Annotated in this window: 50 protein-coding genes and 4 pseudogenes (1 of these 54 cut by a window edge); 20 read left to right on the top strand and 34 right to left on the bottom strand. The window is 58.4% G+C overall.

Translation table 11 applies throughout. The annotated features are described in order from the left end of the window. Positions 1-232: 232 nt before the first annotated feature. Positions 233-2,008: a M4 family metallopeptidase gene (locus ACTG2J_RS03340; protein ID WP_439997189.1), complete on the top strand. Its 1,776-nt coding sequence runs from the start codon at positions 233-235 to the stop codon at positions 2,006-2,008. 32 nt (positions 2,009-2,040) lie between these two features. On the opposite strand, the gene ACTG2J_RS03335 is transcribed toward ACTG2J_RS03340, so the two are convergent. Beyond that, positions 2,041-2,934 carry a LysR family transcriptional regulator gene (locus tag ACTG2J_RS03335; protein WP_113740128.1) on the bottom strand — a complete coding sequence of 298 codons (894 nt, stop codon included), beginning with the start codon at positions 2,932-2,934 and terminating at the stop codon, positions 2,041-2,043. A gap of 92 nt (positions 2,935-3,026) precedes the next feature. Here ACTG2J_RS03335 and mdtH point away from each other — a divergent pair, with 92 nt between their 5' ends. Together mdtH and ACTG2J_RS03325 are read left to right on the top strand one after the other, a co-directional pair. Further along, positions 3,027-4,223, top strand: coding sequence for a multidrug efflux MFS transporter MdtH (gene mdtH, locus ACTG2J_RS03330; protein WP_257686790.1), 1,197 nt, complete (start codon positions 3,027-3,029; stop codon positions 4,221-4,223). A 135-nt stretch (positions 4,224-4,358) separates the two neighbouring features. Further along, positions 4,359-5,270 carry a bifunctional helix-turn-helix transcriptional regulator/GNAT family N-acetyltransferase gene (locus ACTG2J_RS03325; RefSeq protein WP_439997187.1) on the top strand — a complete coding sequence of 304 codons (912 nt, stop codon included), beginning with the start codon at positions 4,359-4,361 and terminating at the stop codon, positions 5,268-5,270. A gap of 248 nt (positions 5,271-5,518) precedes the next feature. On the opposite strand, the gene prfC is transcribed toward ACTG2J_RS03325, so the two are convergent. Further along, the gene (gene prfC / locus ACTG2J_RS03320; protein ID WP_085942998.1) at positions 5,519-7,108 is read right to left on the bottom strand and encodes a peptide chain release factor 3; all 1,590 of its coding nucleotides are present in this window, start codon (positions 7,106-7,108) and stop codon (positions 5,519-5,521) included. Between the two features lie 429 nt (positions 7,109-7,537). Between prfC and ACTG2J_RS03315 the strand changes: the two genes are divergently transcribed. Then, entirely contained in the window at positions 7,538-8,260 is a 723-nt protein-coding gene (locus ACTG2J_RS03315; protein ID WP_252656074.1) for an SDR family oxidoreductase, read from the top strand. A gap of 141 nt (positions 8,261-8,401) precedes the next feature. On the opposite strand, the gene ACTG2J_RS03310 is transcribed toward ACTG2J_RS03315, so the two are convergent. From ACTG2J_RS03310 to ACTG2J_RS03300, 3 genes and pseudogenes are all read right to left on the bottom strand, one after another. Beyond that, positions 8,402-10,249 carry a tetratricopeptide repeat-containing diguanylate cyclase gene (locus tag ACTG2J_RS03310; RefSeq protein ID WP_439997185.1) on the bottom strand — a complete coding sequence of 616 codons (1,848 nt, stop codon included), beginning with the start codon at positions 10,247-10,249 and terminating at the stop codon, positions 8,402-8,404. Positions 10,250-10,474: 225 nt separating this feature from the next. Beyond that, on the bottom strand, positions 10,475-11,929 hold the full coding sequence (gene viaA, locus ACTG2J_RS03305; protein WP_439989028.1) for an ATPase RavA stimulator ViaA: 1,455 nt from the start codon (positions 11,927-11,929) through the stop codon (positions 10,475-10,477). A gap of 9 nt (positions 11,930-11,938) precedes the next feature. Then, positions 11,939-13,551 (bottom strand): annotated as a pseudogene (locus ACTG2J_RS03300) (ATPase RavA domain-containing protein). A 314-nt stretch (positions 13,552-13,865) separates the two neighbouring features. Here ACTG2J_RS03300 and ACTG2J_RS03295 point away from each other — a divergent pair. Further along, a complete protein-coding gene (locus ACTG2J_RS03295) occupies positions 13,866-14,300 on the top strand; it encodes a DNA polymerase III subunit psi (RefSeq protein ID WP_113740123.1) in 435 nt (144 codons plus the stop codon). A gap of 109 nt (positions 14,301-14,409) precedes the next feature. Beyond that, a complete protein-coding gene (rimI, locus tag ACTG2J_RS03290) occupies positions 14,410-14,859 on the top strand; it encodes a ribosomal protein S18-alanine N-acetyltransferase (RefSeq protein ID WP_005349003.1) in 450 nt (149 codons plus the stop codon). Between the two features lie 38 nt (positions 14,860-14,897). On the opposite strand, the gene ACTG2J_RS03285 is transcribed toward rimI, so the two are convergent. Continuing rightward, positions 14,898-15,401, bottom strand: coding sequence for a hypothetical protein (locus tag ACTG2J_RS03285; RefSeq protein WP_371155262.1), 504 nt, complete (start codon positions 15,399-15,401; stop codon positions 14,898-14,900). A 227-nt stretch (positions 15,402-15,628) separates the two neighbouring features. On the opposite strand from ACTG2J_RS03285, the pseudogene ACTG2J_RS03280 reads away from it, so the two are divergent. Next, a pseudogene (locus tag ACTG2J_RS03280) lies at positions 15,629-17,418 on the top strand (AMP-dependent synthetase/ligase). Positions 17,419-17,499: 81 nt separating this feature from the next. On the opposite strand, the gene gshA reads toward ACTG2J_RS03280, so the two are convergent. The 4 genes from gshA to ACTG2J_RS03260 form a co-directional block, all read right to left on the bottom strand. Then, positions 17,500-19,098 (bottom strand): glutamate--cysteine ligase, encoded by a 1,599-nt coding sequence (gene gshA / locus ACTG2J_RS03275; protein WP_439989029.1) that lies wholly within the window; start codon positions 19,096-19,098, stop codon positions 17,500-17,502. Positions 19,099-19,159: 61 nt separating this feature from the next. Further along, a complete protein-coding gene (locus ACTG2J_RS03270; protein WP_439989030.1) occupies positions 19,160-21,973 on the bottom strand; it encodes a M16 family metallopeptidase in 2,814 nt (937 codons plus the stop codon). 27 nt (positions 21,974-22,000) lie between these two features. Next, complete coding sequence (locus ACTG2J_RS03265; RefSeq protein ID WP_005348990.1) at positions 22,001-22,438, bottom strand: YqaA family protein; 438 nt, start codon at positions 22,436-22,438, stop codon at positions 22,001-22,003. After that, entirely contained in the window at positions 22,435-23,412 is a 978-nt protein-coding gene (locus tag ACTG2J_RS03260) for an NADP-dependent oxidoreductase (RefSeq protein WP_162628429.1), read from the bottom strand. Before ACTG2J_RS03260 ends, ACTG2J_RS03265 begins: the two co-directional genes overlap by 4 nt. Positions 23,413-23,468: 56 nt before the next feature. Between ACTG2J_RS03260 and ACTG2J_RS03255 the strand changes: the two genes are divergently transcribed. Then, the gene (locus ACTG2J_RS03255) at positions 23,469-23,636 is read left to right on the top strand and encodes a hypothetical protein (RefSeq protein ID WP_201990789.1); all 168 of its coding nucleotides are present in this window, start codon (positions 23,469-23,471) and stop codon (positions 23,634-23,636) included. A 54-nt stretch (positions 23,637-23,690) separates the two neighbouring features. Here the strand turns inward: ACTG2J_RS03255 and ACTG2J_RS03250 are convergent, their stop codons facing one another. After that, positions 23,691-24,701, bottom strand: coding sequence for a Preprotein translocase subunit SecY (locus ACTG2J_RS03250; protein WP_124930216.1), 1,011 nt, complete (start codon positions 24,699-24,701; stop codon positions 23,691-23,693). Between the two features lie 255 nt (positions 24,702-24,956). On the opposite strand from ACTG2J_RS03250, the gene ACTG2J_RS03245 reads away from it, so the two are divergent. Together ACTG2J_RS03245 and ACTG2J_RS03240 are read left to right on the top strand one after the other, a co-directional pair. Next, the gene (locus tag ACTG2J_RS03245; protein WP_005348982.1) at positions 24,957-25,253 is read left to right on the top strand and encodes a hypothetical protein; all 297 of its coding nucleotides are present in this window, start codon (positions 24,957-24,959) and stop codon (positions 25,251-25,253) included. Positions 25,254-25,272: 19 nt separating this feature from the next. After that, positions 25,273-25,623, top strand: coding sequence for a hypothetical protein (locus ACTG2J_RS03240; protein ID WP_201990775.1), 351 nt, complete (start codon positions 25,273-25,275; stop codon positions 25,621-25,623). Positions 25,624-25,671: 48 nt separating this feature from the next. Here ACTG2J_RS03240 and ACTG2J_RS03235 read toward each other — a convergent pair whose 3' ends face one another. The 4 genes from ACTG2J_RS03235 to rpsF form a co-directional block, all read right to left on the bottom strand. After that, positions 25,672-26,412 carry a ferredoxin--NADP reductase gene (locus ACTG2J_RS03235; RefSeq protein WP_201990774.1) on the bottom strand — a complete coding sequence of 247 codons (741 nt, stop codon included), beginning with the start codon at positions 26,410-26,412 and terminating at the stop codon, positions 25,672-25,674. Between the two features lie 101 nt (positions 26,413-26,513). Beyond that, entirely contained in the window at positions 26,514-26,960 is a 447-nt protein-coding gene (gene rplI, locus ACTG2J_RS03230; protein WP_005340490.1) for a 50S ribosomal protein L9, read from the bottom strand. 52 nt (positions 26,961-27,012) lie between these two features. Then, positions 27,013-27,243, bottom strand: coding sequence for a 30S ribosomal protein S18 (rpsR, locus tag ACTG2J_RS03225; protein ID WP_005308890.1), 231 nt, complete (start codon positions 27,241-27,243; stop codon positions 27,013-27,015). A 30-nt stretch (positions 27,244-27,273) separates the two neighbouring features. Next, the gene (gene rpsF, locus ACTG2J_RS03220; RefSeq protein ID WP_005308887.1) at positions 27,274-27,660 is read right to left on the bottom strand and encodes a 30S ribosomal protein S6; all 387 of its coding nucleotides are present in this window, start codon (positions 27,658-27,660) and stop codon (positions 27,274-27,276) included. A gap of 237 nt (positions 27,661-27,897) precedes the next feature. Here rpsF and ACTG2J_RS03215 point away from each other — a divergent pair, with 237 nt between their 5' ends. From ACTG2J_RS03215 to ACTG2J_RS03205, 3 genes are all read left to right on the top strand, one after another. Further along, the gene (locus ACTG2J_RS03215; protein ID WP_005340487.1) at positions 27,898-29,121 is read left to right on the top strand and encodes an Nramp family divalent metal transporter; all 1,224 of its coding nucleotides are present in this window, start codon (positions 27,898-27,900) and stop codon (positions 29,119-29,121) included. A 111-nt stretch (positions 29,122-29,232) separates the two neighbouring features. Further along, on the top strand, positions 29,233-30,090 hold the full coding sequence (locus ACTG2J_RS03210; protein WP_439973736.1) for a hypothetical protein: 858 nt from the start codon (positions 29,233-29,235) through the stop codon (positions 30,088-30,090). 159 nt (positions 30,091-30,249) lie between these two features. Next, positions 30,250-30,693 (top strand): PACE efflux transporter, encoded by a 444-nt coding sequence (locus ACTG2J_RS03205; protein ID WP_005358045.1) that lies wholly within the window; start codon positions 30,250-30,252, stop codon positions 30,691-30,693. 127 nt (positions 30,694-30,820) lie between these two features. On the opposite strand, the gene hupA is transcribed toward ACTG2J_RS03205, so the two are convergent. Then, positions 30,821-31,093 carry a nucleoid-associated protein HU-alpha gene (gene hupA / locus ACTG2J_RS03200; protein ID WP_005340484.1) on the bottom strand — a complete coding sequence of 91 codons (273 nt, stop codon included), beginning with the start codon at positions 31,091-31,093 and terminating at the stop codon, positions 30,821-30,823. Positions 31,094-31,430: 337 nt separating this feature from the next. Here hupA and ACTG2J_RS03195 point away from each other — a divergent pair, with 337 nt between their 5' ends. Together ACTG2J_RS03195 and ACTG2J_RS03190 are read left to right on the top strand one after the other, a co-directional pair. Beyond that, the gene (locus ACTG2J_RS03195; protein ID WP_005348975.1) at positions 31,431-31,913 is read left to right on the top strand and encodes an Rsd/AlgQ family anti-sigma factor; all 483 of its coding nucleotides are present in this window, start codon (positions 31,431-31,433) and stop codon (positions 31,911-31,913) included. Positions 31,914-32,013: 100 nt separating this feature from the next. After that, positions 32,014-32,394, top strand: a complete 381-nt coding sequence (locus ACTG2J_RS03190; protein ID WP_005340482.1) for a PilZ domain-containing protein — start codon at positions 32,014-32,016, stop codon at positions 32,392-32,394. An 81-nt stretch (positions 32,395-32,475) separates the two neighbouring features. Here the strand turns inward: ACTG2J_RS03190 and radA are convergent, their stop codons facing one another. Further along, the gene (radA, locus tag ACTG2J_RS03185) at positions 32,476-33,843 is read right to left on the bottom strand and encodes a DNA repair protein RadA (RefSeq protein ID WP_005340481.1); all 1,368 of its coding nucleotides are present in this window, start codon (positions 33,841-33,843) and stop codon (positions 32,476-32,478) included. A gap of 100 nt (positions 33,844-33,943) precedes the next feature. Here radA and ACTG2J_RS03180 point away from each other — a divergent pair, with 100 nt between their 5' ends. Then, positions 33,944-36,322 carry a PilZ domain-containing protein gene (locus ACTG2J_RS03180; protein ID WP_064337329.1) on the top strand — a complete coding sequence of 793 codons (2,379 nt, stop codon included), beginning with the start codon at positions 33,944-33,946 and terminating at the stop codon, positions 36,320-36,322. 53 nt (positions 36,323-36,375) lie between these two features. Here the strand turns inward: ACTG2J_RS03180 and ACTG2J_RS03175 are convergent, their stop codons facing one another. Continuing rightward, positions 36,376-37,281, bottom strand: coding sequence for an alpha/beta hydrolase family protein (locus ACTG2J_RS03175; protein ID WP_110304068.1), 906 nt, complete (start codon positions 37,279-37,281; stop codon positions 36,376-36,378). A gap of 28 nt (positions 37,282-37,309) precedes the next feature. Then, positions 37,310-38,320 carry a phosphoserine phosphatase SerB gene (gene serB, locus ACTG2J_RS03170; protein ID WP_113740113.1) on the bottom strand — a complete coding sequence of 337 codons (1,011 nt, stop codon included), beginning with the start codon at positions 38,318-38,320 and terminating at the stop codon, positions 37,310-37,312. A gap of 120 nt (positions 38,321-38,440) precedes the next feature. On the opposite strand from serB, the gene ACTG2J_RS03165 reads away from it, so the two are divergent. Next, positions 38,441-39,061, top strand: a complete 621-nt coding sequence (locus tag ACTG2J_RS03165; RefSeq protein ID WP_005348965.1) for a YtjB family periplasmic protein — start codon at positions 38,441-38,443, stop codon at positions 39,059-39,061. 67 nt (positions 39,062-39,128) lie between these two features. Here ACTG2J_RS03165 and deoD read toward each other — a convergent pair. The 7 genes and pseudogenes from deoD to ACTG2J_RS03130 all read right to left on the bottom strand — a co-directional run bounded on the left by deoD (position 39,129) and on the right by ACTG2J_RS03130 (position 46,368). Beyond that, a pseudogene (deoD, locus tag ACTG2J_RS03160) lies at positions 39,129-39,864 on the bottom strand (purine-nucleoside phosphorylase). Between the two features lie 76 nt (positions 39,865-39,940). Further along, on the bottom strand, positions 39,941-41,149 hold the full coding sequence (locus ACTG2J_RS03155; RefSeq protein WP_021230981.1) for a phosphopentomutase: 1,209 nt from the start codon (positions 41,147-41,149) through the stop codon (positions 39,941-39,943). A 14-nt stretch (positions 41,150-41,163) separates the two neighbouring features. Further along, on the bottom strand, positions 41,164-42,495 hold the full coding sequence (deoA, locus tag ACTG2J_RS03150) for a thymidine phosphorylase (protein ID WP_111901018.1): 1,332 nt from the start codon (positions 42,493-42,495) through the stop codon (positions 41,164-41,166). Positions 42,496-42,604: 109 nt separating this feature from the next. Next, entirely contained in the window at positions 42,605-43,378 is a 774-nt protein-coding gene (gene deoC / locus ACTG2J_RS03145) for a deoxyribose-phosphate aldolase (protein ID WP_113740112.1), read from the bottom strand. Between the two features lie 423 nt (positions 43,379-43,801). Next, positions 43,802-43,972: a XapX domain-containing protein gene (locus ACTG2J_RS03140; protein ID WP_005340467.1), complete on the bottom strand. Its 171-nt coding sequence runs from the start codon at positions 43,970-43,972 to the stop codon at positions 43,802-43,804. A gap of 125 nt (positions 43,973-44,097) precedes the next feature. Continuing rightward, a complete protein-coding gene (locus tag ACTG2J_RS03135; protein ID WP_005340466.1) occupies positions 44,098-45,372 on the bottom strand; it encodes a NupC/NupG family nucleoside CNT transporter in 1,275 nt (424 codons plus the stop codon). A 216-nt stretch (positions 45,373-45,588) separates the two neighbouring features. Beyond that, positions 45,589-46,368, bottom strand: a complete 780-nt coding sequence (locus ACTG2J_RS03130) for a TatD family hydrolase (RefSeq protein WP_270656970.1) — start codon at positions 46,366-46,368, stop codon at positions 45,589-45,591. Positions 46,369-46,409: 41 nt separating this feature from the next. Here ACTG2J_RS03130 and ACTG2J_RS03125 point away from each other — a divergent pair, with 41 nt between their 5' ends. Beyond that, positions 46,410-47,051 carry a type II secretion system protein gene (locus tag ACTG2J_RS03125; RefSeq protein ID WP_042053354.1) on the top strand — a complete coding sequence of 214 codons (642 nt, stop codon included), beginning with the start codon at positions 46,410-46,412 and terminating at the stop codon, positions 47,049-47,051. A 325-nt stretch (positions 47,052-47,376) separates the two neighbouring features. Here ACTG2J_RS03125 and luxS read toward each other — a convergent pair whose 3' ends face one another. The 4 genes from luxS to ACTG2J_RS03105 all read right to left on the bottom strand — a co-directional run bounded on the left by luxS (position 47,377) and on the right by ACTG2J_RS03105 (position 50,530). Then, positions 47,377-47,886, bottom strand: a complete 510-nt coding sequence (gene luxS, locus ACTG2J_RS03120) for an S-ribosylhomocysteine lyase (RefSeq protein ID WP_101531102.1) — start codon at positions 47,884-47,886, stop codon at positions 47,377-47,379. Positions 47,887-47,904: 18 nt separating this feature from the next. Next, positions 47,905-48,498: a transglycosylase SLT domain-containing protein gene (locus ACTG2J_RS03115; RefSeq protein ID WP_272868849.1), complete on the bottom strand. Its 594-nt coding sequence runs from the start codon at positions 48,496-48,498 to the stop codon at positions 47,905-47,907. A gap of 61 nt (positions 48,499-48,559) precedes the next feature. Next, positions 48,560-48,898: a nitrogen regulatory protein P-II gene (gene glnB / locus ACTG2J_RS03110; RefSeq protein WP_005308848.1), complete on the bottom strand. Its 339-nt coding sequence runs from the start codon at positions 48,896-48,898 to the stop codon at positions 48,560-48,562. A 9-nt stretch (positions 48,899-48,907) separates the two neighbouring features. Further along, positions 48,908-50,530, bottom strand: a complete 1,623-nt coding sequence (locus ACTG2J_RS03105) for an NAD+ synthase (RefSeq protein WP_257686775.1) — start codon at positions 50,528-50,530, stop codon at positions 48,908-48,910. 146 nt (positions 50,531-50,676) lie between these two features. Here ACTG2J_RS03105 and ACTG2J_RS03100 point away from each other — a divergent pair, with 146 nt between their 5' ends. Next, positions 50,677-51,195 (top strand): GspH/FimT family pseudopilin, encoded by a 519-nt coding sequence (locus ACTG2J_RS03100; protein ID WP_439989033.1) that lies wholly within the window; start codon positions 50,677-50,679, stop codon positions 51,193-51,195. A gap of 98 nt (positions 51,196-51,293) precedes the next feature. Further along, a complete protein-coding gene (locus ACTG2J_RS03095; RefSeq protein ID WP_139735219.1) occupies positions 51,294-51,821 on the top strand; it encodes a GspH/FimT family protein in 528 nt (175 codons plus the stop codon). Between the two features lie 27 nt (positions 51,822-51,848). On the opposite strand, the gene tapY2 is transcribed toward ACTG2J_RS03095, so the two are convergent. From tapY2 to ACTG2J_RS03075, 4 genes and pseudogenes are all read right to left on the bottom strand, one after another. Further along, positions 51,849-52,130: a type IVa secretion system protein TapY2 gene (tapY2, locus tag ACTG2J_RS03090; protein ID WP_139735220.1), complete on the bottom strand. Its 282-nt coding sequence runs from the start codon at positions 52,128-52,130 to the stop codon at positions 51,849-51,851. Then, a pseudogene (locus ACTG2J_RS03085) lies at positions 52,127-55,812 on the bottom strand (pilus assembly protein). Before ACTG2J_RS03085 ends, tapY2 begins: the two are co-directional and overlap by 4 nt. Positions 55,813-55,822: 10 nt before the next feature. Further along, positions 55,823-56,260 (bottom strand): type IVa pilus pseudopilin TppD, encoded by a 438-nt coding sequence (gene tppD, locus ACTG2J_RS03080; protein WP_110304056.1) that lies wholly within the window; start codon positions 56,258-56,260, stop codon positions 55,823-55,825. Beyond that, positions 56,257-56,653, bottom strand: partial view of a PilW family protein gene (locus ACTG2J_RS03075; protein WP_101530170.1) — the end only. 605 nt of this gene lie beyond the right edge of the window; the window shows 397 of its 1,002 coding nt (coding positions 606-1,002); its start codon lies beyond the right edge, outside the window — the gene reads right to left on this strand; its stop codon occupies positions 56,257-56,259. The genes tppD and ACTG2J_RS03075 overlap by 4 nt, the downstream gene beginning before the upstream one ends.

Raw genomic sequence — 56,653 nt, 5'->3', positions numbered from 1 at the left:
TGACAGCGCACGAACTCTCCTCCCTCAAAAGAGGAGGGTGGGTGTCTGAAACCGGATAATGCTCTCCACATGGCGCCGACGAATGCCCACAAACGGCACTTTGGCAGATCCTGCTACCCCTTTGTGCTGCGCTGTCACTTTTGACAGGGGGCACTTTCCCCCACCGGCACTAGCTTCAAAACGCCCGACCTTCGGTCGGTTTATCAACCTCATCGATTTAAGGAAAGAAGAGATGAATAAAATTTATCTGGCCGTTGCGCTGGCCTGCTGGGGAAGCGCCGCACTGGCGGCGCAAGAGGTAGAGATCAACGTAACGGCAAACGGCATCCGGGCCATGACAGGCCTCAGTGCCGCGAGTGGTTCCTTGCAGCTGGAAGATGGCGAGTTTCGTCAGGTGCGGGTGGTCAAGCTGCCCAACGGCCAGCAGCGGATCCGCTACGAGCAGGTCTGGAACGGCATCCCGGTAATGGGTCAGGTGGTGGTGGCTGACAAGAGCCTGAACGGCCAGCTGCAACAGGCCAGCGGGCGCATGCTGCGCCAGATCGATCAGGATGTGGCAAGCCCGGCCGCCACCCTATCTCCACAGGATGCCGCCAGCAAGGCCAAGGCGGGCAGCAAGGGGAGCAACGAGCAGGTCAAACTCTACGTGATGCAGGATGAGAACGGGCTAGCCCGGCTGGTTTATCAGGTCTCCTTCATCGCCGAAGGTGACAAGCCAAGCCGCCCCTTCGTCATACTTGATGCCCAGAGCGGTGAGGAGCTCAAACGCTGGGAGGGGATCAACCACAAGGACGCCACCGGCCCGGGGGGCAACATCAAGACCGGCAAATACGTCTACGGCACCGACTTTGGCCCGCTCATCGTGGATGACAACTGCCGGATGACCAGCCCCAACGTCGATACCATCAACCTCAACCACGCCACCTCAGGCGGTGCCATCCACCAGTTCACCTGCCCGGAGAACCGGGTCAAGGAGATCAACGGCGCCTACTCGCCCCTCAACGACGCCCACTACTTCGGCAACGTGGTGTTCGACATGTACCGCAACTGGTACAACACAGCGCCCCTCACCTTCAAACTGAAGATGCGGGTTCACTACAGCAAGAATTACGAGAACGCCTTCTGGGATGGCAGCCAGATGACCTTCGGTGACGGCGCCACCACCTTCCACCCGCTGGTGAGCCTCGATGTGGCGGCCCACGAGGTGAGCCACGGCTTTACCGAGCAGAACTCCGGATTGGTCTATTCGGGACAATCCGGCGGCATCAACGAGGCCTTCTCCGATATGGCGGGGGAAGCGGCAGAGTTCTACATGAAGGGAAGCAACGACTGGCTGGTCGGCGCCCAGATCTTCAAGGGCAACGGCTCCCTGCGCTACTTCGAGGATCCGACCCGGGATGGCAGATCCATCGGCCATGCGGAGGATTATCAGGAGGGGATGGATGTACACCACAGCTCCGGGGTCTATAACCGCGCCTTCTACCTGCTCGCCACCAGCAGTGGCTGGAACACCCGCAAGGCATTTGAAGTGTTCCTGCTGGCCAACCGCCTCTACTGGGGCGCCAACACCAACTACCAGCAAGGGGCCTGCGGCGTCAGCCGGGCGACCGCCGATCTGGGTTACAGTCAGGCGGATGTGGCACGCGCCTTCCAGACCGTCGGGGTCGATGCCAGCTGCGGCACCACGCCGCCACCAAGCGACAACGTACTGCAAAACGGCGTGCCGGTGAGCAACCTCGCCGCCAGCAAGGGTGGCAAGCTCAACTACACCCTGAACGTACCTGCGGGCACCAGGTCGCTGCAGATCAGCAGCAGTGGCGGCACCGGAGATGCCGACCTCTACGTCCGTTTTGGCAGCGCCCCCACCAGCAGCAGTTACGACTGCCGTCCCTACAAGGGGGGCAATAACGAAAGCTGCTCGTTCATCAATCCCAAGGCGGGCACCTGGCATGTGCAGCTGTCAGGGTTTTCCGCGTTCAGTGGCGTGACCCTCAAGGCCAGCTACTGATCCACCCGGTGCGGGCCTTGTCCCGCATCGCTCTACTCATTGCGCCACCGTTTCGCCAGCGTGCGGGCGGTGGCCAACACGGTTTCCCGGGCCGGATTGGGCCGCTTGCCACCTCGCCACGCCATCATCACATCCCAATGCTCTTGCGGCAGATTGCGCACATCGAGCCTGACCAGCCGCCCCACCTCCAGATCCCGCTTGATGGCCAGCTCCGGCATCAGGGTGATAAACCCGTGTTCCAGCGCCAGATCCCGCGCCGCACTGGCGGGCTGCACCGCATGCAGGGGGCTGGCGGCCCGCCGCAGCCGCCGCAACTGCTGGATAAAGACGTCACACCCCGGTCCCCACACCTGAGGCGCCAGCCGCTGGTCGGCAATATCCTCCAGGGTGAGGCCGTGACAACCGGCCAGCGGATGCAATGGCGAGGCGATAGCGATAATGGGGGAGCAGCAAAGCAGCTCCATCTGCAGGCCCGCAACCGGCGGGCGCTTGAGCACAAAGCCGATATCGGCCTCGCCGGTCAGCAGCGACTGCATGATCTCGCCGGAGTGATCCGTGGTGCAGCGGATTTCGAACGGCTCATCCACCAGCTCCATCAATAGCGAGCCAAACACCACCGAAGTAAGAGATGGCAGGCTGGAGAGACGGATACATGGCAGTGCTGGCGCCCCCTGCAGTGCCAGTCGCCCTTCGCTCAGAGTGGCCAGCACCGAGCGGGCGGCAGGGAGAAACTCCTCGCAGGCACGGGTCGGCGTCACCCCGCGCCGATGACGCTGAAACAGCGGCGCCCCGAGGCTCTCCTCCAGCTGGGCAATCCGCTGGCTCACCAGCGGCTGTGACCAGCCACGAATGGCCGCCGCCTGACTGAAGCTGCCCAGCTCGGCCACATCCAGCAGCAGTTGCAGATCGTCCAGATCCATAGACATAAATAATCCTGATATGAAATATAGGTAGTTGTCGTCTACCACTATATCTAAACCCTCTCCAGAATGAAGGTATCTGTGAATGAGAGGGCGTTATGGTCGATAGGGCGAGGTTTTGGGGACGCTGGTTTCTGGCGCTGGATACCACACTGGTGATCCTGGGTTTCTTTGTGGTGATGCCGATGATCAGCCTGCGCTTCGTCGATCAACTCGGCTGGGCGGCCGGTCTGGTGGGGCTGGCCCTCGGCCTGCGCCAGCTGACCCAGCAGGGGCTGGGGATTTTCGGCGGCTCGCTGGCCGACCGCTTCGGCGCCCGCCCGCTCATCGTCACCGGCATGCTGCTGCGGGCCATCGGCTTCGCTACACTGGCCTGGGCCGACAGCGGCGCCATGCTGATCTTCTCCTGCTTCCTCTCCGGACTGGGCGGTTGCCTGTTTGACCCCCCCCGGGCTGCGCTGGTGATCAAATTCACCCGTCCCCATGAACGGGGCCGTTTCATCTCCCTGCTGATGATGCTGGAGAGCGCGGGAGCCGTCACCGGTGCGCTGCTCGGCAGCTGGCTGCTGCGCTTTGACTTCACCTACGTCTGTCTGCTGGGGGCCGGGCTCTTCACCCTGGCGGCTCTATGCAACTGGACCCTGCTGCCCGCCTACCGCCTCTCGGTCAAACCGACCCCGATGCGGGAAGGGTTGGGACAGGTGCTGGCGGATCGCGCCTTCTGCCGACTGGTACTGATCCTGAGCGGCTACTACATGCTGTGGGTACAGGTGATGCTGATTTTCCCCATTCTGGTCAAGCAGCTCTCCGGCACAACCACGGCAGTAGGCTGGATGTACAGCCTGGAAACGGCGCTATCGCTGGCGCTGCTCTACCCTATCGCCCGTTTCAGCGAACGGCGCTATCGCCTCGAGAATCGCCTGCTGGCAGGCATCCTGATGATGACGGTGGGGATAGGTCTGGTCGCTTTCGTCAGCACCCTCTCCGGCATCTTCGTACTGCTGGCCTGCTTCTATCTGGGGATCATCATCTGTGAACCGGCCCGGGAGACCCTGATGACCCGGCTGGCCAACCCCACAGCCCGCGGCAGCTACATGGGCTTCAGCCGCCTCGGACTGGCGCTGGGGGGCATGACCGGCTATGTGGGCGGCGGCTCCCTCTATGACTTCTCGCTGCAACAGGGACAACCGGCCCTCCCCTGGCTGGTGCTGGGCACCATAGGCGTCGCCACCATGTTGCTGCTCGCCCGCTGCTTCTCACGCCGCCCGGAGCTGGCCATCAGAGCCGCCGCCTGACGAGCATCCTGCGGCAGCCCAATCAACGGGGCTGCCGCTCACCCCATATTCTGCAAGTCATCACAGCAAAAGGTTGCGAATTACAACTTTTACGCTATTTTAGTTGTCATGCACAACTAAACAGGAAACCACGATATGGATCCCCGTCCCCTGCGCGCCCTGTCGCGCGATCTGGTTCGCGAACTCGGCATGCTCTCCCAGCAGTGCGGCAATCTGGCCCTCACCCCCATCGAGGCTCACCTGCTAATCGAGCTGGAAAACGCCCCGGCCACCAATCAGCAGCTGGCAGAAAAGCTGCACATCGACAAATCCAACGCCAGTCGTCCGCTGGCCCGCCTCGCCGAGCGGGAGCTCATCAGCTGGCACCCGCACCCCTCCGACGGGCGCAGCAAGGAGGCCCGCCTCACCGTCAACGGTCAGGGGATGCTGCTGGAGTTGCACCGGGAGATGGACGGGGCGATGGAGGAGATGCTGGCGCAGCTGAGCCTGCCCGAGCGGGAGCAGCTGTGGCAAGGGCTGCGGCTCTATCGCAGCGCCCTCTCCCGCGCCCGTCGCCAGCGGGGTTACCAGATCCGCCCCATCACGGCGGCGGACAATGCCCAGATCGCCTTGGTGATCCGCGCCGTATCAGCCGAATATGGCCTCACCTCAGACAAGGGCTATGGGGTCTCGGATCCCAATCTCGACACCCTCTCCCAGAGCTATCAGGGGGAGAAGAGCCGCTACTGGGTTATCGAAGGGCCAGACGGTTCCATCCTCGGCGGTGGTGGTATCGCGCCATTGGCAGGAGAAGAGGGAGTCTGCGAGCTGCAGAAGATGTACTTTATGCCCGCCCTGCGCGGACTGGGCCTTGGCAAACGGCTGGTATTGCAAGCGCTGGATGCCGCTCGTGGTTTGGGCTATCGCCGCTGCTATCTGGAGACCACTGAGGTACTGCGCGAGGCCACCAGCCTCTACGAATCACTGGGCTTTGAACACCTGCCCGGCCCCCTTGGCTGCACCGGCCACGGGGATTGCGAGATCTGCATGGTACTGCCACTGGGGTAGCCCCCTCATCCCCAACCCTTCTCCCGCAAGGGGAGAAGGGGGCAAAACACTTCCGCGATCTTTCAGGCAGACCTCTGATGGTTCCCTCTCCCTCTGGGAGAGGGCTAGGGTGAGGGCTGCTTGCGACTGGTATATGCTGAACAATTCCCCCCTGCATCCCTCCTTAAACAGACAAAACGGCACAAAACAAGAGACCTCGCCGAAGCGGGGTCTCTTTGATTATCTGCCAACAGGCAAACAAACCGTTATCAGTGCTCGCGAGTCTGGCGGAACTCCACGTCCGGGTGGCGCTCCTGTGCCAGGCGCAGGTTGACCATGGTCGGTGCGATATAGGTGAGGTTGTCACCGCCATCGAGGGCCAGGTTGACCTCGTTCTTGCGCTTGAACTCTTCAAACTTCTTGACGTCGGTCCCTTCCACCCAGCGGGCGGTGGAGACGTTGACCGCCTCGTAGATGGCCTCGACGTTGTACTCGCTCTTGAGGCGCGAAACCACCACGTCAAACTGCAGCACACCGACCGCACCAACGATGAGATCGTTGCTGATCAGCGGACGGAACACCTGCACCGCACCCTCTTCAGAGAGCTGGACCAGCCCCTTGAGCAGCTGCTTCTGCTTGAGCGGGTCGCGCAGGCGGATGCGGCGGAACAGTTCCGGTGCAAAGTTCGGGATACCGGTGAACTTGAGATCTTCACCCTGGGTGAAGGTGTCACCGATCTGGATGGTGCCGTGGTTGTGCAGACCGATGATGTCACCGGCGAAGGCGTCTTCCGCCTGCTCACGGTCACCGGCCATAAAGGTCACCGCGTCGGAGATGTTCACATCCTTGCCGATACGCACGTGGCGCATCTTCATGCCCTTGCTGTAGGTGCCTGATACGATACGCATAAAGGCGATACGGTCGCGGTGTTTCGGATCCATGTTTGCCTGGATCTTGAACACGAAACCGGAGAACTTCTCCTCGGTCGCCACCACTTCGCGGCTCTCGGCCTTGCGCGGCATGGGAGACGGCGCCCAGTCAGTCAGGCCATCCAGCATGTGGTCAACACCGAAGTTACCCAGTGCAGTACCGAAGAAGACCGGGGTCATCTCGCCAGCGATAAAGGCATCATGATCGAACTCGGGGGAGGCGCCCTGCACCAGCTCCAGCTCGTCACGCAGTTGCTGAGCCAGATCTTCGCCGACGGCAGCATCCAGATCCGGGTTGTTCAGCCCCTTGACCACCCGCTTCTCCTGGATGGTGTGGCCCTGACCGCTCTGATAGAGATAGGTCTCATCCTTGTAGAGGTGATAGACACCCTTGAAGGATTTGCCGCAGCCGATAGGCCAGGTGATGGGGGCGCACATGATCTTCAGCTCGCGCTCCACCTCGTCCATCACTTCCATCGGATCGCGCACTTCGCGGTCCAGCTTGTTCATAAAGGTGAGGATGGGGGTATCACGCAGACGGGTCACTTCCATCAGCTTGCGGGTCCGGTCTTCAACACCCTTGGCGGCGTCGATGACCATCAGGCAGCAGTCGACCGCCGTCAGGGTACGGTAGGTATCTTCGGAGAAGTCCTCGTGACCCGGGGTGTCGAGCAGGTTGACCAGACAATCGGCATAGGGGAACTGCATCACCGAGGTAGTGATGGAGATACCACGCTGCTTCTCCATCTCCATCCAGTCGGATTTGGCGTGCTGGCCCGAGCCACGGCCCTTGACGGTACCGGCGCGCTGAATGGCCTGTCCGAACAGCAGGACTTTTTCAGTGATGGTGGTTTTACCCGCATCCGGGTGCGAAATGATCGCAAAAGTGCGTCTCTTGGAGACTTCACTCAGAAATTCAGCTGACATAATTCAACGTTCTTCTATTGAGCGGTGGCATCAGCCACCGTGGGAATAAATCCGGAATGCCGCTCACGGCACATGTATACGCAACGAAAGCCACGCCAGCAGGCGTATTGCCAACCTGGTGGAGAGAGGGAGGAGGGTTGCGTTACATGGGTCTTCTCGCCTGAGTCAAAGCAAAATTGCGCGACATTATACCCGCGCGAGTGAAAAATACCCAGCCTGACAAGAGATGATAATTTGGCCGCTCCTCCGTTCCACAGGTTCCAACTGAACAGAAAATCAAACACTCCGAATCGGATGGCAGCATCCGGACCACGTGGACTTGGCCCCCTCCTCATGCCAGCAACAACCACTCTTGATAAATTTTCATACTTGGACTTTCCCTACCCAGCTACAAATATGTAAATCGTATCTACATAATGGAGAGGTCATTACATGAAACATTCCACCCTGCACAATCAACAGATCGTCATTATCGGTGGTACCTCGGGTCTTGGCCTGGCCACCGCCCAACAAGCGATCGAGCAAGGCGCCAAGGTCATTATCGGCGGTTCCAGCCGTGAGCAGCTTGACACTGCACTGGCTGAATTGGGCCCAAATGCCAGTGGCCATCAACTGGATATTCTCGACGTCGACTCCGTCAATCACTTTTTCAGCCAGCTGGATTCGCTGGATCATCTCGTCATCACCGCCGCCGTCATGCGACCAGGCAGCTTTCTCACCGCAGCCATCGAGGATTTGAAAATCAACATGGACAGCCGATTTTGGGGAAGTGTTCATGCGATCCGCGCCGCAGCACCCAAACTGTCCGAACGCGGCTCCATCGTGCTCACGTCCGGGATGGTGACGCGCCGCCCACAACTAGGTAAAGCACTCCCTGCCGTTGCAGCTGGCGCGGTTGAAACGCTGGCTCACAGTCTGGTTACCGAGCTGACCCCCCGTCGGATCAACGTCATCAACCCGGGCCCCATGCGCACTCCCATGTTGCTTAAAGCGCTGGGCAATGACCCACAAAAAGTGGCTGCCGTGGCGCAAAGCCTGCCGTTGAAACGCTTGGGAGAGGGAGAAGATTATGCGCAGGCCGCACTGTTCCTGATGAGCAACAACAACATGAATGGTGAAGTGCTTCACCTTAATGGTGGCAGCGCCTGGGCATAACGCCCTTCTGACGGTCTTCTGCGCTCGCGCTTGCCAATCTGTCATCGCAGGCAAGAACGAGCGCAGGGGACGAGCATCATCGCCGTATCAGTGTGCTCCCCAATGGCGATGACATCCTGCTGAGTGACAATACCCAGCCCGTCACTCGTCTGTCTCCACCCGGTTGCGCCCCGCCTCTTTCGCACGATACAGCGCATTGTCTGCACGCTGGATCAAGGCCGCCAGATCCTGATCATCGTCTCGCAGAGAGGCACACCCGATACTGATAGTTACCGGGTACGACATGCCGGGCAGCGCCCGGTTGGCGACCGAGTGACGGATCCGCTCAGCCACCCGGCACGCTTCTTCAAGGCTGGTATCCGGCAGCAGGATCAAGAACTCCTCTCCGCCGGTACGCCCCAACTGATCCTGGTGTCGCAGCTGACGATCTGCCGCCCGAGAGACCCATTGCAGCACCCTGTCTCCTTGATGATGGCCCAGGGTATCGTTGATCTGCTTGAAGTGATCGATATCGAACACCAGCAGACAAAATGGCGAGCCCTGCCTGCGAGCCAGCGCCAGCATATCGCTGCCCTGTCGCAGCACCCGACGGCGGTTGTTGATGCCGGTCAGCTCATCGGTAAAGGCCAGACGGCGCATCCGACGGTTGCGATCAAGCAGCCACCCCATCGTCAGCAGCGCCAGTACCCCGCAGAGCACCATCACCACCAGCAGCCAGAACCGACGCTCCTTGACCTGCTCCAGCTCCTGCTGCTGCAGTCGCTGCTCGACTCGCAGTCGCTCGTTCTCCCCCTCCTGACGGGCCAGTTCGAACTCGCCGCGAACCCAGGCCGTGCTCTGTTCCCGTAACAGCTGATCGAGCCGCTGCTCCTGCACCAGATGCTCCCGCAATGCAGCCAGCGCAGCCGGATAGTCGCCTTGCAACTCGAGCGCCCGACTGCGTACCCAGTAGAGCTCGAGCAAAAAGCGTACGTGCCCTTCCACCTTCAAAATCGGCTCAATCTTCTCAAGCGCACGCAAGGCTGGCGCCGGTTCCTGCTCTTCGACTCTCAACCTCGCCCGCACCAGCTCGAGATGCGCATGGAGGATGGGGTCAACATCGGGAGAGAGCACCTTCGCCGCTTGTGCCAACAAGCGTCCGGCATCAGCGGGGCGATCCAGCCCGAGCAGAGCCTCGGCCTGCATCACCATGCGTTCGGCATGCTCAATCAGATATTGAGGCTGATTATAAAAGGCCGCACTGCGTTCAAGCTCGCCCAGCGCATCCTGATAACGCCCGGTCTGCAGATAGACCATCGCCAGTTGATCACTGAGCCTTGCCGAGCCAAACCCGTCGTGACTTCTGGCAAAATGCTCGCTCAACCGGTTGAGGGTGGCGAGCGCTTCGGCATAGAGGCCCATACGACGAAATGTGGCTGCAATCTCGAGCTGCGCCTGGTGATACCAGGTGGGCAACCCCAGCTGCTCATAGATATTGTGCGCCTTGGTGAGATCCATCAGCCCCTGGCCTGAGACCCCCTGAAAAGACAGCATGGCCCCCCGGCGGGCCAGCGCCAGCGCCTCCAGCTTTGGCACGGCGGCCTCCCTTGCCAGCCGCAGCCCCTCATCGTAATCGTGACGAGCCTTCGCTACCTCGCCGAGCAGCTGATTGAACCAGCCGCGGCAAATCGTCAGCTCCGCCACGGCGGTGTCATTCCCCTGCTCGCGCGCAACGATCAGCATCCGCTCCGCATTGGCGATGGCGGTTCGGGATTCCTGCATGTCATCGGCCGATTGGGCCCAGCAAGCCAGACGACTGATCCGCATCTGCTGCGACGGCGGATAGGCGTTGCCGTCCCGCTGCAAACGGGCAACGCGCTCCCGCAGCAACTCGATCGGCTGATAGACCCGCTCCATCCCTCCCAGTTCATTTTCCAACTGTTCGGGGGACAAGGGTTTGGCTGCCAGCCCGAACACCGCCAGCAACAGCAGCAAGGCAAGTCGGCTCATACATACTCCGGATCAATGGGAAAGATCATCGGGCAAGCCGATGCCGGAAAATCACCATCTTTCCCCTGTAACAATGGTTGTAAAGGCTATCACCCGGACAGAGAGCCCGAATGGCAGGCTAGTCACATTTTACTGCGATATCATCGTGTTGGAATGAAAGCGGGGACGCACAGCGAAAAAGAGGGGCGGGATAACAACTCAAGAGGGGTTGCCCCCTCCCGGTCACTAGTGATGCTGCCAGCGCCGCAGCAGCCGGCCGCGCAGGCCGCAATCGAGCAGCCAGCTGTTGTCAAATACCCGCAGCAGCGCCTGCTTGGCGTGGCGGGACATGGCGACGGCGTGAAAACGGGTCTGGCGCTGGCGATAGCGGTTCATCTGATCGAGCAGGGGATGAGGCAGGCTCTGGGCGATAAAGTCGGAGATGACCAGCACATCCGCCTTGGCAAAGGCGGGATCATCGAGCTTGGCCAGCGCTTTTTCCAAGCAGGGCACCAGATCGGTACCGCCGTGAAAGCTCATGGAGAGGAAGCGCTCCGCCTTGTCCAGCCCGGTATCTGCAGTGATCTCGAGGGCCGCCACCTCGGTGGAGAAGAGCATCAGATAGCAGCCGCGCTTCTCATCCATCGCCACCTTGAGCAGCGCCAGAAACAGCGCCTTGGCACACTCCTCGGGATAACCACCCATGGATCCGGAGGTATCGACGCAGACGATAAAGGGGCCTCGCTGCTGCAACTGCTGCCCCCCCTGCTCCGGGGTGCGCAGCATGATGCGCTGGCGCGGCAAGGTGCCACGTGACTGGTAGCTGAGCAGACGCCGCTCCAGATAGCGACGATAGAACTCCAGCTCCAGCTCGGGCAAGCCCAGCATCACCGCCTCGCTTGGCAGCAGCCGCATCAGATCGTTAGCCTGATGAATGCCCACCAGATCGTCCGGCACATCGTCGCTGGGGGCGGATTCCAGCTCCAGCACCTGAACCGGCGGCACAGGTTGCTCCTGCGCCCGCCGATCCCGCTCGCTGCGCCCGAGCAGGCCGGCAATCTCCGCCAGCAAGGGCTCGCGCTGCAACATGCGGGCATACTGCTTGACCAGCACCAGACTGCGCTTGTGCCAGTGTCCCTGCGCCAGATCCCAAAGACCACCAGCGGAGATCTGGTTGGGATCGAGGGCATCGGCCAGGGTGCGGCTCGCCAGCAGCTGATCTTCAATCTCCTGACGCTGCTTCTCCCGTTCCGCTTCGGCTATCTGCTGCTGCAGTTGCAGCAGGCTCCCCACCAGACTGGCGCGCCACTTGTCGATAAAGAGCTGGCGCAGCCCCTCGGTGGGGTGGGCCGTCAGCTGACGCACCAAGGATCGTGCCTCACCGGCGAAGGGGCTGTACTGCTCCAGCGACTCCAGCAAGCCGGGCAGGCGACCAATCAGCTCGGTCATCGGCAGTTGCCGATGCGCCTGATAGAGCAGGTACTCCTGCTCCAGTGCCACCGGCACCGGCTTGTGGCGGATCTCCTCGCCAAGCTGCTCACCCCAGCTCTGCAGGCGCTTTTTCAGCAGCTTGCCCTGTAGCGGGGAGCGTTTGATAAATTCGGAAATCTTGGGCGAGGCCGCCAGCAACGCCACCACCTCTCCCGCCAGCTCACCCTCTCCCATGAGAAGACCCAGATCCAGCATGCCTATCTCAAGCATGAGCGCTCCTTACTCGTCCAGCCTTGGCAACCGCTCGCGCCACTGGGTCAGCTCGTTGCGCAGCAGTTCGAGATCCCGGTTCAGCACAAAGAAGCTGTCTTCCACCTGCTGCAGCCAGCGCTGGGCGATAAAGAGGTGTTGCTGGTGACGCTCGAACAGGCTGCGCTGCTGTTTGAGCTCCTGCATCACCTTGCCGACCTGAACCAGCTGCTCGTCGAGCGACTGCAACCAGGGCGCCAGCACCACCTCGGGGATGGCGTTGCGCTCCATCAAAACCAGCGGGATCTGCTGGCGCTGGATATCGAGCACCTGCAGCCGCAGCTCATCGTCCAGTACCAGCTCGTAATGCCCCTCTTTCGGGTTGCCAAACTCATAACCTACCAGCGCCTCACCGGTCGGATGCCAATGGGAAAGAAGGGTGCGATCGAACACCAGGGTGCGGGTAAGACGCTCGGGATCGCTGCCATCCAGCGGCGCCGGGGTGAGCAGATGGAAATGCACCTGCTTGCCAAAGGGTCTGGCATTAGCAAGCGGGATCTCGATACCCCGGGCCCGCCGGCCAAACCACTGCTTGCGTTGGCGGGCCTTTGTGCAAAGGCGCTGGGCCACGCTCTGTTTGAGCTGTTTGAACTGATCCCGCAACGCCAGCAGCTGACGGGTCATCGCCAGTTGCTGATAGCCGTAAAGGCGGGAAAACTCGGTCATCATCTCCAGCAGGGCGGTGCGGGACTCCTCGTCATGCCAGAGACAATCCTTGAACAGCAGCAGATCTACCGGTGCGACTTCATCGCGGCCATTGAAGAAGGCGCTCGCCTTGATAGCCGTACCGCCTTCTTCCAGCGACGATCCGACACATAGCAGCGGTGGGCCAGCTGGCTGTCGAGCTGCTGGCGCAGCTGATAGATGAGCTCGAAACAGGCATCCGGCAGGCGCACCTGTTCAATCTGGCTCTGCCACTGCTCGTACTCATCCCCCCGGATCTGCAGGGATTCCGGCAGATTCTGGTGGGCGTGACCATCGCTGGCCAGCATGGATTGAAAGTTGGCTTTCTCCTGCACCCGGTCCATCCAAATCCGCACCAACATCCGGTCGTAGAGCGCTTCCAGCCCGCTGTCCGGCGCCGGCAGCTCGTTGGAGGCAGTCACCAGCAAGCGCATCGGGATGGGGTGCTGGCTGTCGCCGTTGCGAAACTGCCGCTCGTTGATGGCGGTGAGAAGGGTGTTGAGGATGGCAGGGCCCGCCTTCCAGATCTCGTCGAGGAACACCACCTCGGCCTCCGGCAGATAACCTGTGGTGAGGCGCAGGTATTTGCCATCCTCTTTCAGCGCCTGAATGGAGAGGGGGCCAAACACCTCCTCCGGCGTACTGAAACGGGTCATCAGGTATTCAAAGTGGCGGGCGTCGTGAAAGGCCAGCTTGAGGCGGCGGGCAATCAGGCTCTTGGCAATACCGGGTGGCCCCAGCAAGAAGACACTCTCGCCACTGAGGGCAGCCAGCAGACCGAGGCGCAAGGCATCCTGCCGTTCGTAAAGTCCCTCACCGAGGGCGGCCAGCAGCCGGGGCAAGCGCTCCTGGATGGGAATAAGACGCGCAGGGTTCTGGGCTTGAGCTAAAGACGACATAGAGAGTGTTCCGAAGCTGGGATGATGTTAGCCCCAAGGCGCGATATCCATTTGCTCGACCTTGGGTTTTGTCTTGTTATGATGTTTATTCTGGTATCTCTTGCCGCACAATACCCGCCTCTGGCAGGAAAAAACGCAAGGGCAGTGCGATACCGTATCGGCAGCGTACTGCGCCCATGCATAGCCAGTGTCGTGATGAGTACCATGCCCGCATGCGCCAGATGATGCGTTGCAAAGGGTGCAGCAAAAGCGGTTCGAGTGTACCCTGCGCAACACAATTTTCCCCAATGCAGATCAAGAGTGAGTCGCCTCAAATGCAAGATCCCGTTCGTCAGAGCATGTTGGCCCGCATGGGCATTCAAAGCTGGCAACTGCGTCGTCCGGCATTGCTGGGCGCAGCACCCGCTCCCGAGCTTGAGCAAGATGCCGTGCAGCCCGACCAGACGGCACCGGCCACCCGCGCTCCGCTGCCCAGCGGCAAACTCTGGTTGCTGGCGCCTCAGCTGCCTGCCACCACGCTGCTGGCGGATATCTGCCAGTTGCTCGGCATGACCCCCGACGAGGTCTCACTGCTCAGCGAGCTGCCGCCTGCCGACCTGCAAGCGGCGGATACCTCCCCCCTGCTCTGGCTGACAGAGGCCAACCCCGCGCGGCCTGATGCGCTGATCTGCCCGCTCACCCCCAGCGCCGCGCAAAAGCGCGCCCTGTGGCAACAGCTGCGCCAACACCTTGCAGCCAACGCGGCGTGATCCTGCATCATGCCGCCAAGACCCACTGTGATGCCGCTCTTTTTACCTGATTTTACAAATGCCACCTCTGCCAACCCCAGTGCCCAACATCTTGCCATCCGGAGCCCCCATGCCTGAGTTTCGTCCCCTGCTCGAGAGCGATTTCGACCTTGTCTACCCCATCGAGCAAGCCGCTCACAAGGAGCCGTGGAGTGAGGCCAACCTGCTCTCCTGCTTCGGCCCTCGCTATCTCAACGGCTTGATGCTGGTCGATGGTTCCCCGGCGGGCTTCTATATCTCGGATCTGGTGGCCGGTGACAGCTCGCTGATGAACATCTGTGTGCATCCGGCGTTTCAGGGCAAGGGGTTGGGACGAGCGCTGTTGCAGGCCTATCTGGCGCGCAGCAAGCAAGCCGGGGCAGAGGCCTGGTTTCTCGAGGTGCGGGCCGGTAACCAGACCGCCATCAACCTCTACGAGAGCGCCGGTTTTGCCGAGTATTGCCGCCGCGCCGACTACTACGGCACCGGCAACGACAGGGAAGATGCGGTGCTGATGTCGCGACTGTTCGATTTCGGCTGATCCAGCCTGTTCGTCGCGCCCAAACCTTTTGTCCCCCCTCAATCGAGGGGGGCATTGTCCAGTGCGGGGTCCTGCAAAGCCAGGGTGGTATGCACCACCGCCTCGAATCCGGCCCCGGAGAGCGGCATATAGAAGCCACGCTGCCAGGTTTTCCCCGGCATCCAGATCTGGTCGATATCCACCACTATCTTGATGGGTCTGAGGGGCTGGCCCGGCTGCTGGATATAGATGCCGGGCGGCGTGGCGACTTTGGGAAAGCGGCGCAGGATCTGCTCGCTGCCATCCCCCTTGCCCGGGTTGAGCCGCACTTTCACCAACCGGGCAAGCGGGCCAGCCATCTCCTTGCTCTGCCAGAATTTCTTCTCCAGATCGCCGCAGCGGCGGCACTTGGGGGTCTCCAGCACATAGAGCAGCGGATAGCCCAACGCCAGCGCCTGTTGCTGCGCCTGCTGATACCCCTCGGCCCCCTGATACCAGGGATTGGCGGGCCCCTGTGATGACGTTCCGGCAAAGAACCAAAACGCAGCGCCCCCCACCACCATCAGCCCGACCGCGGCCAACGCCCCTTTCACCCACAGATTCATATCGTTAACCCTCTCTCTGCCTCCTAGCAGTATCGGCCAGTCTGCGCAAAGGGAGAGCTATTTGCGCTCTTTGTGATCCAAGACAAACGGCGAACACTTGTAAGCTGTAATGTTGGAGTTTAAACTCTAGCCCGATTTTTAGTGCCCTCGCGGGCGTACAACTGTAATTAAAGGATGTTTAACTGATGCCGAAGCTTCATCTGGTTCGACTGATGCGTGAACGTATTGCCCAGCTTGGCAACAAGGCTGCCCTGCGGGTTCAGCAAGATGGCCAGTGGCGCGCCATCGGCTGGCGTACTCTGGGCCAGGCCATGGACTACTGCGCACAGGCGCTGATCCGTGCCGACCACCAGCCAACCGAAATGGTCGGCATCTATGCCCGCAACATGCCGGAGTGGACCCAGGCCGATCTCGGCATCCTTGCTGCCCGCGGTGTCAGCGTCCCTATCTACCCCACCAGCACGCTCGATCAGCTGCGCTACATCGTCAAAGATGCCGGCATCAAGGTACTGTTCGTTGGCGAGCAACCCCAGTTCGATCAGGCGCTGACCCTGCTGCAAAACGGCGAAATTCGTCAGATCGTCGCTCTCGATGGCAACGTCAATCTGCGCGGCTGCGAGCAGGCGAGTCACTTCCAGACATTTCTGGTCTCCGGCAACCATCAGCCCAGCGAGCAGGAGCTGCGCGAGCGGGAAACCCAGTACCGGATGGATGATCTGCTGACCCTGATCTACACCTCCGGCACCACAGGCGAGCCCAAGGGAGTCATGCTCGATTTTGCCAACATCGCCGCCTGTTTCGAGATGCACAACAGCCGCCTCGACCTCAATCAGCAGGATGTGTCGCTCTGCATGCTGCCGCTCAGCCACGTGTTCGAGCGGGCCTGGAGCTATTACGTGCTCTACTGCGGCGCCGAGAACGTCTATATCCGCGATCCGCAGAAGGTGATGGATGTGATTGGCGAGGTGCAGCCGACCGTGATGTGCGCCGTGCCGCGCCTCTACGAGAAGGCCTATGCCATGATCCAGGCCAAGGTTGCTCAGGCTCCTGCTCTGCGTCGCGCCCTGTTTGGCTGGGCGACCCGGGTCGGCAAGCAGATGGTTGCCACCCGTCAGGCGGGCAAGTCCGCCTCCCCCTGCTCTACGGCCAGCTCTGGATCGCCGAGCGACTGGTGTTTCGCAAGCTGCGTGCCCGCTTTGGCGGCCGCACCCGCTTCCTGCCGGTGGCTGGCGCCCGTCTGGCCGACGATGTGAACCTCTTCTTCCAGGCGATGGGGCTCAACCTCAAGTACGGCTACGGCATGACCGAAACCACCGCCACCGTCTGCTGCTACGAAGACAGCCAGTTCAAGTTGGGCTCCATCGGCACGGCACTGAACGGCATCGAGGTGAAGCTGGGTGAGAACAACGAGCTGCTGGTGCGCTCCCCCACCGTGATGCGCGGCTACTACAACAAGCCGGACGCCACCGCAGAAGTGATGACCGAGGATGGCTTCCTGCGTACCGGCGATGCCGGTGAGCTCGACAGCCAGGGCAATATCTACTTCACCGAGCGCCTCAAGGAGCTGATGAAGACCTCCAACGGCAAGTACGTAGCGCCGCAACTGGTCGAGGGGACCATCGGCAAGGATCGCTTCATCGAACAGATCGCCATCGTCGCCGATGCCCGCCACTTCGTCTCGGCGCTGATCGTCCCCTGCTTCGAGTCGCTTGAGGAGTACGCCAGCTCCATCAACCTGCAGTATCAGTGCAAGACCGAGCTGCTGCGCCACTCCCGGGTGATGGAGTTCTTCGAAGCCCGCATCGCCGACTTGCAAAAAGAGCTGGCCAAGTTCGAGCAGGTGAAGAAGTTCACCCTGCTGCCGAGCGCCTTCTCCATGGAGCTGGGTGAGCTGACCCCCACCATGAAGCTGCGCCGCAAGATCATCGAGGCCAAGTACCAGAGCGAAATCGAGGCCATGTATAACCACGTCTGATATCGCTCAGGTTCAGAGGAATAAAAAAGCCGCTCACTCGAGCGGCTTTTTGTTGGCACTTTGGTCGGTACGAACCCGCCTTCAGGCCGTGGTGGTAGTGGTACCGAAGTAGTCGGCCAGGAAGTCATCGAACGACAGACTGTCGCTGCGCTCGCGTTCGCGCTGCTTGGCCAGCGAATCCTTCGCCTCACCGGCAAAGTAGGCTTCATCCCAATATTGCAGCTCCCCTGCCAGCAGCTCCTCGCGATAGCGGGTCGCCAGCTTGTCACCGTAGCAGCCGTTGTCCTTGCCGCTCTCCAGCAGTTCCCTGAGCATGCGGGCGGAGTAGGTGAGCTCGGGGTTGAGCAGCTTCTCGCGGTGCATCGCCAGCGTCTCGCGATAGCGGTTGCGGCCACAGCAGCGATCCAGCAAGTCGGCCACCTGAGCCAGTTCGTCAAACAGTTTGAGGCCGTACTCTTTGAGGCCAATGGCATTGCCCTGCTCATCTTCAAGCATCAGGCCGGGACGACGTCCTTCCAGCACCACCTTGTTCTGGTTGCGGCGGTTGCGGGCAATCTCTTCATCACTCAGCACCGGAGAGGGGCGCAGCAGGCACCAGACCAGGAACAGATCGAAGAAGCGGATCTGGTCGGCATCGATACCGAGCGGGGTGAAGGGGTTGACGTCCACGGTGCGCAGCTCGATGTATTCGATGCCGCGCTGATCCAGCGCATCCGAGGGCTTCTCGCCACTGCGCGGGGTGCGCTTGGGGCGGATTGGGGCGTATAGCTCATTCTCCAGCTGCAACACGTTGTCGTTAAGCTGACGATACTCCCCATCCACCTTGACCCCGATCTTGGCAAAGTCGGGATTGTGGGTGTTGATGGCGCGGCGCAGGCTGCTGACATAGGCCGGCAGATTGTCGTGGCTGATCTTGAGCCCAGCCTGGGCGCTGTTGGTATAACCCAGATCAGAGAGACGCAGCGCGGTGGCGTAAGGCAGATAGAGGGTGCCCTGGCCGGTCTTCTCGAACGGCAGGTTGCTCTTGCGCCCTTTGAGGAAGGATTCGCAGATGGCCGGGGAGGCGCCAAACAGATAGGGCACCAGCCAGCCGAAGCGGTAGACGTTGCGAATAAGCCCCATGTACTTGTCGGAGATAAAGCGCTGGCTGCAGCACCCTTCGCACACCAGATCCTGCCACTCGCTCCAGAAGCTGTCGGGCATGGAGAAGTTAAAGTGCACCCCGGCGATCACCTGCATCAGGCTGCCGTAGCGGTTCTTCAAGCCCTGACGGTAGAGGGTCTTCATCCGGCCGATATTGGAGCTGCCGTACTGGGCCAGCCGGATGCTCTCTTCCCCACCGACGAAGCAGGGCATGGAGAGCGGCCAAATCCGCTCGTCACCCAGATGCTGAATCACATGGTGATGGATGTCGCCCAGTTGCTCCATCAGGCTGTCGATGGAGTCGGTGGCCGGGGTGATGAACTCCAGCAGGCTCTCCGAGTAGTCGGTGGTGATATTGGGATGGGTCAGGGCCGAGCCCAGCGCCCGGGGATGGTCACTCTGGGCGAGTCGGCCATCCGGCGTGATGCGCAGGCATTCACGTTCGATCCCGCGCCGGATCCCCTTGAGCGCGGTGAGGCGCTCCGGTGATCCCAACGCATTCAGCAACTCGGTGAGCGACAAGCTTGTTGTAGTCATATTCACGGCTCATGTGAGGCCGCCCCATCCGGGGCGGCTCTTGATTTTTATAAAGCGTCAGTTACGGCAACTGCAGCGGATAGATGGGAAGATGAAGCTCCTTCAGGGGTTTTTCAAGCTTTTGCTTGTCTCCCACCACCACGATCACCATGTCGGCCGGATTGAGCCAACGGGCCGCACTGGCTTTCAGCGCCTCGGGCGACACCGTTTTGATCAGGTTGTTCTGGGCCTGCACATAGTCCGGTTTCAGGTCATACATCACCATCTGCAGCAGGAAGCCCGCCTTCTGGCCCAAGGTCTCGTAAGAGAGGGCATCCTGCTGGGAGACCGCGCTGCGCATATAGGCCAGCTCCACCGGGGTCGGGCCGCTCTTGCGGTAGTTGTCCATCTCCTTGAGGAACTGGCGGATGGCATCCACAGTCGCATCGGCCCGCACATTGGCGCCGGTGGCGAAGGTGCCTACCTCGCGGTTGGCGGAGAAACCGGAGCTGGCGCCGTAGGTGTAACCCTTGTCTTCCCGCAGGTTGAGGTTGATGCGGCTGTTGAAGTTGCCACCCAGGTTGAAGTTCATCAGCCCGGCGGTGAAGTAATCCCCCGTGGTATCGAACGGCATGGCGCGACGACCGATGCGGATCACCGACTGGGGCGCCCCCGGCTTGTCGACCAGATAGATGCCCGGCTTGGCCTGCTCACCCTTGAGCTTGAGATCCCCCAGAGTCGGCGTGGCCCCCTTCCACTCGGTCAGGAAGCCAAGTTGCTCCTCGATCTGCTTCTGGCCCACATCACCGACCACCACCACTTTGGCGTTAGTGGGGTTGTAGTAGGCCTGATAGAAGTGCTTCACGTCCGCCAGGGTCAGCTTGGCCACATCGGCCGCCACCCCATCGGTAGGTTGACCGAGGCGGTTTTGCTTGCCGTAGACCAGCTCGCGGAACGCCTGCCCGGCCAGCCACTCGGGCTGCTGCTGGGCCTGTTGCATCCCTTGCAGCAGCTGCGCCTTGACCCGCTCGAAGTCAGCCTCCCGCATGCCCGGGCGCTCCAGCACCTCGCGCACCAGCGCCAGGGTCTGGGGCAGCTTGTCCGCCAGCGAGCTGACGGTGATGAGGTTGTTGTACTGGGCGCTGGAGACATCGATGGAAGATCCCAGCTTTTGCAGCTCGTCGCTCAGCTGAGCCTCGGTCAGGCGCACCGTGCCCTGCCCCATCATGGCAGCGGTCAGATTGGCCAGCCCCAGTTGCCCCTTATCTTCGGCACGAATGCCGCCCGGCAGGGCGATCATGATGGAGACCGCGGGGATCTCGTCACTCTTGGTGCCGATGATCTCGATGTTCTTGTCGAGCTTGCCGTGCCAGATGGCAGGCACCTTGACGCTCACCGCCTCGCTCGCCTTGGGCTGCACGCTGCGCTCGAAATTGTCTTTTACCGGTCGTTCGGCCAGCGCTTCGTCATGCTTGCTGTAATCCGGCAACTCGCGCTTGGCGGGGGTAAAGTTCGGGGTGGCGACCTGCCACTCGGTCTTGCCCTTGGGCACCACGCTCAGCACCACCGCCGGCTTGCCGGCGATGAACTTGTCGTAGGCGGCCTTCACCTGCTCCGGTGTCACCTTGCCGATGGCATCGAGAGTCTTGAACACATAGTTGGGATCCTGGGCAAACACCTGACCCATGGCGAGCTGGCTCACCTTGCCGGAGACGCTGTCCAGACCCCAGATGGCGGAGGCGCGGTACTTGGCGATCGCCTTCTCCAGATCTTCCGGCTTGAGGCCGCGCTGGGCGAACTCGCCGATCACCTTGTCCACCTCCCCCTTGAGGGTCTTGAGGCTGCCATCCTGCGACGGGTTGGGATAGGCGTAGACCGTCAGGGTACAGGCCAACTCTTCGCAGTAGTGGGACGCCCCCACATCGATCGCCTTGCCGGTTTTCACCAGCGACTGGTAGAGCATGGAGCTGGCGGAACCGCCCAGCACGTCGGCAAACATGTCGAGCGCAGGCTCCTGCGGGTCACCAAGGGATACGGTGGGGTAGCTGATATAGAGCAGCGGCAGGTGCACCTTGTCCTGCAACGTCACGTAGCGGGTCTCGGGCAGAGTCACCGGCTTTGGCGTCGGCTCGGCCACGTCCGGGCCGCGCGGGATGGAGCCGAAGTACTTCTCGATCCACTCGAGGGCCTGCTTGCTGTCAAAGTCACCGCCCAGGGTCAGGGTGGCGTTGTTGGGGCCATACCAGCGCAGGAAGAACTGCTTGAGGTCGTTCACATCGACCCGGTCGAGATCTTCCACGTAACCGATAGGCTGCCAGGAGTAGGGGTGAGTACGCGGATAGAGCGCCTCCCCCACCTTCTCGCTCACCAGCCCGTACGGCTGGTTGTCGACCCGCTGGGCCCGCTCGTTCTTGACGGTGGCACGCTGGATCTCGAACTTCTTCTGGCTCACCGCATCGAGCAGGAAGCCCATCCGATCCGCCTCCAGCCAGAGCACTTTTTCCAGCTGGTTGGCCGGCACAGTCTCGTAGTAGTTGGTGCGGTCCTTGTTGGTGGTGCCATTCATGTCGCCACCGGCTTCGTTGATGATCCGCATATGCTCCTGATCACCGACGTGTTTCGAGCCCTGGAACATCATGTGCTCGAAGAAGTGGGCAAAACCGGACTTGCCGACCGTCTCGCGGGATGAGCCGACGTGATAGGTCACATCGAGGTGTACCAGCGGATCGGAGCGGTCGGGGGCCAGGATCACGGTCAGGCCGTTGTCCAGCTTGTACATCTGGTAGGGGATGGCGAGCTTGCCCTCCTCCTTGCCCTGTTCGGCGATCAGGGTCGGTGCCGCCAGCACCGGCAGGGTGAAGCCCAGCAGAAGCGTTAAAGGTATGACTTTGTTCACGGTAACCTCGTGAGTGACAAAAACAGGCTAGAAAATGTGACTGGCCAGCAGAAAAACCAGGGCATAACGGAACAATTTGCCGAGCCCGATCAGAATGAGAGAGCGCCAGAAGGAGAGGCGCAGCCAACCGGCCAACAGACAGAGACCATCACCGACCACCGGCGTCCAGGCAAGCAGCAGACACCAGTGACCATGTTGTTTGAGCCAGCCTAAGGCTTTTTGTTCCCCACGGCCTTGAAAATCTTCCGGTTTTTTCTTGAAGGTGGCGAGCCATCCAAGCCACCAGGTGGTCATGGAGCCGAGGGTATTGCCCAGCGTCGCCCACAGCAGCAGGCTCGCCATGCTCCACTCCCCCTTGGCCGCCATGGCCCCCAGCAGCACTTCGGAGCTGCCGGGCAACAGGGTGGCTGAGGTAAAGGCGCTTAAAAAGAGCCACCCCAGCCCCATCTCCATCATCTCGCTCATCCGGGATAGCCGTCGGCCGCAGGCATCCGCAGCAGCAGCTTGCCGCGTACATGGCCCCCTTCGATGGCCTGATGGGCCAGCGCCCCCTCGGCCAGGGGGAATTCACCGGCGAGGGTGACCTTCACCTCCCCCTGACGCAGCAGCATCAACATCTGACCCAGCTGCTTCTGGTCGGGGTGAACCAGCATGCCGACCACCTCGATCCCCACCGCAGCCCCAGCATCCTTGATCTGCTGGGCAGTGATGGTGGGTACCGTCACCAAGCGGCCACCCGGCTTGACACAGGCCAGCGCCGCCTTGCCGCTCTCGCCGCCTACCAGATCCAGCACCAGATCGACCAGGCCGACCTCTGCCACCACCTGAGCTGGCCAGTTCGCATCATGGTAATCCACCATCCAGCGCGCCCCCAAAGCATGGAGGAAGCCATGGTTGTCGGGGCTGGCGGTGGCCACCACCTCGGCGCCATAGGCGCTGGCAAACTGCACCGCCAGATGGCCGACACCGCCGGCACCGGCGAGGATCAATACCCGCTGACCGCTCTTGAGGCCGCCATGCTCAAGCAGCCCCTGCCAGGCGGTAAGACCGGCCAGCGGCAACGCCGCCCCCTGCTGCAGGCTCACCCCGTCGAGCTTGACCAACTCACTCTCGCTTGCCACCACAGACTCCCCGTAGCCACCGGCGGTAAGGGGAAAACCGACCATGCCGCACACCCGATCCCCCTCGACCAGCGAGGTTACGCCGGGGCCCACTTTCTCTACCACACCGGAGACGTCATAACCCGGTGTCCAGGGCAGCTTGTCCTTGTTCTGGGCCGCCGCCCAGCCAAGACCTGCGCGAGTTTTGGCATCGATGGGATTGACCCCCGCAAAGCAGATGCGTACCCGCACTTCGCCATCGGCTGGCACCTTATCGAGGGAAGGGTTGAGCTTGAGTACCGAGGGGTCACCGAATGCGGTAATCTGTAGTTGCGTCATTGCACAATCCATCCTGTTGATTGATCAAGGGTCAACAGAATAACAGCGAGGACACCATGGCTCGAATGTTTCTTATTCCTCTGTTGCTGGCACTGGGGTGGTGGGCGTTTCTGCTCTACTTCCGCATCCCGCTCAAACAGGGGGCCAAGGGGTTTTACTGGATCATCGGCACCGGTGGCGGACTGGCCGCCTTCCTCAGCCTGATGATGGTGCTGACTCACTGAGTACAACAGCCACTCGATAACGAAAAAGGCCACCGAGTTTCGGTGGCCTTCTCACTATCCGGGTTGCTGCTCCAGCGCCGGATTGAGGTAGTAGTGTCGATTGCTCCCCTGCCCCAGCACCCCTTGCGACAGCAGATGGTGGAACACCCGGTCCACCTCCTCCAGCGAGAGTGACAGCGCCTGTGCCACCGAGCGCTTGCTGCACTTGAGCTCACCGCTCACCAGCGCACCGCGCACCTGCGCCAGCACTTCGGGAGCGGGCTCGGGGGGCATGATGGGCTCGGGCTGTGCTGCCATCGCCAACGCCTCCTGCGCCTCTCTGCGAGCTTGCTCCTGCTGCCAGCGCCATATCCGGCGAAAGCGGTTCTCCTCGCCGATCAGGCTGACGAAGAAGGCACCGAACACATCGAGCAGCACCGAGAGGAAGCAGACCAGCAGGAACTGCACCTGACTGATGCTCATCCCCACCCCGTCCGCCAGACTGCTCATCAGCCCCAACATGGAGGATTGTTCGTTGACCGGCTTGGCATCGCGCTGCTGGCGCAGCTCATCCTGCTGCAAGCGCAGCTTGGTGTTGGCGTGCTGCAACGAGGAGACGCCACTGGAGATGCGCTCCAGCTCGATATATTTGCGGGCCGCCTCCTCGTTGAGCTGGATCTGCCGCTCGATGCTGGCGATCTGCTCGTCGAAACGGGCCAGTTCCCGTTCGTGGCGAGCCTGCTGGCTCAGTACCGTATTGGTGGCGCTGTTGATGCCACCGATACTGCCGCCGATGGAGATGGCCGCCAGCACGCTGTAGAACAACAGCGACCAGAAAGCGCCACTCAGATCCCGCCGCGCCTTGCGCTCGCCGTACTCGTACCAGACGTAAAACTTGCCCAGCTCGAAGATGATGGCCAAGCCGCCGAACAGCCACTTCATCAGCGGGTTGTCATCGATGGAGAGGAACAGCAGCAGGGAGAAGATAATGGAAGCCAGAATGGCCAACCCGGTGAAACTGTATACCGTCGTCAGAGCAAACCACCCCTTGGGGTAGCGCAATGTAGATGAGTCCTGTGTGGTCATGATGAAGGGGTGTGCTGTGCAGGAAAAGTTGGCTGCCGATTATAGTCGCCAGACTCGCCCAGAGAAGGGCAAATGACTGAATTCCTTCAGATTGGCAACCAGCTGCCCAGAGTGCGACCAAAACGGACAAATCGGCAGCAGAAAAGCGATACAATCCCTCCCTGACTTGATCATGTAGTGAGATGGGGAACAGTTCCGCCCGGGTTCAGCTCCGGTCTGTACACTCATCCACCGTTGCAATTATCCGAGGCCATCATGAACAGTAAGACCACTTTGCTACTCTCCCTTCTTCTGGTTACCGGCAGCGCCGCAGCGACCCAGCAATATCAAGAGAGCAGTGGCTCCGAATTCTCCGTCGATGAGCTTAAATTCAACCTGGACTGGGATGACAAGCAGTTCGGCTGGACCCAGAACGACTGCCTCGACTTGGGGGTCGGCGAAACCGCCCCGGCCGACTGCAGGGCAGTCAAATTCAATCTGGAAGATGAAGAGAACCGCAACCAGCCGCCGCAAACCAACCAGCTCCCTGCCAACTCGCAGAGTGGCCAATAACGACAGGAGTCCCCTTGCGATGACCCAAGCCAAACACAACCCCGTTATCCGGCGCGGTGCCCTGCTGCTCTCCCTGCTGATGGCACATGGCATCGCGGTTGCGGCGCCGCCAGGCAAAAATGGCGATGGCATCAAGATCTCCGGTGATGACATCAAGATCAATCTCGACTGGGATGACAAAGAGTACGACTGGTGGCAGGACAACTGCCTGGATCTTGGCATTGGCGACAGCCGGATCAAACTCAACTGCGACAAGATGGATGGCAAGTACCGGGATCACTACAACCGCAGCATCCACAGCGGCAATAACCCCGGGCAAGGTCACGACAAACAGAAGGATAAAAACAAGGGCAACGGCAAGAAGAACTGAACGCCCTCTCCAGATGCAGCAGGGGCCTGGCGCCCCTGTGCTGATTGTTTACCAATAATTCTCCGCACTGATATTGCCCGGCGCCCGCCGCAGGTTCTTGGCCAACCCCAGTGCCAGCAAGGTCTGCTGGGTCTCTTTCACCATCTCCGGATTGCCGCAGATCAGCACCTGACTCAGCTCGGGTGAGAACTCCAACCCCACTCGATCCTGCAACTGACCATTGGCAATCGCCGCCGGGATCCGCCCTGCCATTGCATCGGGCCAGAGCTCGCGGCTGACAAAGGGGACATAGCGAAAGCGCGCGCCATATTGCTCGGCAAAGCTGGCGATCAAATCCTGATAGCTCAGCTCTTCGCCTTTGCGCACCCCGTGCACCAACACCAAATTCTCGAAACGGTTGAAGGCCTCGCCATCGGCCAGCATGGAGAGGAAGGGGCCGATGGCAGTGCCGGTCGAGAGCAGCCAGAGATCGCACCCGGCGGGCACCTCATCCAGCGTCAGAAAGCCGGTGGCCTGGGATTGCACCAGCAGGGTATCGCCTGCTTGCAACGAGCCGAGGGACGGAGTCAGCTCACCGCTCGGGATCTCGACCAGATAGAACTCGTGATATGGCGCAGAGGGGGGATTGACGAAGGAGTAGGCCCGCTGGATGCGGCGATCGCCCTGAACAAGGGCCAGTTTGGTAAATTGCCCTGCCTTGTAGGGGGCCAGCTCGGCCGCTACCCGCAGGGAGAACAGGGTGGGTGTCCATTCGATGCGTTCGATGACGCGGCCTTCTACCCAAGCCATAAGGATCTCCTCCTGTGGAACAGACCTTCACTCTACCCCCGGGCCGGAAAATAAAAAACCCGCGCAAAAGCGCGGGTTTTCTCTGCAAAAGCGAATCGCTATTACAGGGCAACAACCTGGATCTGTACGGTTGCTTTAACGTCAGCGTGCAGCTGAACAGCAACTTCGTAGTCACCGGTGTTACGCAGAACGTTGCCCATGCGGACTTCGCTCTTGGCAACGGCTACGCCAGCAGCAGTGATGGCTTCAGCCACATCACGGGTACCGATGGAACCGAACAGCTTGCCTTCGTCGCCAGACTTGGAAGCGATAACCACGGTAGCCAGTTCGGCCAGCTTGGCAGCACGCTCTTCAGCAGCAGCTTTGTTGGCAGCCAGTTTGGCTTCCAGCTCAGCGCGACGAGCACCGAAAGCTTCGATGTTGGCCTTGGTGGCCATAACAGCTTTGCCTTGCGGGATCAGGTAGTTACGGGCATAACCAGATTTCACGGAAACTTGGTCACCCAGACCGCCCAGTTTGGCGATTTTGTCGAGCAGGATAACTTGCATTACCTTTCCTCTATAAATTTCGTTGAGTTAGGCTTAAGTGCCGGGCCGATTCTTACTTGTTGTGCAGATCGGTGTACGGCAGCAGAGCCAGGTAACGAGCACGCTTGATGGCGCGTGCCAGCTGACGCTGATACTTGGCGCGGGTACCGGTGATACGGCTCGGTACGATCTTGCCAGATTCAGTGATGTAGTTTTTCAGAGTAACGATATCTTTGTAGTCGATCTCGGTAACGTTCTCGGCGGTGAAGCGGCAGAACTTACGACGACGGAAATAACGTGCCATGGCCTTTATCCTCTAGTCAGTGATCCAGAATTACTCTTCGGAAGCAGCTTCAGTAGCTTCTTCGCGGCGCTCGTCGTCACGACGGGTGAAGCGCTCTTCTTTGGCCTTGGCCATCGGAGAAACTTCAGTCACGGCGTGCTTGGTGCGCATGATCATGTTGCGGATAACGGCATCGTTGAAGCGGAAGTTGGTTTCCAGCTCATCGATAACGGCTTGCTCTGCTTCTACGTTCATCAGAACGTAGTGGGCTTTGTGCAGTTTGTCGATCGGGTAAGCCAGCTGACGGCGGCCCCAATCTTCCAGGCGATGAATGGTACCACCGGAGGTGGTGATGGCGCCGGTGTAACGCTCGATCATGCCGGGAACTTGCTCGCTCTGGTCCGGATGAACCATGAAGACGATTTCGTAATGACGCATTTTAGCTCCTTACGGATTAATTCAGCCTCCGCCCAGGTGCAGCCAGACCTCGGAGGCAAGGAACATAAAGGTGTTTAGTCGCTGCTTTTCTAGGGCGGCGTATTGTACGAAATCACATCCCTCACTGCAACTGACCGCCTCAAATGTTTTTCCCGATGGAAATCATCAGAAACAACAATTGATAATGATTATCACTTAGATCTATTCTCTCTCCATATCCTTATGGAGGGTGATGCCATGCAACCCGCACTGACGACTACGATTCCAGCCCGCAAATTCAAACTGACCCTGCTCGGGCCTGCCTTTATCGCCGCCATCGGCTATATCGATCCGGGCAACTTCGCCACCAATATTCAGGCGGGCTCTACCTTTGGCTACCAACTGCTCTGGGTGGTGGTATGGGCCAACCTGATGGCCATGCTGGTGCAGACCCTCTCGGCCAAACTTGGTATCGTCACCGGCAAGAATCTGGCGGAGCACATCCGCGACCGACTGCCAAAACCGGCGGTCTGGGCCTACTGGGTACAGGCAGAGATCATCGCCATGGCCACCGATCTCGCCGAATTTATCGGCGCCGCAGTCGGCTTCAAGCTGCTGCTTGGCGTGACCTTGCTTGAAGGAGCCTGTATCACCGCCGTAGTGACCTGGGGGATCCTGATGCTGCAATCCCGTGGTCAGAAACCGCTGGAGTTCGTGGTCGGTGGCCTGCTGCTGTTTGTCGCGGCGGCCTACATCGTCGAGCTGATCTTCTCCCGCCCCCATCTGCCCAGCCTGCTGGAGGGCGCCCTCTTCCCCGGTCTGCCCAACAGCGATGCCGTCTATCTGGCCGCCGGTGTACTCGGTGCCACCGTGATGCCCCACGTTATCTACCTGCACTCGGCACTGACCCAGCACACGCAGGATCAGGGTTCAGTCAGCCAGCGGCTGCACACCACCCGGGTCGATGTGGCGATTGCCATGACCATCGCCGGCTTCGTCAATCTGGCGATGATGGCGATGGCGGCCGCTGCGTTCCACAGCTCGGGCCACCAGCAGGTAGCGGAGCTGGAATCCGCCTACCAGACCCTCACTCCGCTGCTGGGTCAGGCAGCAGCCACCCTGTTTGGCCTCTCGCTGGTCGCATCTGGCATCAGCTCTACCGTGGTAGGGACCCTGGCCGGGCAAGTGGTGATGCAGGGCTTTGTCCGCTTTACCATCCCGCTCTGGCTGCGTCGCGCCATCACCATGGCTCCCGCCTTCGTGGTAATCGCTATGGGGCTCAACACCACCGAAATTCTGGTGTTGAGTCAGGTAATCCTGAGCTTTGGCATCGCGCTGGCCCTGATCCCGCTGTTGATGCTGACCGGCGATCGGGCACTGATGGGACAACATCGTAACCACCCCGTCACCCAGGCGGTAGGACGCCTTATCGTTGCGCTGGTGATCGGGCTCAACGCCTATCTGCTGGTTGCCATGATCTAGCGAACCGTAAAACCGAGAAGAGGGGCTCATTAACACTGGTTAATGAGCCCTTTCGCACTTTGGCGTATGCTGCCGCTTTCTCTTCTCATTTATCGTTGCGGGAGCCTTGCCATGGAACATACCCGAGCCAGCTTCGTACTGGGCCATCATCAGGAGCAGGCCAGCGTGGTCTGCTGCCAGCGCGGTGACACCACGCTGCTGGTCACCGACCTCACCCCTTTTCATCCCCAGAGCCACCTCTGGCCCGATCAGCCGGGGGATGTGGGCCATGCTCGCTGGGAAGGGGGCGAAGCAACCATTGGCCCTTGCCGAATGGGGGCCATCAGCCCGGATGGCGAGCTGTTCGTCGATACTGCCATTCCGGTCAAGCGGGGCGCAGAGGGGTGGCGTTTCGTGGTGGTCCATCCAATGACCGGAGACCACGCGCTAGCCATTGGCAGCCAGGTCGAATTACAAGTAGATAGCGCTGCCCGCCACGCCCTGAGTCTGGGCCATAGCGGCTGCCATCTGGCGGCACTAGCCCTCAACCGGGTACTCATCCCCTACTGGCGCAAGGAGGTAAGCGAGTGTGATGCACTGGGCCAGCCCGACTTCGACCGCCTGGCTATTCAAAGCTCTCGGGTCGAGCCTTGCGGATCACGGGAGCAGTACCGCATCGGCAAGAGCCTGCGCAAGAAGGGGGTCAACAGCGAGGCGCTGCTGGCAGATTTGGCGGTGATTGAAGAGAAGGTCAACCAGCAACTGGCCGACTGGATCGCAGCAGGGAGCGAAATCCGCCGCAGCCGCGCTGGTGAGGCGATCATCGATTCCCGTTACTGGCACTGCATGCTGGAAGGCAAGGAGGTGACCATTCCCTGTGGCGGCACCCATGTTGCCTCGCTCGCCGAGTTGGGAGAGGTCAAGGTAGAGCTCACTCTGGTGGAAGAGGGCTTTGCCATGCTGACCCGGGTCACGCCAACCGACGCCTGAGTCGCAGACTTGACCACTCAGGGCTAACGCCCAAATTGGCAATGAAGTATCGCAAAGAGGGGCATCATCATGCCCCTCAACGCCAGTCATGACGGACCGATGCTTCTCTTTTAACCACTCCCTGATTAGAATGCGCCTCCCACAGGAGGCACATCACCCATGAGTAGTACCCAACTACGCACCACCCCGGATCGACTTCGTTATCTGGTTCTCTACGAAGGCATAGGGCTGGCACTGGTCGCACCGCTGATCAGCCAGCTGTTCGGTCAGGGCGTCGCCGAGGTCGGTTCGCTGGCCATCTTCTTCTCCATCGTCGCCACCGCCTGGACCTATGGCTGGAACCTGTTGTTCGACAAGGGGTTGCTCAAACTTTGCGGGCGCACCAACAAGCGACCACTGGACCGCTTCCTGCACGCGTTTGGCTATGAGGCAAGCTTTATGATGCTCTCCCTCCCCTGCGTCATGTTCTGGCTCGATTTGGGGGTGTGGGACGCCCTGATGCTGGATCTCGGCTTCGTCGCCTTCTACCTCGTCTACATCATGGTCTTTACCTGGGCCTATGAGCGGATCTGGCCGCTGCCATCCAACCCGCAGACGGCATAAGGCCTTAGCCACAACGAGGCCGACAGAAGGAAAAGTCAGGAAGGACTAATAGGAAGGATGGGAGAATCCCATAAAAACAATGCCAGTCAGCGAGCTGACTGGCATTGGACAAAACAGACTTTCGGACTTACTTGACGGCGTCTTTCAGAGCCTTGCCAGCCACGAATGAAGGCACGTTGGCAGCAGCAATCTGGATCTCTTTACCAGTTTGCGGGTTACGACCGGTGCGGCCTGCGCGGTGGGTGACCTTGAAGGTGCCAAAACCGACCAGTTGCACAGCATCGCCTTCTTTCAAGCTCTGGGTAATACCATTGATGATCTCTTCCAGAGCCACTTTGGCCTGAGCTTTGCTCAGATCTGCTTTGGCGGCAATCGCATCGACAAGTTGAGCTTTGTTCATAACATTTCCTTTATGATCTGGCATTTAGCGCTGGGTCACTCTATGCAAAAAAAAACGCACAGGCAAAGCCTTTATCGAGCCGAACGCGTCAAACGCTGGGGTTTTCATCAAGATCTGCGGAAATAGTCACATTCCACACGCGAAAAACCGTGAGCAGGCCTGAAACCTGCTAGCACGCAGACACAATCCGCTGACTATTTCTTCGCCACTTAACATTATCCCCCCATGGCTATTGACGCTTGCCCAGATTTTCCCTAGTTATAGGTTGTGTCACTGCTCAAACGGCTCGGAATACCGAACAATCGGCCAGCCTTTGCCCCACGGAGGGATAGGGATTATGTTGACGAAACTGGAACAGACCAAGCAGGCGCTGGCAGGCAAGCATAAGGCTATCGACGACTGGCTGGATGCAAGGCAAGCGTTGCTGGTTGGATACATGCAGCTGGCAGGCCTCACTCCGGCGCGGACCAAGCAACGCAGCCTGCCCAAAACAGAAGAGCTGCATCAGTTTTGCGACCGGCTGGTCGACTATGTCAGCGCGGGCCATTTCGAAATCTACCACCACGTCGTCACCGCCTTCGAGCAAGCCAGCGGCGAAACACTGGAGCTGGCCAAGCGCATCTATCCCCATATTCGTAACAGCACTGAATTCGCCCTCGAGTTCAACGATAAATACAGTGATGCCGACGAGGCCCAATTGCTGCTGCTGGATGATGATCTCAATGAGTTGGGTCCGGTTCTGGAAGAGCGGTTCAAACAGGAGGACCGCCTGGTCAAGGCGCTTCATGTGGTGGAATCCTTGAGTACCCAGCAAGCCTGAATGCCATTTTCGGAGCAAGTTCAAGATACTGGCAACCAAGGTGGATTACACTCAGAGCAATGACCCTAGCGTCCACACTTATTGCATACAGGAGATGAGCATGTCTGAGCGCCGCCGTTTTGCACGGATCCTCTACTTGACCATGGCAGAACTCACCCAGGGGGAACAGAAGTGGCAGACCCAGCTTGTCGACGTCTCCTTGCAGGGGGCCCTGCTGATCCGCCCCGACGACTGGGAGAGCCGTGACAACAAGGAGTACCAGCTCAGCTTTATCCTGAGCGGTAGCGATATCGAGATCAAAATGCAGGTCGAGCTGACCCACGAAGCCAGCAAGAAGCTGGGTTTCTACTGCCACCACATCGATATCGACAGCGCCACCCACCTCAAGCGGATGATCGAGCTCAACGTCGGTGACGAAGAGCTGCTCCACCGCGAGCTGGAACAACTGCTGAGCGAACATCTGGAACATAGCCAGCCCTGATGGCAGGTGCCAGCCCATAAAAAAGAGCGCCGAGGCGCTCTTTTTCCGTTGTGCTGTTGTCTCGATTGCAATGCTGAGAGATTACAGCGCCTCGAGTGCCTCAGACAGCTTCTTGACCGGCACTACCTCCATCCCTTCGATCGGGTGCTTGGGGGCATTGGCGTGCGGCACGATGGCGCGACGGAAGCCATGCTTGGCCGCCTCCTGCAACCGCTCCTGGCCGGACGGCACCGGACGAATTTCACCGGAAAGGCCCACTTCGCCGAACACCACCAGATCCTTGGGCAGCGCCTGGTCCCGGAAGCTGGAGACCATCGCCAGCAGCAGCGCCAGATCCGCGCTGGTCTCCTCGACCTTGACCCCGCCGACCACGTTGATGAAGACATCCTGATCCGCCATCTGCAGCCCGCCGTGACGGTGCAGCACCGCCAGCAACATGGCAAGCCGGTTGTGATCCATCCCCACCGCCACCCTGCGCGGGTTGGAGAGCTGAGAGTAGTCCACCAGCGCCTGCAACTCCACCAGCAGCGGCCGGGTGCCCTCCCAGATCACCATGACGATGGAACCGGGCGCCTGCTCCTGCCCTCGGCTGAGGAAGATGGCGGAGGGGTTGCTCACCTCGCGCATCCCCTGCTCGGTCATGGCAAAAACCCCCAGCTCGTTGACCGCACCGAAGCGGTTCTTGTGAGAGCGCAGGGTACGAAAACGGGAGTCATGGCCACCATCAAGCAGCACAGAGCAGTCGATGCAGTGCTCCAGCACCTTGGGGCCCGCCAGACTGCCATCCTTGGTCACATGACCCACCATGAAGATGGCCACATGATTCTGCTTGGCATAGCGGGTCAGCAGCGCCGCCGCTTCGCGCACCTGCGAGACAGAACCGGGGGACGATTGCACATCCGCCACATGCATCACCTGAATGGAGTCAATCACCATGATCTGCGGCTGCTCCTGCTGGGCAATCAGACAGATCTGCTCGACGCTGGTCTCGGAGAGCATCCGCAGCTTGTCGGTGGGCAGCCCAAGGCGGTTGGCCCGCATCGCCACCTGCTGCAGCGACTCCTCACCAGTGACATAGAGGGTTTTCATCCGTTCAGCGAGACCACACATGGTTTGCAGCAGCAAGGTCGACTTGCCCGCCCCCGGGTTGCCGCCGATCAGAATGGCCGAGCCTGGCACCACACCGCCACCAAGCACCCGATCCAGCTCCTTGAAACCTGAGGTAAAACGGGGAATTTCGGTGGTGGCAATCTCTGCCAGTGTCTGTACCTGACTGCCGACCGCGCCGGCATAACCGGTGTAACGGGCACTCTTGCCAGCGGGGCTCACCGAGCCGAGGCGCACCTCGGTGATGGTATTCCACTCCTTGCACTCGCTGCATTGACCTTGCCAGCGTGTGAAGTCGGCACCACATTCGGAACAAACATAAGCAGTTTTATTTTTGGCCATTGATAACTCGGGGACAGGATGAATTCCTGCTTGATATACTTGTTTGCGACCGACAGATCAAACCCAGAATCGGAAAAGTGACTTTCCGTGGCAGGAACAAATGGATTCAGAACACCAGCAACATCTGATTGAACAACTCGTCCCCTTGCTGCGGGAGAAAGATTTCGAGGAGATCTTCAACCGCATGACCCAGGAGGAAAACAGCAACAGCCGTTTTCTGATCAAGATGGAGCTCAAGCGCAAGTGCTCCCCCTGCCGCAGGGTCATCGACATGCGCGATGAGCTGGAGGATGAGTGCCTGGTGCATGAGTTCGACGGCATCACTCACTTCATGCCCGCCGATGCGATTGCCCTGTTCCAGTCCCAGTGCTATCTCTACCGCGATATCTATACCCTCGGTGTCTACGAGGCGCTGCAACAGTGGCAAAAACAGCACCACAACGCCCGCGTGGATGGTCAGCTGTCGCCGCCTGCCAGTCCCTTCCGGCAATATGATGTCAACACCATCGCCTTTGCCAGCTACTACGGCCGCCGCCAGGAGCGGATGCACTTCAGCTCGCCGGTGCTGATCAAGTTTCAGGACGGAGAGAAGCTGTTCGCCAAGAGTTCAGATCTCTCGCTGGGTGGCATGCGGGTCTCGGTTCCCTATCTGCCGAGCTATCACACCGGCGCCCAAGTGGAGGTCTTCTTTACCGGACTGGAGCGGGACACCCCCAATCCGGTGCTGCACCAGCCGGTCGGCTATCAGATCCTCGGCGAAGAGAGCAAAGAGGGGAAATACTGGCTGCGACTGGTGCGCTCCGGCGAACAGCCAGCCTTTGATGCCTTCCTCAGCGACTTTATCGACGCCAACAAGATCCGCTATCGGGTCAGCGTCGACTATCTGCTCTCCGCCGCCATCATCAAGGGGTATGAGCAGTTCTACCTGCCGCGGATGACCGGCATGCCGCTCTTCTTCGGCACCGGCGACAGCCCCAATCTCGAGATAGCCCTGCGTACGGAAAACAACCAGCACCTGCTGGAGTATTGGCGCGATGAAAAAAATCGCGATGCCCTCGCGGGGCTTTTCAGCGCAGAGCGGATGAAACGGCTCTGCCCGGCCCCCGGCACCACCACCGAGACCATCATCTACTGCTTTACCCACACGGTACGCAGCCACATCTACTTCTTCTCCGCCACCGCAGAGGAGCTGCGCCAGAGTGGCCTCACCGCCCTCTTCTTCCAGGTGGGCTCACGCCGGCCCAGCTGGCGTGTCTACAAGTTCACGCTGGAGGCATGCGATCTGGTCGAGGCGGATGTGGGGCAACTGCAGGGGCAGGACAACCCGCAGTTGCAAGATATCTTGCTGCTCGAGCGGCTCAAGCAGATCGGCTACTGCGGCCTGCTGCAGGAGATCGGCCTGGAGTCCCAGCGGGAAGAGTTCCATCAGGAAGGGGTCAGCAACAACGCCAACGAGCTGCAACGCTTTGGTCACGAGCAGGGGGTTGCCCCGTTCGAGATCGAGACCCTGCACTATGTTCAGCTTCGTAAGGAGTCGCGCTACATCCACAAGACCGCGGTCGCCATCCATCACAACGGCAAATCCTGGATCGGCTGGACCCGCGACATCTCGACTCACGGCCTGCAAATCGAGCTGGAAGATGCCTTTATCGGCGAGAAAAACGATGTGGTGACCATCGCCCTGCCCCGCTTGCAGGAGCTTTCCAAGAGCATGGATCTGCAGCGCCTCTCCTACCGGCTGGTCAGCCTCAACATGACCCGCACCGTGCTGCACCTCTGCATCGAAGGAGATTCGGATCGCCATACCGGCCGCCAGTTCTTCAGCCTGCTGATCGAGAGCAACCAGAACAAGCTCAAGGCGGCGCAGGAGCAGCGTCGCTATCGCGGGCTGGCGCGGGCACTGCGCAACATCTACACCCACCACCTGTTCAACTCGCCGGTCTACGTCAACAAGCTGAAAGGCGCGCCCAAACCGGCCTCCATCGGCAAATCCCTGCAACCGCGCAGTCTGCAGCGGTTGCTGCAAGCCTGTGCAGAGCTGCCGGAGCAGGAGAACCTCTATCCGCTGTTTCAGGGGGAGCTGCTCAAGGAGCTGCTGATGAACCCGCTGCGCGCCATCGAGCGGGAGGACAAACCGAGAGAGGACGAGGTCTATATCGCCAGCATCCAGACCAAGGCCGGCCTGCCCATCTTCAGCAGCCGGCTAGCCAGCAGCTTTGCCAACGTCAAAGAGAAGCGTCAGTTCATCGAGCTGGCGCAGCAACAGGGGGAGTTCTACTCGGTGCTGGTCGGCATCTCCCGTACCGGACGGCCCGACACCAACTTCATCGCCAACGAGCTGGACTACATCGCCAAGTTCGCCATCCACAAGGCGCGCAAGCTGGAAGAGGAGCTCTGGAGCGTGGTGGGGGTAGGAGAACTGACCGATACCACCCAGGCCACCCTGTTCCGCTTTGGCATCACGCCGCCACTGAACTGATGATCCGGAACAGACAGAAATGAAACAGGGCGCTCGAGGCGCCCTGTTTTTTGTCATGCCGCCTGCGGGTTGAGCAGCCAGTCGAGGATCTGGGGAAAGTGATCCTCCTGGGCCTGCGGGGCGGTCAGCATATTGATGTGGTCATAATCGAGGCGGTTGCCGTTATCCCGCCCCAATCGGGTGTGACGCGTGGCCGATCCCATCTCGTCGCTGAAGCGGCGCACATCGGTCGGGTGACCCAGAACCTTGTCCGCTTTGGCCGAAATCATCCAGAGCGGTGGCCAGTTGACCCGTGCCGCCGCCTCGTCATAGGCAAAACCGTCGTGAGGATCCTGCCAAGGGCCGCACTTGACCCAGGGGATGGTCTCCTGCAGATAGCGCAGCGGCTCGTCGTCAGCACCGATCTTCAGAGTGCGAGCAGCCAGAAACCCACGGCGGCGGGCCAGCCAGGGGGCCAGCCGATTCCAGATCAGATCCACCTTCAGCCAACGCTCGGGATTGTGCACCGACACGCCGCGCTTGGTGCCAAAAAACAGCAGGCTGGCCACCTGCTCCGCCAGCTCGGGGAAGCGCACCAGGGTCGAGGCCATAATGACACCGCCCCAGGAGTGGGCCACCCAATGAACCTTGAAGCCATGATGGCGCTCGGCAATCCAGCGCTGCAGGGCGGGCAGATCCTCGGTGATCAGCTCATGCTGACCGTGCTCTGCCTGCTCGGCTATAGCCGGAGTGCTGAGCCCCCGCCCCCGCAGATCAGCCACATAGACCTGATAGCCGTGACGGGCCAGAAAGCAGGCCAGCCCCTTGCCCGATTCGGTATAGAAGATCCGCCCATTCTCGATGGCGCCGTGCACCATCAGGATCGGCTCTCCATGCACGGCGACCCGGGGTTTGATGTGGCGCACATGCAATTGATGGCCACCACAGGGGATAAACAGAGACTGCTGCAACAATTCCATTTTAATGGGTTTCCTCCTTGAAACACTGTCAGCGCTTGTCCCAGCGTTGCTCGCTACAGGCCCGCGCCGCCAGCAGGCAGATCACCCCCTCCAGATCGTGATGATTGAGGGTGGCCGCCGCCTGCGCCCGCACCAGCGGCTTGGCGTGAATGGCGATGCCAAGGCCCGCGATCCCCATCATTTTGAGATCGTTGGCACCATCGCCGATGGCCACGGTCTGAGCGGCAGCAATGCCGTACTCCTGAGCAAGCTGCTGCAACACCTTGGCCTTGACGCTGGCATCAACGATGCGCCCGCTCACCTTGCCGCTCAGCTGGCCCCCCTCCACCGCCAGCTCGTTGGCGAAGATGGCATCGAGCCCCAGATCGCGCTGCAACTGGCCAGCAAAACGGGTAAAACCGCCGGAGGCGATGGCCACCTTCCAACCCGCCCCTTTGAGGGTATCGACCATCAGCTGCAAGCCCGGCATCCAGGGCATCCATGCCGCCACCTCGTCGAGAATGGTGACCGGCGCCCCTGCCAGCAGGGCCACCCGATTGCGCAGGCTGTCGGAAAACTCCAGCTTGCCCTGCATGGCTGCGGCCGTCACTGCCGCCACCTGCTCGCCGACCCCGGCAAGCCGGGCAATCTCGTCGATGCACTCGATGAGGATCGCGGTGGAGTCCATGTCCATCACCAGCAGGCCGGGCTCCTTCAGGGTCGGTAGCGCGGGCAGATGGCAGAGATCGATCTCCCACTCACCGTTCTTGAGCTCGGCCACCAGCTCGGAAGAGAAGCGATCGCAGCCAAGCAGCAGCAACGGCACGCCCGCCACCTCGGCGGGAGGATAGAGGGTGGCCGCCAACCCCTGTGCAGCCAACAAAGGTGACAGACACGCCAGATGGGATGCGCCCAGCCCCTTGCCAAACAGCACCAACCAGCCGCCAGCCTGCGGAGTCTCTGTCGGTTGCAACGCATCTGCGTGGAGCTGCCAACAGGGTGAGCCGGACAACAACGCGGGCCAATCGGATAACAGAGGGGGGAGCCGGGACAACAACATAAGGGATACGCCTTCCTTGGTGATCAGGGGATTAACAATGCTGGCCCAGAGTAGCGTATTGCTTTTTGTACAGGCAAGCGCCAAGATCCCGCCACTCCTTGTTACCATGAGGTCTCGCGCTTGCAGCGTCATCTTCCCATCAAACGTGTTCTCAGCCTGGGTGCCGGTATCCTGCTCGGATGCTGGGTGCTCGGTGTGCTTATTCATATGCAGGGTGAAAGCCAAGCCTCGCTGCACAGCGAAGCGCGCAACCGGGCGCAGGCGCTGGTCGCCTATGCCGCCCGAGACATGAAGCGCTGGATCAAGGAGGAGAAGAGCAGCGAGCTGGAGCGGCTGGCGCGGGATCTGGCGGCGGAGCCGGAGATCCTCGATGCCACCCTCTACGACGGACGCGGCATTCCCCTCGCCCAGTCTGAGCAGGCGGTGCCGCTGGAGAGCCTGCTGCCCATCGGCAGCGATAACAAGTCGCTGCCGGAGCAGGGCAAGGGGCGGATCCAGTTCGTGCAGGAGATCCGGGATGGCGAGCAGACCATCGGCTTCCTGCGCATCACCCTGGAAGAGCAGCAGATGCTGGCAGACAAGGACACCCGGCTCAAGGTGGTGCAGGAGAAACAGCGGCTGATGCTGCTGGTCGCCCTGCTGGCCGGAGTGCTCATCTCCTACGGCGTGCGCCGTAACTACATGCGGGTGCGCAAGCACAAGAAAAAGAGTACGCCCCCCGCGCCGCCTCCGGAAAATTGATGGCACAACCAGTGAGCAGATACAAAAACGGCGGCCAGAAGGCCGCCGTTTCTTATTCGCAAGGGAATTACTTGTCGCCCAGCAGGACGGAGTCCAGTGCGATTTCGATCATGTCGTTGAAGGTCAGCTGACGCTCTTCAGAGGTGGTCTGCTCACCGGTACGGATATGGTCGGAGACGGTGCAGATGGTCAGTGCCTTGGCACCGTACTCTGCGGCCACGCCGTAGATACCGGCGGCTTCCATCTCGACACCCAGGATGCCGTATTTTTCCATGACGTCGAACATGGAGGGGTCCGGAGTGTAGAACAGGTCGGTCGAACATGGAGGGGTCCGGAGAGAAGATGTTACCGACGCGCACGGCAACGCCCTTGTTCTTGGCGGCCTGCACGGCATTGGCAACCAGGTCGAAGTCGGCGATGGCAGCGAAGTCGTGATCCTTGAAGCGCAGACGGTTTACTTTGGAATCGGTGCAGGCACCCATACCGATCACCACGTCACGCAGTTTCACGTCTTCACGCACAGCGCCACAGGAGCCCACGCGGATCAGGGTCTTCACACCGTAATCGGTGATCAGCTCTTTGGCGTAGATGGAGCAGGACGGGATACCCATGCCGTGGCCCATCACGGAGATACGACGGCCCTTGTAGGTACCAGTAAAGCCGAACATGTTGCGCACGTCGCAGATCTGCTCGACGTTCTCCAGGAAAGTTTCAGCGATGTACTTGGCGCGCAGGGGGTCGCCCGGCATCAGTACGGTATCAGCAAAGGCGCCATCTTTCGCATTGATATGAGGAGTTGCCATTCTCTTGATTCCTTCACACTAGGTTGAGTTTTATTGTTTTATGAATTGCCCGCCGCCGAAGTGGCGGGCGGGTAAATTACAGGAAGCTGGTACCGTACGCCAGTTTCGGCAGGCCGTGGTAAGCCGCGATGCTCTGGCCGATATCGGCAAAGGTCTCGCGACGACCGACGGAGCCAGCCTTGACCGGCTTGCCGAAGAACAGCACCGGAATGTATTCGCGGGTGTGGTCGGTGCCACCCCAGGTCGGGTCGCAACCGTGGTCAGCGGTCAGCACCACCACGTCGCCATCTTGCAGCAGCTCAAACAACTCCGGCAGGCGGGAATCGAAATACTCCAGCGCACCGGCATAACCGGCAACATCACGGCGGTGGCCGTAGGAGGAGTCGAAGTCCACAAAGTTGGTGAAGACGATGGTGTTGTCACCGGCCGCTTTCACCTCTTCCAGCGTGCGATCCCACAACTCGGTCAGACCGGTCCCTTTCACCTGCTTGGTGATGCCCTGCTGGGCATAGATGTCGGCAATCTTGCCGATGGAGACCACCTGACCGCCCGCATCTTTCATGTAATCCAGCACGGTCGGCGCCGGCGGCAGCACTGAGTAGTCGTGACGGTTGCCGGTGCGCTTGAAGTTGCCCTTGCCAGTACCTACGAACGGACGCGCAATCACGCGGCCGATGTTGTAGGGCTCCAGCAGCTCGCGCACGATGTGGCACAGCTCATAGAGCTTCTCGAGGCCGTAGGTCTCTTCGTGGCAGGCAATCTGGAACACGGAGTCGGCAGAGGTGTAGAGGATCGGCTTGCCGGTCTTCATGTGCTCTTCGCCCAGATCGTCCAGCACTTGGGTACCGGAAGCGTGGCAGTTACCCAGATAGCCAGGCAGACCGGCCTTCTCGACGATGGCGTCCAGCAGCTCCTGCGGGAAGCTGTTGTGGTGATCCTTGAAGTAGCCCCACTCGAACAGTACGGGCACACCGGCGATCTCCCAGTGACCGGACGGGGTATCCTTGCCGGAGGAGAGCTCCTGCGCAAAGCCGTAGGCACCGACCACCTCGATATCTTTCTTCAGCCCTTCCGGGAAGTAGCCGGAGGCCTGCTCGCAAGCGTGGCCCAGACCCAGCTTGTTGAGGTTGGGCAGATTGAGGGCACCGCGGCCTTCAATTTCACCTGCCGCACACGCCTTGGCGATATGGCCAAGGGTGTTGGCGCCCACATCTCCGAACTTGTCGGCATCGGCAGCAGCGCCAATACCGAAAGAGTCCATCATCAGAATAAAGGTACGTTTCATGGGTCTTCCCCTTGTTACAAATCGGCCAGGGTGATACGGCGGTACACTTCAGGCAGTGCTTCCGGCCGCTCGCCACCAATCCGGACAGCCGCCTGCACCATGCTGGCAGCCTGAGCATATTGCTCTTCAGTCTGAGCGTGGATCATCGCGATCGGCTTGTCAGCATCGACGTTTTGACCCAAGCGGATAAAGTCGGTCAGACCGACCGCATAATCAAGTTTGTCACCGGCAGCGCGGCGACCACCGCCCATCGCCACCACGGCCAGACCCAGCTCGCGGGTATCCATGGCGGTCACGAATCCGCTGTTGGCCGCGAAAACCGGGCGTACGATGGCTGCCTTGGGCAGGTAAGCGTCGTAACGCTCCATGAAATCGGCCGGGCCACCGAGACCTGTTACCATCCGACCGAATATCTCGGCCGCCTTGCCGTTATCCAGCACCGCCTGCAGCTTGGCGCGGGCATCGCGCTCGTCGCTGGCCAAGCCTGCAGAGATAAGCATCTCGGCACACAGCGCCATGGTCACTTCGTGGATGCGCGGGTTGCGGTATTCACCGGTCAGGTAACGCACCGCTTCACGTACTTCCACCGCGTTACCGGCGCTGGAGGCCAGCACCTGGTTCATATCGGTCAAGAGCGCAGAGGTGCGGCAGCCGGCACCGTTGGCCACGGCCACAATGCTCTTGGCCAGCTCTTCGGAGGCTTCAAAAGTCGGCATAAAGGCGCCGGAGCCCACTTTCACATCCATCACCAGTGCTTCCAGCCCGGAGGCGAGCTTCTTGGAGAGGATGGAGCCGGTGATCATCGCGACAGATTCGACGGTGGCGGTGATGTCCCGTACTGCATAGATACGCTTGTCAGCGGGGGCGAGATCGCCGGTCTGGCCGATGATGGCGACACCCGCCTCTTTCACCACTTTCAGGAAACGATCGTTGTCGACCGAGGTCTGGTAGCCGGGAATGGCGTCCAGCTTGTCGAGGGTACCACCGGTGTGGCCCAGGCCACGGCCGGAGATCATCGGCACGAAACCGCCGCACGCAGCGACCATCGGGCCAAGCATCAGGGAGACAACGTCCCCCACCCCGCCGGTGGAGTGCTTGTCGACAATCGGGCCACCCAGATTGAGGTGATCCCAGGTCAGCACCATGCCGGAGTCGCGCATGGCGCAGGTCAGGGCAACCCGCTCATCCATGGTCATGTCTTTGAAGTAGACCGCCATCGCCAGCGCGGCAATCTGCCCCTCACCGATGGTATTGTTGGTAATGCCCTGAACGAAGAATTGAATTTCTTGGGTACTGAGCGCTTCACCGTTGCGCTTCTTGCGAATAATTTCTTGAGGCAAAAACATCTTTCATTCCCTCCGCCATTGCTGGCGTTACACAAGCCTGAATCCTTGCCCGCACACCGCATGGTGGGGGCTAACAGGGCGGACAGCAGTCCGCCCTCTCATCAACCTATTAGTAACCGCTGGTGTTGGCTGGCTTGTCGCCATGCCCCAGAGTGGCCAGCAGACTGGCCAGCAGGCTGGATGCACCAAAGCGGAAGGTACGGGCGGACACCCAGTCGTTGCCGAGGATCTCTTCGGCCATGGCCAGGTACTGACCGGCAACGGCGGCATCTTTCACGCCTCCAGCAGGCTTGAAGCCGACTTTCGAATTCTTGGCCTTGATCACTTCCATCATGATGCGTGCCGCTTCTGGGGTCGCATTGACCGGCACCTTGCCGGTGGAGGTCTTGATGAAGTCGGCACCGGCATCGATACAGATTTCTGAAGCGCGACGGATCAGCGCCTCTTCTTTCAGCTCGCCGGTTTCGATGATCACTTTCAGCAGCACGTTGGCACCGCAGGCCTCTTTACAGGCTTTGACCAGATCAAAACCGATCTGTTCATTACCAGCCATGAAGGCGCGGTACGGGAACACCACGTCCACTTCGTCAGCACCGTAGGCGACAGCGGCACGGGTCTCGGCCACGGCGATCTCGATGTCGTCGTTGCCGTGGGGGAAGTTGGTCACGGTCGCAATGCGTACGTCGGCTGCGCCGATCTCACGCAGGGTTTTGCGAGCGATAGGGATAAAACGGGGGTAGATGCAGACGGCGGCGGTCAGGCCAGCCGGTGACTTGGCCTTATGGCACAGGTCGATCACCTTCTGATCGGTGTCGTCATCGTTCAGGGTGGTCAGGTCCATCAGGTTCAGGGCGCGCTGAGCGGCCACTTTCAGATCAGTCATTCTGTTCTCCAAAGTCTCGATTTAATCCAGATAACCGGGCACCACCAGACCATCCAGCGATGGATGCACAGGCAGTATCCCCAGCTATACGGGAATGGAATTACAGTGCGAAGGCACCGGCACTATCGGGATGCTATTCAAAACACCCTGCAGGCACTGCGACTGTAAATAAGGCAAGAGCCCTGTCACTTTCTTACAAAAGTGCGGACTTGGTTCCATGAAGACTTGAGAAAGGCCGACAACATCTGACCCGACTTCCCAATCAATTCCATTTGACCGCCAACACCCGATTTCATCGAGTATTAGTCATTGCCAGCACCCTGCTGGCAACGCCTATTTCAGCCGAGATACCCCCTGTTTGCAAGCCGGATTTGCCAATTTCAGAGGTACCTCACATCTGGCAAATCCAGGTCTAAAAAAGCCTTACGAAAAGAAACGGGTCAGGATCCATGAGTAGGCCAATCCCCCCAGATAGACCCCGACGATCCCCATTACCCCGGACAAAACGGGAGGCGCCGGGATCGGCAATTTGAGGAAAGAAAACAACAAACCAACTATAAAGCCGGCCACCATCGCCAGTAGCACTTCATTCATATAACCTCCGATTTGACTCATTTTATTATTAGTTTAGATAGGAAAACGGTTGTCACCGCTCCATACGCGAACGCCACGGCAGATGCCGTGGCGTTCGTGTTTATACCCTGTCAGTCAGGCGGCGATTACATGCCGGACAGTGCCAGGAAGAAGCCTGCGATAGTGGCAGACATCAGGTTGGACAGAGAGCCAGCCAGTACGGCTTTCAGACCAAAGCGTGCAATGGTGCCGCGGCGGTTCGGCGCCATGGACCCCAGACCACCCAGCAGGATGGCAACAGAGGAGAGGTTGGCAAAACCACACAGCGCGAAGGAGATGATCGCTTTGGTGTGATCGGACATGGCCACACCGTTGATCAGCACTTCGTCTTTCAGGTACGGAGCGAAGTTCAGGTAAGCCACGAACTCGTTCACTACCAGCTTCTGACCGATGAAGGAACCGGCAACCACGGCTTCATTCCAAGGCACACCGATCAGGAAGGCCAGCGGGGAGAAGATCCAGCCCAGCAGCAGCTCCAGAGAGAGTTGCGGATAACCGAACCAGCCACCCACACCGGAGAAGATGCCGTTGATCATGGCGATCAGACCGATGAAGGCCAGCAGCATGGCGCCGACGTTCAGGGCCAGTTGCATACCGGCAGAAGCGCCAGCTGCAGCAGCGTCAATGACGTTGGCAGGCTTGTCATCCAGCTCGGCATCGGCAGAGCTTTCGTCGTAGTTCGGGGTCTCGGTCTCGGGAACCAGCAGCTTGGCGAACAGCAGACCACCCGGTGCAGCCATGAAGGAGGCAGCAATCAGGTACTCCATCTTCACGCCCATGGAGGCGTAACCGGCCAGTACGGAACCGGCAACGGAAGCCAGACCACCACACATGACGGCGAACAGCTCGGAGTCAGTCATCTTGGCGATGTAAGGACGAACCACCAGTGGCGCTTCGGTCTGACCGACGAAGATGTTGGCAGTTGCAGAGAGGGATTCGGTGCGGGAAGTACCCAGTACTTTCTGCAGACCGCCGCCCAGCAACTTGATGACCATCTGCATGATGCCCAGGTAGTAGAGCACTGCAATCAGGGAAGAGAAGAAGATGATGACCGGCAGAACACGGAAGGCAAAGACAAAGCCGCCGCCACCGAACACTTCAAACATCTTGTTGCTGACCAGACCGCCAAACAGGAAGTCGATCCCGTTCTGGCCGTAGCTGATCACGCTGGATACCGCATCGGACACGCCGACCAGGATATCGCGACCAACCGGAACATAGAGAACAAACGCCCCCAGACCGGCTTGAATAGCGAACGCACCGACAACGGTACGCACGTTGATTGCCTTGCGATTGCTGGAGAACAGCACCGCGATAAGGACGAGCGTCGCCATCCCTACCAGACCCATGAACAAATTCATTATTATCTTCCTCTAGTAGCACCTGACTTGTTAGTGAGTTGTTATTAAACCCAACTAATCAAGGGGAGCGCATTATACTAATTAAAGTCCGATAAAATAGAATGCTGGTCACATTTTATCGTTATCAAAATGTCCAAGTGTCACAAAATTAGACAGCAAACGATTTTTACGCTCATTTTTTTTCCTGACAACTAAATCAGGTGTTGCGAAATTGTTTCATAGCAATTGGTCGTGATGGAAAATATGCCGGGCAGTTTCAAATAACACCTTGGCAACATCTGCCGATGCTTCATCCCGCAATGTCATCAATATTTCCGCTATTTTCGGCAGCGCTTCCGGGGTATTCCGGGTGCCTTGCTCACCTTGTAAGGGCATATCGGGCGAATCGGTTTCCAGCACCAGAGCCTCGAGCGGCATGGCCCGAAATACCTCTCGCGTCTTGTTCGCCCGTTCAAAACTGATCACCCCGCCCACCCCGAGTCGAAAGCCCAGTTGCCAGAAGGCCTCCGCCTGCTGCAACGAACCGCTGAAAGCATGGATCACCCCGCCACGAGGCGGCTTGAAGCGGCGCAACAGCTTGGCCACAGTGTCATTGGCACGCACCGAGTGGATCATCAGGGGGAGCCCGGCATCTGCAGCCAGCCGGATCTGAGCCTCAAACAGCGCAAACTGCCCCTCTTGCGGCACGTGAGAACGGAGGTCCAGCCCACTCTCGCCTATGGCCACCAGCCCGGCAGGCTGGCTCATTACCAGCGTTCGCAGCCGCTCCATCACCCCCTCCCGCTGCTCACCGGCATACCAGGGATGAACGCCCAGACCATAAAAGAGGCCGTCATGTTGCTCTGCCAGTGCCATCACACGAGTCCAGTTATCCTCAGCGATGGCAGGAATGATATACTCCGTCACCCCTAATGCCCGACAACGGGCCAGCAGCGCCTCCCTGTCCTGGTCAAACACCGGAAAGTCGAGATGGCAATGGGTATCTATCAGCTGCATATCACTCACACCTGTTTGCGGTATTTAATGGGTCATTGAACATGATGAACAACAGAAACAACGGCTTTACCCTGATTGAACTGGTGTTGGTGATCATAGTGCTGGGGATCCTGGCCGTCACCGCCCTGCCCCGCTTTATCAATATCAAGGATGATGCCCTGAAAAGCACGGTCTCGGCGACCGCAGGCAGCTTTGCCAGTGCAGTTCAGCTGGCTCATGCTGGCTGGGCAGTGAAAGTACAGGGGCAAGCGATCGCGCTCTACAACCTGAGCAGCTTTGGTAAAGGCGATGTGGATATCAATCGATATGGTTGGCCAACGGGCTCGAAGGAAGACCAAGGGAGTGCGGGAAGCGATAAACCATATCAGCCGGGCTCAGGTAACCATATATCGGTCAACAATGATGATGACTGTGAATTGCTATTCAATGACCTGCTTGATGGAGACCAAACGGTCACCCCCATAACTCCCAACGCTGTGAATATCCCAGAAGGGTTTGATTATCTATCCACACAAGTCGGTTCAGGCCATCAAGATGAGGATGAAGGCAACGAGAAACACTTCAACTGCCGCTATATCCTGCGCGACTCAATCAACCGCTTCCAGACCAACCCGGATTATCGAAACGGCCTCGGCTTCGAGTACAACAGCGTTACCGGTGCCGTGACCCGCAATTTTGATTGAGCTCAGCCTCTTCTGCGCAAGCTCGCTTTTTGGTTGAATCATCATCATAACGAACCGGCGTGCAGCAGCGCCGGTTCTCCTGGGTGAGCCCCCACTCCTCGCACCACGCGTCGTAACGGGCCAGCCAACGCAGCAATATCCCTTTCATCGTCACACCTCCGCCAACGGATTCGGTTCAAAAACCATCCTAATCAGAGTCGGCAAGGTGAGCAAGCCATCCCCACTATGGCGGTCGGGCGAGATAAAAAAGAGCCGGTCAACATGGCTGACCGGCTCTTTTAACATTTCCTGAAGAGGTTATCCGATGAGCGACAGCTCATCAGCCTCACAGACTCTTCAGCTTCTCTTCCGGCAGGGCCAACTCGTCGTTGTGGTTGACGCCGATACCGCGCTCCAGCACATGACGGGCGATGGCGTGCGCCTCTTCCAGCGAGTGCATGCTGTAGGTGCCGCACTGATACTCGTTCAGCTCGGGGATCTTGGCCTGCTCCTGCACGGTCAGCACGTCGCTCATGGCTGCCTGCCAGGCTGCGCCAACACGGGCTTCGTCCGGCGCGCCGATCAGGCTCATGTAGAAGCCGGTACGGCAACCCATAGGGGAGATGTCGATGATCTCCACGCCATTGCCGTTCAGGTGATCACGCATAAAACCGGCGAACAGGTGCTCCAGCGTATGGATACCGCGCTCGGAGAGGATCTCCTGATTCGGTACGCAGAAACGCAGGTCGAACACGGTAATAGTGTCCTTGTTCGGGGTCTGCATGGTCTTGGCCACACGCACCGCTGGCGCTTCCATACGGGTGTGGTCAACGGTAAAACTGTCCAATAACGGCATTTCTGACTCCTGATTTGGTTACCAGAACCAGCCCCCACGGGAGAGCTGATCCTTGCATTGACGGTACTGGGCGCCGTAGCGCTGGGCGCGAGCCTCTACCTTGCGAGAGGTCTTCATCAACCACCCCTTGCTGCGATAGCTGCCACGCCGGTAGCCACCCCACCCTTCGTGATAGTTGAGGTACTGGCCATAGGCATCCCACTTGGAGGTGCCATTTAGCCGCTGGGCTTTGTTAGTGTACCAACCCATAAAATCGATGGCGTCGGCAAAATCATCGCGGTCACTCCAGCTGTTGCCGGTTTCTCGCTGGTAATCGGCCCAGGTTTCATCTTTGACCTGAGCATAACCATAAGCCGAACTGGCACGCCCGGTCGGGATGAAGAGGAAATACTGCATCGGCGGCTGGGCATCATGTACGTAAGAGGACTCCTGATACATCATGGCCATCACCACATGAATTGGCGTCCCCCACTTCTCGTTCATCTTGAGCGCGGCCTTGTGCCACTCCGGCTTCTCGCGAAAGATCTGGCACAGATTCTCCGGCTGGGCCGGCGGCCGGGTACTGCAGGCGGTCAGACCGGCCAGCAGGCCGGCCACCGCAACGAGACGCATCCAGGACATCAGCGGGATCGAGTCTCCATTCGTTGGCTCATCACGAGGCACGGCAATCTCATCAGATCGCGTCTTCGTTCTCTTCGCCGGTACGGATACGAATGACACGCTCCACCTCGCAGACGAAGATTTTGCCATCACCAATCTTGCCGGTGCGAGCGGTATTCTGGATCGCTTCCAGACAGGCATCGAGATCCTCGTCCTGCACCACCAGCTCCACCTTCACTTTCGGCAGGAAGTCGACCATATATTCGGCGCCGCGATAGAGCTCGGTATGGCCCTTCTGGCGGCCGAAGCCTTTGACTTCGGATACGGTCATGCCGTTGATGCCGATCTCGGCCAGGGCCTCGCGCACATCGTCCAGCTTGAACGGTTTGATGATGGCTTCAATCTTCTTCATGGTGACTCCTTACCAGTTCTGTTTGCCGAACCCGGATGTAATGGGGTAACGGCGATCCTTACCAAAGTTGCGAGCCGTAATGCGGGGCCCGACCGCCGCCTGACGGCGCTTGTATTCGTTGAGATCCACCAGCCGAATCACCTTGCGCACCACCGCTTCCTCGAAGCCTTCTGCCACCATGTCGGCGACCGAGGCATCCTCTTCCACGTAACGCTTGAGGATGGCATCCAAGATGTCGTACGGGGGCAGACTGTCCTGATCCACCTGATCCGGCGCCAATTCTGCCGAAGGGGGGCGGTCGATAACCCGCTGCGGGATCACATAGTCAACTGAGTTGCGATATTCGCACAGCTTGAAGACCAGCGTTTTGGGCACATCTTTCAGCACGTCGAAGCCACCGGCCATGTCACCGTACAGCGTGGCATAGCCGACCGCCATCTCGCTCTTGTTACCGGTGGTCAGCACGATACGACGACGCTTGTTAGAGAGCGCCATCAGCAGCACGCCGCGGCAGCGGGCCTGCAGGTTCTCTTCGGTGGTATCGCGGGCGGTACCTTCAAACAGCGGCGCCAGCTGGGCCATAAACCCTTCGAACATCGGCTCGATGGAGATGATGTTGAACTCAACCCCCATCCGCTCGGCCTGCTCCTTGGCATCCTCCACGCTCATCTGGGCGGTATAGCGGAACGGCATCATCACCGCCTGCACCTTGTCGGCACCGATGGCATCGGCCGCGATGGCCAGCGTCAGCGCCGAGTCGATGCCGCCGGACAGGCCCAGCACAGCCCCATGGAAACCGTTCTTGGTGACATAGTCGCGCACTGCCAGCACCAGCGCCTGATAGGTCTCGGCCAACGGCTCCAGCGGCGCAGCGGGTTCCCGCTCCTTCACCGGCTGACCATCGGCAAAGCGCACCAGCGCCAGCTCTTCGGCAAACGGGGCGAGCTTGTGGGTCAACTCGCCCTGGCTGCTGAACACCTTGGAGCAGCCGTCGAAAATCAGCTCATCCTGACCGCACACCTGATTGAGGTAGACCAGCGGCAGACCGGTCTGATCGCAGCGTTCGGCCATCAGCTCGCGGCGGATCCAGGGTTTTTCCTGATCATAGGGCGAGGCGTTGATGGTGAGCAGCAGCTCGGCCCCCGCCGCCTTGGCGGCCAGCGCCGGACCTGGCTGCCACAAATCTTCGCAGATGAGTAGGCCCAGCTGGTGACCACGGAACGGCACCACGCAGGTCTTGGTCGCCGCGGTGAAGTAGCGCTTCTCATCAAACACACCGTAGTTGGGCAAGTCCTGCTTGAAGTAACGAGCAATCAGCTTGCCCTGCTCATAGAGGGAGGCGGCGTTATAGAGTGACTCCCCTTCACGCCAGGGATGCCCGACCAAAATGGCGCAGTTGCCCTGCCATTCGGCAACACGAGCCAACGCGGCTTCGACCCGCATCATCAGATCGGCGCGCAGCAGCAGATCTTCCGGTGGATAACCGGTCAGGGCCAGCTCGGAACAGACCAGCAGATCGGCACCTTGCTGTTCGGCCTGAGCCGCCGCAGCGAGCACTTTGTCAGTGTTATCTTCGATGGCGCCTACCGTCAGATTCAACTGGGCAAGCATCAGAGAGAGGGCTTTTGCCATGGCGATGCATCTTGAATTCGAAAATGATGGGGAATGATAAAGAAAAGGGGGGCAATCTGCCAGTTCAAGACAGGCGTAACCGTGTGACAGCAACCAGCGGGAAGGATAAGCTGTAGATAGTCACGGAACGACAGGCCTTCGCAGATATGAAAAACGCCGGATTTACCCTGATGGAGTTGATGATAGCCATTGCGCTAGGCGTCATTCTGTTGGGGATTGGTATTCCTTCCCTCTCTAACCTGCTTGGCAGTAATAATTTGGCGACCCAAGAAAAAAGCCTTCTAAACCACTTAAACTATGCCAGACAACAGGCTATCTCTAACCAGCAAACGGTTACTCTCTGCCTGACCACTATCAATAATTCTGTAGAAGAGTGCATTAGTGCCAATCAAAATGGAGCGACCCGGCAGATCGCTTTTATCGATACTAATAGCGATCAGAAGCTCAATGGCAGCGAAACAACTCTGACGGCAAGTCCCGAGTTTCCTGCAGAACTGGCCATTTCTGCAGATGCACAGGCGCTGCGCTTCACCCCAGATGGCACCATTACGTCTGACAGCGAGGTCATCTTTTCACTCTGTGTAAGCGGCGAAAAGGGCGTTCAGATTGAAGTTATGCCTGCCGGGCGTGCCCATAGCCAAGCAAGTGGTGCTGTATGTCCATGACCAGCATTAACTACAGCGAAACACACACGAGCACAAAAGGATCCATTTCAATCCAATAGCTATGCTTAGAGTCTCCTTTGAATAGGGACTCATACGCTATGGCACGAAATGGATTTACCCTGCTTGAGTTTTTAATATCTGCAAGCCTGACAACCATCCTGCTGACCTTGGGACTGCCGTCATTGGCAAATCTGCTGACATCTACCGACAGCGACATCTACACAAGAAACTTGCAGGACCACCTGATCTTCGGCCAACGGCAAGCCATCACACAGCAGCAACCCGTCACAGCATGTCTTGCCATGCCTGTCAGAAACTCCACAAAAGAAGGCTGTGTACTCGCAAATCAAACCGGCGCCCAGCGCATGCTTGTCTTTATCGACACCAATCAGGATCGCCAATTCGATATTGCAAGTGGCGATATCTTGTTATCAGCAACAGAACCCTTTCTTGAAAAACATACCGTGACGGCCAATCGACAATTTGTGCGATTTAGTCCAGATGGCACTGCGATTGGCACCAACATGACACTCCGGTTTTGTATCGACCAAGCACCTCGAGTCGATATCATCGTTTCCCCATCCGGCAGAAGCAGAAGCGAAAAAAAGGGGCTGAATTGTTCTTAGCCCCTTTACCCTACTCAATAACCAACGTTATCTGGGTTGGATTTCATCTTGTTTCTTTGCATCAGCCAGCGAAAAGGTGGCCGCCAAAGGAACGCACTCGATTACCTCTGTGACAAGATGCACCACCCCATCAATCTCATAACCTTTCTGTTTAAACACCCTGACCAGATTTGCCTTGCTCGTATCAGTTACCGGTTGCTGCAACACCATCTGCACGCCACCTTCCAGAGTGACATAACATTTTATGTCTTCCGTTTGAGCCTGAACCAACAAGGGTAAGCCCAAACACCAGAGCAGCATGCGTTTCATCCCTGTTCTCCTTCATAGAGATAAATTTTCTTGGGAGACATATCCATTTTTGCCTCCTCCGCACCTTGTGAGCACTCACCTTCATCAGTACAGCGCTCAGGCTCTCCCTTCCCATCATCTTTGAGGATGACCTCCTTGCCCGGAGCACCACCTATAATCCTGATCCGGCCATCATCCCCACCATGAATAACCAGATCATCAGCAACCTTATTTTGCACCTCTACGTAACGCTGAATAACTTCCTGATTGTTGCTATCCAGTACATATTTGAAAGAAGTGCCATAGTGCATATCAATCATATATTGGCGCATTGCACCGATGGATTGGATCGTACACTGCTGGAAGTTCTGAACCTGGGGCAAGAAGGAGGTGAAATAGAGCTTGCCTTGCAGAACCAAACCAGCCCCCATGGATTTTTCGCCGCTTTCATTGAGCCAGAATTTCCATCCTAGCTTGCTGGTCAACGCCTTGGTGGTGTTTACAATCTGCTCTTCATTCAAACCCGTAAAAGGATCGCTGGTCACATCGTAGAGGTCGTCCAACGTGATACTTGATGGTACGTCTGGTTCAGATGTTGCCCCAAACAAGGTCGGATTGACATGGTAGTCACGTAGCATCACATAGACATTTTTGGTGGTTGCCTCCGAGGAGGGACGGTTACGATCACCAGATCCAATCAATACCGCATCAAACGGGCGCTCACCATAATTGTATTCACTATTTTGACTATTCCACGACCACCCTTTATTCAGAGTTCGCACCAATACCGGCTGAGTAAAGAAGCGACGGTCGTCTACCAGCTTCTTATCATCTCCACTTAAATGGGCATTACCCAAACTGGCAAACTTGATGGCCGTCCACTCGGACTTCTTTGTCCCCTTCATATCGATACGCCAGATCTGACCACCGGTATCACCGGCATAGATCCGGTCTGAAATACCATCCCCATCGCTATCCAACACGGAGACAGAGCCTGGCATGCTATAAACCATGGCCGCCACTTGCTTGTGATTTACATTATTTTCATCAGCATCAGGAGTAAAGCTGAACAATAGAGAGCCCGTCTCAGCATCAACAATATAAACCCCTAATCCTTCACTATCCTCAGTCCCCTGCCCCAAGGAGCTTTTTGCCTGAGCGTAGCCACCCGAGAAAATCAAAACCGGCTTGTATATCATTTTTCCACTAGCATCAGTTATATGATGGCCAGGAATAAATGCCACTTCTGGAATAGACCAAGTCTCGCCCAGTTTTCCGAAACCGGAACTATTTTTATCCAACTTCCACATTAGCGAAGGGGAATCCGGATTTGATATATTTAAGGCATAATATGCCTTGCCACCGCCACGCAACCCGGTAAATAACCAAACCTTGTCACCTTGTGACGACTGGATATGACCATCTTTGACTTGCTCATTGACCAACACAGTGGGCGATGCATCCACACCATAGAGATGCACTGATGATTCAAGATTTTCCTGCAAGGCTTTCTGATTGGCGATAAATTGATAGGGCATAACGGCCCAGCTTTCATCAATCGTGGTGCCGCTGTCTTTAAACATATGCAAGAAGCCGGCATTACTTCCCATCACAATGCGCAAGTCAGGTGTACATGTAGTCTGTCCTGTCGATTTTGTACAACCGTAGTTGATCACTAATGGCCGTGAATGCAGAGGGTCACCAAGAATATGCTCCCGATTATCTGTTTTATCACCATCCTGATTCTCATCAAACGCATCAATCCCCTTGGTCCAATTAAGCAGGTCATCCATGCTATCAGCACTATCAAGTTTCATGACAGTGCGTAGCTGCGTCGCCCCGCCTGCCATACCCTCAAGAGCAGACTTGCTAAAGGGGGTTAATGTATTAGTGGAAGGGGGAATAATATAAAGATTGCGATTGGTTTTAGCTGCCAGCATCTCTTGTACGCCCCCCTCGGCAACCTTGTTACCATCACTGGTGGATGACCAATAGGTTCTTGCTGACTCAAGAATTGTTCCATCACTGGATATCGCAGGTAAGCCACTCTGATCGACTACATAACCCTTATCTGGATTCAGAACCAGCTTTTTAAGATTGCCCTTCCATCGTGGACCAGAACCAGGCTCAAACATTGCGTAATAAATATTATTCAGACTGCGAGTACGGTCAAAGTTATTAGTGGCAATCGCGGGAGAGACCAGCGAGGTATTCATCTTCAAGATGGCCAGCAATGATGACTTTAACGCCTCATTAAGCTGAGTTGCATCGGTGGCGGGATAATATTTACCGCCACCACGACTGGCAGTTTTTGCCAGCAACTCCCCAGCACCTTTAATCGCTTCATCTCCAAAGCCAACGGTGAATGTTGTGACTGTTTGCTTGCCATCTGCAGATTTATTGACATCACTATTTTTCATATAACTAGCAAGTGCAGCAAGGTAGCTTGTTTCTTTTCCTGTTCCATAAGGGACTGGGTCTTTATCTTTAATATTTGCTGGCAAAAAATTCTTATCTTCAAGTAACTTTTTCACCAACTCATCAGCAGCTTTATCATTTGTTGGAGCACCATCAGTCATGTATATGATATAACCATTACTGGAACACTTATCATAGGGGGATTTATAAATACCTGCTGGCGACTCTGAATTTGGATCACGTTTTGGATTTCGATTAGAATCATCATTCCCAAAATCAACACCCGCGCCACCAAAATAACGGTATGCCTCATACAAGGTTTCGCACAAAGGCGTCCATCCCTCCGCCGTAAGGCTATTTGACTTGTCAATAAGATCCTGTTCGCCTGTTTTGCCGCCAGCCAAGATAGCGTCATTACCCATTATGTGCCTAATAATACGACCACCATTTTTATTGGTGCTGCCGTCACCATCATTTTGGTTAAACACTGCAAGGCCAAAATCTACCGCTGGCGTAGAGCGAACCAACTCCCTCAGCGCCTGTTTGGCTACACTTAGTCTCGATGCGGGAATAGCGGAAGGGGCATAGTACCAACGCAAATAGTTGGCGGTATATATGGTCAGCACTTCTGCCCCCCCCGTATTCGGGGCGACAGGTGTAGCACTATCATCCCATGGAATATTAACGCCAGTATTATTATATCTATTTACTGGGTAACCCTTAGTTGTTCCAGAGATAGACTTATATGACCCGGTAAAACCGCTATTATCATTGTTTTTTGCTGAAATATCCTGTTGGCAATCCACTATATTGGTTGTATTGGACGCATAGTTTTTTAATGGCTTCCACTCCCCTTTCTTGCCAGACACCTCATAATTCCAATAGATAGATGAAAACAGTCCAATTTGGTTAAGAGGTTCCGAGATGTGGCACAAGCATTTTTATTCGTTGCGAATCGTCTGCTATTGTTACTGTCTAGTTTTTGCGGAGGCGTTCCGCCCGTTGAATAGTACAAAAAACTATTACTGCCATCATCATTTTTCGCCAACTTGGGATAGGAAAATTCAGGGTCATACTCTTCCTTTCCTAGCAAAGTTTTTTCGCCCATACTGCCTGAAGTATCGAATATAAAGAGCACCTTTGGCCGAAAATCCCCCGCCTTGGCAAAGTCATAAATAAACAACTCGGTATCATCTGAATAACCAGTGCCCACAGCCATAGATGTGCTGGATATTCCACTACACAACACCAGCAAGCTTGTCAGTAAACAGTTCCTTATGTTCATCACACGCCCCCTAATTGGCACTGAGCAGGGGCTGTTCTACCCCGGCAGTAAAGGTCATTTGGCTATTCACCTTGCCATAAGCACTGGATGTGGTGGCTTCAGCATAACGACAAGCTGGCGTTACATTCTGGCTACTGGCTTCAAATTTACGTTTACATACACTCTCTGTATTGACTGTCAGGGTCGTCGATGGAGTAGTCGTGCCTATTGCAGCTGAAACCCCAATTGCCTGTGTAGCAATTTGTGTTGAGAGAGAAGTATCGCTCAATGCAGACTCCAGAGTACCTTCAACTTCGTGCTCTGCCCGTTGCAAACTGGCACTGGAACCCGCCATCTTCAGACTCATACCACTGGATTGCATGACAACTACCGCAATCAGAGTCAAAGGAACCAGAATAACCAGTGCGACTATCAGTGCAATCCCTTGCTGTTGTTGAAACGATCTCATGTGCCACTCCGAGTAACAATTTGCGGGTTACGCAATGCGATGCTGCTTTCCAGCAATAGGCGGCGATAGCCATCGCCATTGCCTTTTATCGGGGGCAGATTGCCAAGTTGATAGGTGTTATTATTTTTGTAACGTGCAGACTCTTTCGCCGCTCTAATTAATAAAAATAACCGCACCCCCAATACCCGACCTTCATTCCAGAGCTGGGTGGTCATCTGGTCTGCTGAGAGATATCTGTCGATCCGCCCATCAGGGATAACAGAGTCATCGACACCGAACATCAGCACCATATTCTCTACCCCTTCAGCCATAGCGCCTCCAATCTCGAAAGAGCCACTATTAGCCGTCAAGTAACGTTTGCGCAGAACCGGAATACCATTATCTTGTGACAGG

This window comes from Aeromonas sp. 6P, from assembly GCF_051919525.1.
Classification (GTDB): Bacteria; Pseudomonadota; Gammaproteobacteria; order Enterobacterales; family Aeromonadaceae; genus Aeromonas; species Aeromonas veronii.
The sequence above is the reverse complement of the archived record's forward strand: the minus strand, read 5'-3'. Positions and strand labels throughout refer to the sequence as shown.

Bases quoted from the DNA above. Each gene is read 5' to 3' on its own strand.
- rimI (WP_005349003.1), top strand. From the start codon at position 14,410: ATGCCTGAGTTTCGTCCCCTGCTCGAGAGCGATTTCGACCTTGTCTAC.
- ACTG2J_RS03195 (WP_005348975.1), top strand. From the start codon at position 31,431: ATGTTGACGAAACTGGAACAGACCAAGCAGGCGCTGGCAGGCAAGCAT.
- ACTG2J_RS03190 (WP_005340482.1), top strand. From the start codon at position 32,014: ATGTCTGAGCGCCGCCGTTTTGCACGGATCCTCTACTTGACCATGGCA.
- rplI (WP_005340490.1), bottom strand. From the start codon at position 26,960: ATGCAAGTTATCCTGCTCGACAAAATCGCCAAACTGGGCGGTCTGGGT.
- rpsR (WP_005308890.1), bottom strand. From the start codon at position 27,243: ATGGCACGTTATTTCCGTCGTCGTAAGTTCTGCCGCTTCACCGCCGAG.
- ACTG2J_RS03325 (WP_439997187.1), top strand. From the start codon at position 4,359: ATGGATCCCCGTCCCCTGCGCGCCCTGTCGCGCGATCTGGTTCGCGAA.
- ACTG2J_RS03310 (WP_439997185.1), bottom strand. From the start codon at position 10,249: ATGAGCCGACTTGCCTTGCTGCTGTTGCTGGCGGTGTTCGGGCTGGCA.
- ACTG2J_RS03295 (WP_113740123.1), top strand. From the start codon at position 13,866: ATGCAAGATCCCGTTCGTCAGAGCATGTTGGCCCGCATGGGCATTCAA.
- ACTG2J_RS03260 (WP_162628429.1), bottom strand. From the start codon at position 23,412: ATGACGCAACTACAGATTACCGCATTCGGTGACCCCTCGGTACTCAAG.
- ACTG2J_RS03175 (WP_110304068.1), bottom strand. From the start codon at position 37,281: ATGGAATTGTTGCAGCAGTCTCTGTTTATCCCCTGTGGTGGCCATCAA.
- ACTG2J_RS03245 (WP_005348982.1), top strand. From the start codon at position 24,957: ATGAACAGTAAGACCACTTTGCTACTCTCCCTTCTTCTGGTTACCGGC.
- ACTG2J_RS03255 (WP_201990789.1), top strand. From the start codon at position 23,469: ATGGCTCGAATGTTTCTTATTCCTCTGTTGCTGGCACTGGGGTGGTGG.
- ACTG2J_RS03315 (WP_252656074.1), top strand. From the start codon at position 7,538: ATGAAACATTCCACCCTGCACAATCAACAGATCGTCATTATCGGTGGT.
- ACTG2J_RS03235 (WP_201990774.1), bottom strand. From the start codon at position 26,412: ATGGCTTGGGTAGAAGGCCGCGTCATCGAACGCATCGAATGGACACCC.
- rpsF (WP_005308887.1), bottom strand. From the start codon at position 27,660: ATGCGTCATTACGAAATCGTCTTCATGGTTCATCCGGACCAGAGCGAG.
- tppD (WP_110304056.1), bottom strand. From the start codon at position 56,260: ATGAGATCGTTTCAACAACAGCAAGGGATTGCACTGATAGTCGCACTG.
- hupA (WP_005340484.1), bottom strand. From the start codon at position 31,093: ATGAACAAAGCTCAACTTGTCGATGCGATTGCCGCCAAAGCAGATCTG.
- serB (WP_113740113.1), bottom strand. From the start codon at position 38,320: ATGTTGTTGTCCCGGCTCCCCCCTCTGTTATCCGATTGGCCCGCGTTG.
- ACTG2J_RS03115 (WP_272868849.1), bottom strand. From the start codon at position 48,498: ATGCGTCTCGTTGCGGTGGCCGGCCTGCTGGCCGGTCTGACCGCCTGC.
- ACTG2J_RS03240 (WP_201990775.1), top strand. From the start codon at position 25,273: ATGACCCAAGCCAAACACAACCCCGTTATCCGGCGCGGTGCCCTGCTG.
- ACTG2J_RS03250 (WP_124930216.1), bottom strand. From the start codon at position 24,701: ATGACCACACAGGACTCATCTACATTGCGCTACCCCAAGGGGTGGTTT.
- ACTG2J_RS03180 (WP_064337329.1), top strand. From the start codon at position 33,944: ATGGATTCAGAACACCAGCAACATCTGATTGAACAACTCGTCCCCTTG.
- ACTG2J_RS03130 (WP_270656970.1), bottom strand. From the start codon at position 46,368: ATGCAGCTGATAGATACCCATTGCCATCTCGACTTTCCGGTGTTTGAC.
- gshA (WP_439989029.1), bottom strand. From the start codon at position 19,098: ATGACTACAACAAGCTTGTCGCTCACCGAGTTGCTGAATGCGTTGGGA.
- ACTG2J_RS03140 (WP_005340467.1), bottom strand. From the start codon at position 43,972: ATGAATGAAGTGCTACTGGCGATGGTGGCCGGCTTTATAGTTGGTTTG.
- luxS (WP_101531102.1), bottom strand. From the start codon at position 47,886: ATGCCGTTATTGGACAGTTTTACCGTTGACCACACCCGTATGGAAGCG.
- ACTG2J_RS03100 (WP_439989033.1), top strand. From the start codon at position 50,677: ATGAAAAACGCCGGATTTACCCTGATGGAGTTGATGATAGCCATTGCG.
- ACTG2J_RS03095 (WP_139735219.1), top strand. From the start codon at position 51,294: ATGGCACGAAATGGATTTACCCTGCTTGAGTTTTTAATATCTGCAAGC.
- ACTG2J_RS03215 (WP_005340487.1), top strand. From the start codon at position 27,898: ATGCAACCCGCACTGACGACTACGATTCCAGCCCGCAAATTCAAACTG.
- ACTG2J_RS03285 (WP_371155262.1), bottom strand. From the start codon at position 15,401: ATGGTGGTGGGGGGCGCTGCGTTTTGGTTCTTTGCCGGAACGTCATCA.
- radA (WP_005340481.1), bottom strand. From the start codon at position 33,843: ATGGCCAAAAATAAAACTGCTTATGTTTGTTCCGAATGTGGTGCCGAC.
- viaA (WP_439989028.1), bottom strand. From the start codon at position 11,929: ATGCTTGAGATAGGCATGCTGGATCTGGGTCTTCTCATGGGAGAGGGT.
- glnB (WP_005308848.1), bottom strand. From the start codon at position 48,898: ATGAAGAAGATTGAAGCCATCATCAAACCGTTCAAGCTGGACGATGTG.
- ACTG2J_RS03210 (WP_439973736.1), top strand. From the start codon at position 29,233: ATGGAACATACCCGAGCCAGCTTCGTACTGGGCCATCATCAGGAGCAG.
- ACTG2J_RS03125 (WP_042053354.1), top strand. From the start codon at position 46,410: ATGATGAACAACAGAAACAACGGCTTTACCCTGATTGAACTGGTGTTG.
- tapY2 (WP_139735220.1), bottom strand. From the start codon at position 52,130: ATGAAACGCATGCTGCTCTGGTGTTTGGGCTTACCCTTGTTGGTTCAG.
- ACTG2J_RS03105 (WP_257686775.1), bottom strand. From the start codon at position 50,530: ATGGCAAAAGCCCTCTCTCTGATGCTTGCCCAGTTGAATCTGACGGTA.
- ACTG2J_RS03265 (WP_005348990.1), bottom strand. From the start codon at position 22,438: ATGAGCGAGATGATGGAGATGGGGCTGGGGTGGCTCTTTTTAAGCGCC.
- ACTG2J_RS03155 (WP_021230981.1), bottom strand. From the start codon at position 41,149: ATGAAACGTACCTTTATTCTGATGATGGACTCTTTCGGTATTGGCGCT.
- ACTG2J_RS03340 (WP_439997189.1), top strand. From the start codon at position 233: ATGAATAAAATTTATCTGGCCGTTGCGCTGGCCTGCTGGGGAAGCGCC.
- deoA (WP_111901018.1), bottom strand. From the start codon at position 42,495: ATGTTTTTGCCTCAAGAAATTATTCGCAAGAAGCGCAACGGTGAAGCG.
- ACTG2J_RS03135 (WP_005340466.1), bottom strand. From the start codon at position 45,372: ATGAATTTGTTCATGGGTCTGGTAGGGATGGCGACGCTCGTCCTTATC.
- deoC (WP_113740112.1), bottom strand. From the start codon at position 43,378: ATGACTGATCTGAAAGTGGCCGCTCAGCGCGCCCTGAACCTGATGGAC.
- mdtH (WP_257686790.1), top strand. From the start codon at position 3,027: ATGGTCGATAGGGCGAGGTTTTGGGGACGCTGGTTTCTGGCGCTGGAT.
- ACTG2J_RS03205 (WP_005358045.1), top strand. From the start codon at position 30,250: ATGAGTAGTACCCAACTACGCACCACCCCGGATCGACTTCGTTATCTG.
- ACTG2J_RS03335 (WP_113740128.1), bottom strand. From the start codon at position 2,934: ATGTCTATGGATCTGGACGATCTGCAACTGCTGCTGGATGTGGCCGAG.